Here is a 57,671-nt window from a genome sequence, read left to right on the forward strand (position 1 = left end):
CCCTACGGTTATGCGTAGGGGCGCCATTAATGGCGCCCGTTTCATACGCGGGAAATCGGTTCGCGGTTGTTCACAGGGGCGTCATTAATAGCGCCCGTTTCGTATGCGGATATTCGATTCGCGGTTGTTGCGGCCAGGGGCGCATGAATGCGCCCCCTACGGTTATGCGTAGGGGCGCCATTAATGGCGCCCGTTTCATACGCGGGAAATCGGTTCGCGGTTGTTCACAGGGGCGCCATTAATGGCGCCCGTTTTGCATCAGATTAACCGCGGCCGTGGGGTTCGTCCCAGTCAAATGCCGGACCGAGCGAAATCACGCCGTTCGGGTTGATGGTCTTATGGCTGCAATAATAGTGATGGCGGATCTGCGGCAGATTCACCGTCTCTGCAATACCAGGCATCTGATAAATATCGCGCAGAAAGCCATTCAGATTGCGATAGTCACTGATGCGGTGCCTGTCGCACTTGAAGTGGGTGACATACACCGGGTCAAAGCGTACCAGCGTGGTCCACAGGCGCAGATCGGCTTCAGTCAGGCGATCGCCGGTGAGATAGCGATGCTGTCCCAGGATCTGCTCCAGCCGCGCCAGCGAATGAAACAGGGCGGTAACGGCTTCATCGTAAGCGGCCTGAGAGGTAGCAAAACCACTCTTATAGACGCCATTATTGACCGTATCGTAAATCCAGCCGTTAAGTTCATCGATCTTATCGCGCAGATCGGCAGGATAGTAGTCGCCGGCTCGTGCGCCCTGTGCATCAAATGCGCTGTTGAGCATGCGGATAATGTCGGCCGACTCATTGCTGACAATGGTGTGCTGCTGCTTGTCCCACAGCACCGGTACGGTCACGCGGCCGCTGTAGTGCGGATCGGCATGCAGATAGAGCTGGTAAAGAAACTCATGCTGATACAGCGTGTCGCCGGTTGCCTCCGGGAAGCTGTCATCAAACGTCCAGCCGTTCTCCAGCATCAGCGGATGAACCACGGAAACCGATATCATCTCTTCCAGCCCTTTAAGCTTGCGCATCAGCAGCGTGCGATGCGCCCACGGGCAGGCAAGTGAAACGTACAGGTGATAGCGATCGCGCTCTGCCGCAAAGCCGGGCTTACCGTCAGGGCCGGCGCTGCCATCAGGCGTGATCCAGTTACGCCACGCTGACTCTGAGCGTTTGAAACGCCCTCCGGTTGACTTTGTATCGTACCAGGTATCGTGCCAGACACCCTCAATCAGCTGTCCCATATGCCCTCCATAGAAAAAAGGGGCGAGGATGATCCTCTGCCCCTGTATTCAGTATATCTGCTGTAAGCTGCCTGCGCGCTTAACGGGCGGCGGCGGGCGCCATGCGCTGGCGGATCAGGCGATCAATACTCCAGGCGCCTGGTCCCACCAGACCCAGAACCAGAAAACCGCCAGCAATGCTGAGGTTTTTCATAAACATCAGCTGGTTTACGCCTTCTGCAAAGTTGCTGTGAAACAGAAACGCGGTCAGCAGAGTAAAGCCTGCGGTAAACAGCGCGGTAAAGCGCGTCAGGAAACCAAACAGAATAGCCAGGCCTCCACCCAGTTCCAGCAGGATCACCAGCGGCAGCATAAAGCCCGGCACGCCCATTGCCTGCATATACTGCTCAGTGCCGGCATAAGCGGTAATTTTGCCCCAGCCGGCCGTAATAAACAGGATGGTCATCAGTACACGCGCGGCTAACAGTCCTGCATCTTCGAATTTTTTCATCATCTACTCCAGCGTAATTTTGTGGCAGGCTGAAAACCTGTCCGTTAATTTCCCGCTGCAACGCAGATAAACGTTCACCGGGCTGATGGAGAGAGATAATAATCGCGGCGCGAAAGGGTTGTAAGCAAGATAAACTGTCGAAGTTATTCAGGAATTCTGACGAAAAAAAACCGGACCTGCTGGTCCGGTTTTTTATAGAGCGGTTAGCGCCCCGGCATGGATGATTTAATCATACGCCAGGTGCTCCACAGGCCGAAGCCGCGTTTAACGAGGCGCAGCAGCCGGTTGGGGCTGCGCACTGACCAGATAGCCAGCGCGCTGCTGCCTATCGCCAGATAGCGGCGACAGCTGACCAGCGTCAGCCAGCCGCGATCGTAGCGGGCGGTATTTTCCAGCCAGTCACGTCCTGCTGCGCTTAAATCGAGCCGCTGCTGCTGAACCGTATTAAGGAGTTCATGAATGCGGGCTTCGCGTTCATGGCGACTGCTCATGGGCGGTCCTCCTCCAGTAATTTACGATCGGAATCGAGCTCTTTACGGGTGTGACGCAGCAGCGTCGACTGACGCGATTTACGCAGCGTCCACAGACCAAAAATCAGCGCCAGCAAAAACAGTACGCCTGTGGTCACGCCGATTGCCATCAGCCGGTATTGTGCGTCAACCGCCCAGATGATCAACACCATCAGGCTCATCAGCCCGAATGCCGTAAACAGCATGGTCAGGCCAATCATGATCAGCATCTGGATCAGATTAGCTTTCTCTTCTTCCAGCTCAACAACGGCCAGCCGGACACGCGTCTCGACCATACTGACCAGCGTAGTCACCACGCGCTGACCGATGTTAAAGACCCCTTTGCCCGGGCCGTGGCTTTGCTGAGAATCGTTCATATCAACGACGCGAAATCAGAATGCCAATCAGCACGCCCACGGCTGCGCCAACGCCAACGCCGTGCCACGGATTCTCACGCACATAATCTTCCGCTTTCTCTGCGGCTTCGCGCGTGGATTTGGCAATACGCTCACCGGAATCGCCCAGGCGCTCGCGTGAACTTTCCAGTGCGCCGCGCGCTTTATGACGCAGGCGATCCAGCTCGCTGCGGGATTTATCGGCAGAGCTGCTTAATACTTCTTCCAGGGTGTCGGCCAGATTTTTCAGTTCGGCGCGCAGATGTTCAGATGTGGTGTCTTTAGCCATGAGAGTTCTCCATTACTTCAATTATTTATGTCCGATTAGTAAGGCTCTGCAGCCAGCTTTTTCAGCTCCTGCCGTGCCTCATCCAGCTTGCGTTCACGTTTTTCAATTTTGTCTTTGTCATCCCTGTCATCGCGCGCTTTCTTCAGCTCCTGCTCGCGCTCGGCCACCTTGTTCTGCTGCGACTTCAGACGCTCTGTGTGCGCTGATTTCAGCTGACGATCGCTGCAGCTGGCGCGAACTTCTGTCAGCGCCCGCTCCAGTCCGTTTACCCGGCGCTGATTATCGTGCTGTTTTGCCATTGCAATCTCATGCCGGATATCGCGCTCTTTTTGCTGACACAGCGACTCTGCCGCCAGCAGAGAGCCAGAGCAGGAGATAAGCATGGCACCCAGAAGAAGTTGTTTCATCACGTTCACACCTTCCATTGTTGATGAACTGCCGCCTGCCAGACAGGAGCGTATCCCGGCGTCGCGTCGGCTTGTGCTAACGTTAAGCATAGTCAGCCGGGGCAAAAATTCAAAAAAGACGAAGAGATAGCGGAGAAAAAGTATCGTCTGACCGCAGGTCAGACGATCGGATTAACTGTAGGTCGGGGGATTGGCGTCGCGTGGTTGCTGTGAAGCCTGCGGGCCGGCGGCCACAACAAAACCTTGTGGTAATAAGCGGCGCAATACCTTCTGCGCCGCCAGACTCTGTTCTTCATCTTCAAAGTGGATCACCAGCGCATCGCCTGCCGGCGTAATACTTTTAATGCGCACGCCCTGGGCGGAGAGCTGCTGATAAAGATAAAAGCCATCCGGCAGATTGGTGCCGCTATGCGCCACGCGAATTTGCACCACGGTTTCATGCTGCCACAGCAGCGGAGCGGCACCGGCCGCAAGCAGCAGCAGCAGGCCGCCGCACAGCCACGGCAGCAGCGGTCGGGTAAAGAGACGTCCTGTTTTCATTACTGCGCTTTCCCGTTTTGTCCTGCCTGACGCTTACGCCACAGTACGACCAGTGAGCCGACCAGGCCGATGACCAGCAGCGCCAGCGGCAGCATCATCAGAAAAAACATCAGCTCATCTTCGTAACGGCGAAACAGCGGCGTTTTTCCCAGTGCAAAACCGAGTACGGTCAGGATCAGTACCCACAGGAAGCCACTCATCCAGTTAAAGAACTGAAAGCGCGCATTGCTCAGGCCAGATAACCCTGCAATGGTGGGCAGCAGCGTGCGTACAAACGCAATAAAACGCCCAATCAACAGGGCAGAAAGACCGTGACGGTGGAACAGGCTATGGGCGCGCTGGTGATATTGTGCCGGCAGGTGTGAAAGCCATTTCTGTACTGTAGGGGTATTACCCAGCCATCGCCCCTGGATATAACTTACCCAGCAGCCGAGGCTGGCACCTGTAGTAAGAACCAGCAGCGTCAGGGGAAAACTCATTGTACCTTTGGCAATCAGCACGCCGACAAGGATCAGCAGACTGTCACCAGGCAGGAAGGCGGCAGGAAGCAGGCCATTTTCAAGAAACAGGATCATGAACAGTAAGCCGTAGATCGCCCACACCAGCGTGGGGTCAGAGAGCATCTCATAATCCTGCTGCCACAGGGCATGCAGCAGTGCTTTCAAAATATCCATCAATCTTTCCCGAACATCATTGTTAAACGAGCCCATCAGGGGCTAAAGCGCAGGCAGAGGTGAGTTATACATTTTGGGTATGCCACCTGCGCAGGGGTCCGTATCCATGCGGCTATGCGTGTTAAATCAGCGACTTTCTGACGCCCTTGTCGCAAACGGTAAAAAAAGGGCGATAACTGTAACAAATACTCCCTAATTCAGACAGTGCATTATGTCCGTTGTAGTGGAGTTTTACCCTTTGCTGTCAGGAGTAAAAGGAGCTTTACACGAGCTGACACTATTGCAGATTATCTGACCCCAGCTGCAGGTTGAGAATGTACAGATGCAGCCGTTTTTACGCGGTTCGGCTTAATTAACCAGCTTGCGGCAAACAAGTTGCACTTACGGTCAAAGGCTGTGTGGTTTAGCGTAACGTTGCGCCGCCACCGCTTAGTATTTTCCAGATATGGCAACATTGCCAGTTTATGGCAGCAGTTTGTTACATGAGGCAGAAGGGAAGGATGGCAGCACAGCGGGTATGAAAGCGCGCGGCGCACAATGTGCGCCGCAGAGAAGAGGTCAGGCCGCGGTGCCGGGCTGGCGTTCCGCTTCTGCCTGGCAGACAGCCGCAGTGAACAGAATGTCGGTTGAGGAGTTCAGGGCCGTTTCCGCTGAGTCCTGCAGCACACCGATAATAAATCCAACGGCCACCACCTGCATGGCCAGGTCGTTGGGAATGCCGAACATATTGCAGGCTACCGGGATTAACAGCAGTGAGCCACCCGCTACGCCGGAGGCACCACAGGCGCACAGCGTGGCGACCAGGCTTAACAGAATCGCTGTCGGTACATCGACATTGATGCCCAGCGTATGCACCGCAGCCAGCGTCAGTACGGTAATCGTAATAGATGCGCCCGCCATGCTGATGGTGGCACCCAGCGGAATTGACACAGAGTAGGTGTCTTCATCAAGGTTGAGTCGCTTTGCCAGCGCCATGTTCACAGGAATATTGGCGGCCGAGCTGCGGGTAAAGAAAGCCGTCACGCCGCTTTCACGAATGCAGGTAAATACCAGTGGATAGGGATTGCGCCGGATTTTCTGATACACCAGCAGCGGGTTCACAATCAGTGCCATGAACAGCATGCAGCCAATCAGCAGGACCAGCAGGCTGCCATATTCCCACAGCGCTCCAAAGCCGGTAGAGGCCAGAATTGAGGCGACCAGGCCAAAAATGCCCAGCGGCGCGCAGCGGATCACACAGCGCACGACCCACGTTGCCGCATGTGAGGCGTCATTTAAAAAATCTTTAGTGCCCGGACTGGCATGGCGAAATGCCAGGCCAAGGCCCAGCGCCCAGACCAGAATGCCGATGTAATTCGCGTTCATCAGCGCTTCAAACGGATTAGCCACCATGCTCATCAGCAGGCCATGCAGCACCTCGGTGATCCCGGAAGGCGGCGTAATTGTCGTGTCGCCTGCAACGAGTGACAGCGTCTGCGGAAAGAGATGGCTGAAAATCACCGCAACCATCGCGGCAAACAGGGTGCTGAGCAGATAAAGCATAATGATGGGACGGATATTAGTTTTCTGTCCCTGCTGATGGTTAGCAATGGACGCGATGACCAGCACCAGAACCAGCAGCGGCGCAACGGCTTTCAGCGCCCGGACGAAGAGTTCACCCAGCAGGCCGGCGGCTAATGCAGCATCGCGTGACAGCCACGCCAGCGCTACGCCAGCCACCAGGCCCACCATGATTTGTTTGACCAGGCTGCCTTTAAACAGCACGCCTGCCACTCTGGAAAGGTTATTTTGCATATCGTGATCTTTTACTATCGGTCATGAGTGTGGTGCGCGTTTATTCCGCGCCAGAGGGTTTGCCCGGCGGAGTATAAGGAAAAGTGCTGGTGAGAAAAGCGATAATTCCGGCTTTGCGTGCGGGATCGATTTTTCAATCTGCTAAACAGAGGAAGTGTGACAGGGATAAAAAAGGGAAAGTCTCATTGAGGCAAAATAAAGCAGGGGCGATTTACGCCCCTGCAGAAGATTATGGTGAGATGCGCCGGCGGTCATTTCGACGGTTAACCCAGGCGTTAATCAGCAGCGTTCCACCCAGAATAATGCCCACGACGCTGAGTGAGACAGCGACCGGAATGTGGTAGAACTCGACGATCAGCATTTTGATGCCGATAAACACCAGCACGATAGCCAGACCATATTTCAGCATAGAGAAGCGCTCAGCCACATTTGACAGCAGGAAATACATGGCGCGCAGGCCGAGTATGGCAAACAGGTTAGAGGTCAGCACAATAAAGGGATCGGTGGTTACCGCAAAAATAGCCGGAATACTGTCGACAGCAAAAATCACATCGCTGAGCTCCACCATGATCAGAACCAGCAGCAGCGGGGTGGCAAACAGTACGCCGTTACGGCGAATAAAAAATTTCTCACCCTCCAGCGAATCGGTCATGCGCAGATGCTGACGCAGCCAGCGCACCACCGGTTTATCACCCACGGCCGTGTCATCCTCACGCGCCAGCGCCATCTTAATGCCGGTAAACAGCAGAAAGGCACCAAAAATATAGAGGATCCAGCTGAACTGCATGACCAGCCAGCTGCCGGCGAAAATCATGATGGTACGCAAGACAATGGCACCCAGCACGCCGTAAATCAGTACGCGCCTCTGCAGCTGGGGCGGAATAGCGAAGTAGCTGAACAGCATCAGCCAGACAAAGACGTTATCCACTGCCAGCGCTTTTTCCAGCACGTATCCGGTCAGGAAAGCGAGCGTCTGCGTAGTGGCAACCTCGCGCCCGGCGTGCGTATCGAGATACCACCAGAAAGCGGCAGCAAACAGCAGTGAAACGGAAACCCAGATCAGCGACCAGATAGCCGCCTGCCTGAACGACATAGTTTGCGCGCCGCGCCGGCCCTGCAGCAGCAGATCGATCGCCAGCATAATCAGCACAACAACGGTAAAGCTGCCCCAGAGTAACGGTGTGCCTATCGATTGCATAATGGTGTCCTGTGCGAAAGTTAAAAAAAACGGCTCCGTCAGAAGACGTAAGCCGCTTTCATTACGCTGCAAGCGCTCCTCGCCTTCCGGCAAGGTCTCACTTACAACACAGAATCACTTCCGGGTTGCCTGACGACCGGATGCGCTACACATCGTAATGACGATCAATCAGCTGACAAGTTACTCCCCTTTGCTTAGAGAAAAATAGCGCAGCCGCTCTCCGATGCAATGCAGGACCAGTCATATTTAGCAATATTTACACTTCCTGGCGATCGGCGGGAAATACCACGCCGGTCTGCTGGCGGATGGTAGTCAGCAGTTCTGCTGTCAGCCGCGAAATTTCGAGGCCAGGGTGTGCGGTCTGTTGCGTTTCCACCAGGCTGGCAAACACCTCTGCTTCGTAGCGCATCGTATTGCTGTGCTGCGGCTGCGTCAGATTCTGCTCAGCACCGCTGCGTGGCAGTATCCGCAGCTGCCGGCACTCTGCCAGTTTCTCAATGAGCAGCGAACCCTCTTCTCCCTGAATTTCACTCGGAATAGCGGAGTTGCTGACTTTGGAGTGCAGCAGAGTGACGTCAAACTCGCCATAGTGAAGTATCACGGTGCCGTGCGCATCTGTGCCGCTCGCCAGCAGCGTGGCTTCAGCCGTGACGCGCTGCGGCGCACCCCACAGCGTGACGGCAGCAGCGAGGCAGTAATAGCCAATATCCATGATGGAGCCATTGGACCAGCGCGGGTCAAACGTATTCGGGTTTTCACCGGCAAGATAGCGCGGGTAACGGGAAGAGTACTGACAGTAGCTGAACAGCGCCTTACGCAGCGTGCCAAGCTGCGGCAGGGTGCGCTGCAGCTGCAGAAAATTAGGCAGGCTGGCGGTTTTAAACGCTTCAAACAGCACAACCTGATGCTGTTGTGCGCAGGCGATCATCGCTTCGGCTTCACGCAGCGTGGAGGCCAGCGGTTTCTCGCAGATCACATGCTTACCGTGAGCCATAAACAGCAGCGCCTGTTCGCAGTGCAGTGCATTCGGACTGGCGATATAGACCGCGTTGATATCCGGGCATGCCGCCAGAGCCTCCAGTGAGGTGAACGTCAGCGGGCAGGCGTAATCTGCGGCAAAGGCGTCAGCCTGCTGCTGGCTACGTGAATAGACTGCGCTGAGCCTAAACCTGCCGCTCTCATGTGCCGCGTCAATAAACTGACGGGTAATCCAGTTGGTGCCGACAATCGCAAAGCGAATCACAGGTCTGCTCTCCTGACTAAATAAAGCCGCAGGGTAGCACGCGGCGGCAGGAAACCTGCCGGCACTATTTGATCCTGCGATCCGCATTCCAATATAGTGAGCCCTGTGTCTGAAAGCCTGCGAACGGGAGAGCCGGGTGAGCGGAAGCAAACATGCATTAAACTGGACCACGCTGCTGATCGCCATTCCGGTGGGGCTGATAGCCTCGCTGGTGACGCTGGCGTTTCGTGGCATCATCGATGTGATTAACCAGCTGCTGTTTAACAGTGACCATGAGATCACCGTGGCGATGCACGTCTGGCCGTGGATCTTCTGGCCGCTGCTGGTGGGCGGCGGGGGCGTGCTGGCGGGCTGGTTCCTGCGCTATGCCGTCGCAATTGAGCAGCAGCAAACGGTAAAAACGGATTACCTGGAAGTGATTAACGCCAGGCTGGATGCCGTGCCGACGCGCACCTCACTGTTTCGCGCGCTCTCTTCAATCGCCAGCATTGGCAGCGGCGCTTCAATCGGTAAAGAGGGGCCGATGGTACAGCTCTCAGCGCTCAGCGGCAGTCTGCTGGGACGCTGGCTGCCGGCATCGCTCAATCTGCGCAACAGCGACATTGTGGCCATGGCGGCAGCAGCGGGCCTCTCCTCGGTTTACCACGCGCCGCTTGCCTCGGCGATCTTTGTTGCTGAAATTGCTTTTGGTATTTCAGCCCTGCAGCGACTGATCCCGCTGATTGTGGCCTCTGCGGTGGCGGTGATGACCATGTGGGCGCTGGGTTTTCGCAATGCGCTTTATCCGCTTGCCGATACGCTGTTTCAGATGGATGGCGTGAGCCTGCTGATGACAGTGCTGACTGGTCTGGTCGCGGGCGTTGCCGGCTGGCTGCTGATCGCGCTGATTGGCCGCAGCCGGCGGCTATTCAGCCGCGTGCGATCGCTGCCGCTGCGGCTTGGCGCAGGAGGCGTCGCTGTCGGCCTGCTGGCGCTGCTCTCCACGGATATTCTCGGCAACGGCTATGAAGTGATCGTGAAGATTATTGAGGGTCACTATGTTATCACCGGACTGCTGCTGCTGCTGCTGCTCAAAACGCTGGCGACAACCCTCTCCGTAGGCTCAAATGCCGTCGGCGGACTGTTTACGCCCTCGCTGCTGATTGGCGCGCTGCTCGGGGTGATTCTGGCGCAGAGTGCAGCTGCACTGCAGCTGCCGGTGGGCGACACGCTGCTCTATGCAGCAATAGGCATGGCCGCCGTGCTGGCCGCTGTCAGTCAGGCTCCGCTGATGGCGATGCTGATGGTGCTGGAGATGACGCTTAACAGCAGCCTGCTGTTTCCGCTGATGATCGCCTCGGTCCTGGCCTCAATGGTGGTCTATCGCCTGCAGTCCGCCAGCACCTATCCGGTGGTCAGCCATCACCTGAGCCGTTCTGAAGCCTGGTATGATTTTGACCATATGCGTGTCGATCAGCTGATTATTCCCGGTGCAGCGCTGCAGCCGGAAGAGTCGGTCGGACAGGCGCTGGCGGTCAGCTCGCTAAAGCGTGAACGCTATGTTTACGTACTGAATCAGGCGGAGCAGTTTCTGGGCGTGGTCTCCATTCACGAGATCTCGCGCAAGGTACTGGCGCAGGAGATCACCCTGGACTCGCCGGTCAGTACCGTTATGGATAGCAACTTTCCCTGCATTTTTCAGGGACAGAGCATGCGCGAAGGGTGGGAGGCGTTTTCACGCGTGACGCTCGAGCGGCTGCCGGTGCTGAATAATCCGCAGGAGCGTCGTTTTATGGGCGCTCTGACCAAAACCAGTCTGATTCAGAAAGCGCAGGAGTTTCTTTAAGCCGCGTTGCCGCGCATCGCCTGATCGGTCATCCACAGGCGCGCGTCAAACTCCAGCTGATGATAATCAGGCTCCATATGGCAGCAGAGCTGATAGAACGCTTTGCTGTGCTCTTTCTCTTTGAGGTGGGCAAGTTCGTGCACCACAATCATGCGCAGGAAAGGCTCAGGAGCAAGGCGGAAAAAAGTGGAGATACGGATCTCCGCTTTAGCTTTCAGGTTGCCGCCCTGTACGCGGGAAATGGCCGTGTGCAGCCCCAGCGCATGCTTCATCACTTTGATTTTATTATCCCAGAGGATTTTGCTTACCGGCGGTGCGCTGCGCATATAGCGATTTTTTATCGCCTGCGTGTAGTCATACAGCGCGCGATCGCTGACCACATCATGCGTCTCGGGATAGCGCTGCTGCAGAAACGCGCCTAATCGCTGATGATCAATCAGCATTTGCACCTGTTCGAGGATATTTTCAGGGTAACCCTGCAGATAAATTAATGACATTGGGATTCCTGACGAAAGACAGTATACTGCGCCCCCTTTTCAGGGCGAAAATTGCGCAAAGTGTACCACGCCGGAGATCCCATGAGCCAACTTGAACTGACCCATAGCACCCTTACGCTGGAGCGCTTTCCGCCGATGCGCGAAGAGAGCCCGTTACAGGCGTGGGATGCCGCCGATGAATATCTGCTGCAGCAGACGCTGCCGGAAGGTCCGGTGCTGGTGTTCAATGACAGCTTTGGGGCATTAACCTGTGGCCTGCAGGATCGGGAGATCTGGCACGTCAGCGACTCCTGGCTGAGCCAGCAGGCAGCCAGACAGAATCTGCGCTTGAATGGTTTGTCTGACGATCGCATTCACTTTATTGACAGCCTGAGCGCGCTGCCTGCGGCGCCCGCGGCTGTCTTAATCAAAATTCCCAAAGCGCTGGCGCTGCTGGAGCATCAGCTGCGCGCGCTGCGCAGCGTGGCCACGCCAGAGACGCTGATTCTGGCGGCAGCCAAAGCGAAAGATATTCATAACTCCACCCTGCAGCTGTTTGAGCGAATTCTGGGTGAGAGCAAAACGTCGCTGGCCTGGAAAAAAGCGCGTCTGATCTACAGCCGTTACAGCGCGCCAGCGCTGGCTGAGGCGGCAGAAACTACCGTCTGGCCACTTGATGAGACGCCTTACCAGATCCATAACCACGCCAACGTCTTTTCACGCTCCTCGCTGGATATTGGTGCGCGCCTGTTTATGCAGCATTTACCACACAATATTGAAGGCGAAATCATGGATCTCGGCTGCGGCAACGGCGTGATTGGCTTAATGGCACTGGAGCAGAATCCGCAGGCTGAGGTGCTGTTTTATGATGAATCTTATATGGCGGTTGCATCCAGCGAGCTGAACGTCAGGGTTAACCGCCCGCAGGATCTGTCGCGCTGTCAGTTCCGCGTTAATAATGTGCTGAGCGGTTTTCCCTCCGACCGGCTGCATGCGGTGTTGTGCAATCCGCCGTTCCATCAGCAGCATGCGGTTACCGATCACCTTGCGTGGCAGATGCTGCGCGACGCAAAGCGCTGCCTGCAGTATGGCGGTGAGCTGCGCATCGTGGGCAACCGGCACCTCGGCTATCACCAGAAGATGAAGAAGCTGTTTGGTAACTGCGAACTGGTGGCGTCCAGCGCTAAGTTTGTGGTGCTGCGCGCGGTCAAACTGCGCTGATCACAGACTCAGCGCCAGCGCGGTCGCCTGTGCAATAGCCCGCCGCGCGTCCAGCTCCTGCGCCACATCTGCGCCGCCGATCACCCGCACCGGTTTGCCGCGTGCGGCAAGCTCGTCAGCCAGCAGGCGCAGCGGCTCCTGACCGGCGCAAATCACAATATTATCCACGGCCAGCGTGACCGGTTTACCCTGGTGACGCAGATGCAGCCCTGCATCGTCAATGCGCAGATATTCCACATCCCCCCACATCTCTACGCCGTGCGCCTGCAGGCTGGCGCGGTGGATCCAGCCGGTGGTTTTCGCCAGGCCCGCACCGGGCTTTCCGCCTTTACGCTGCAGCAGCCAGATTTGCCGGTCGGGAGAGGGCGGCCGGGCAGGAACAACGCCGCCGCGCGCCTGCAGCGTGCGATCGATCCCCCAGCGCTGGTAAAAATCCTCTGATGAATGGAGTAAATAGGCGGCCGTATCAAAACCGATGCCGCCTGCGCCGATAATGGCGATGCGCTGGCCCACCGGTTTTTTATGGCGCAGAAGATCCAGATAGCCGATCACGCTGGCATGATTGATGCCGGGAATGGAGAGCTGACGCGGCGTTACGCCGGTAGCGATGATAATTTCATCCGCGTCTGTCAGCTCTTCGGCACAGACCCGGTGGTTAAGCCGCAGCGTCACCTTCGCTGCCGCAAGCTGATGGCGGAAGTAGCGCAGGGTTTCGCTAAACTCCTCTTTACCCGGGATCTGTCGGGCGATACCAAACTGCCCGCCAATCTCCGCCTCCGCTTCATAGAGCGTTACCTTATGCCCGCGCTGAGCCGCCTGCAGGGCAAAAGCCATGCCTGCCGGACCGGCACCAACCACAGCCAGCTGCTTCGGCTGCGTGGCCGGCACAACCGGCATCAGGGTTTCGTGGCAGGCGCGCGGATTGACCAGGCAGGATGTCACGTTGCCTGCAAAAATTTGATCGAGGCACGCCTGATTACACGCAATACAGGTATTGATAGCTTCAGGCTGACCCTGCGCCGTTTTGGAGACAAACGCGGCATCCGCCAGAAACGGCCGTGCCATTGAAACCATATCAGCAGTCCCGTCGCGCAGCAGGGCTTCAGCCACGTCAGGGTGGTTGATCCGATTGGTGGCAATCACCGGTACGGATACGCGTTCGCGCAGGTGGCGGGTTACCCAGGCAAAGCCGGCTCGCGGGACGCAGGTGGCTATTGTCGGGATACGTGCTTCATGCCAGCCGATACCGCTGTTAAACAGCGTCACGCCACACGCCTCCAGCGCTTCAGCCAGCATCAGCGTTTCGTCCAGCGTGCTGCCGTGCTGTACCAGGTCGAGCAGCGACAGCCGGAAAATAACAATAAAGTCTTCGCCTGTGGCGTGGCGTACCGCCTGCGTCACTTCACGGGCGAAGCGCTGCCGCCGCTGCACATCGCCTCCCCAGGCGTCAGTGCGCTGGTTAGTCTGCGCCGTCAGAAACTGATTAATCAGATACCCCTCGGAGCCCATGATCTCTACGCCATCATAGCCCGCCTGCTGTGCCAGACGGGCGCAGCGGGCAAAATCGGCAATCGTCTGTTCAATTTCGGCTTCGCTCAGCGCATGCGGAGTAAAAGGATTAATAGGCGCCTGGAGTGCGGAAGGGCCTACCAGCGCACGCTGATAGCTGTATCGTCCGGCATGCAGGATCTGCAGCGCGATTTTTCCGCCCTGCGCATGGACCGCCGTCGTGATCTGACGATGCCAGCCGCACTGACTTTCATCGGTCAGCATCGCACCACCCTGAGCCACCACACCCTGCGCATTCGGCGCAACGCCGCCAGTTACAATCAGCGCCACGCCCTCGCGTGCGCGCTCAGCATAAAAAGCCGCCAGTCGCTCCGCACCGTCAGGGTGCTCCTCCAGTCCGGTATGCATTGAGCCCATCAGAAAACGATTTTTTAACCGGGTAAATCCCAGATCGAGAGGGGTAAATAAGCAGGGATAGTGCTCGATCATGATCGGGTACTCAAAAGTGGTCGGATGAGTTAACTCTAACGGTAATCGCGCATGATGGAAGAGGGGGACGCTGAGCTTGTGAGAGACGTCAAAAAAAGCAGGGCGGCGGGTTACGTACGAAGTATCAGCTTGTCTTCGTTACGCACGGGAAGGACCGGCGCGCCCTGAAAGGGTCAGAGTACGGGGCTAATGACTTAGCACTTTTTATATATCATCATGGATTCCTTTTTCCGGAAGGTCCGGGTAATTATCAGATCGCGGCAATATCTCTTCATTACAACTCGCCTGCGATTTAAATATTATAGTGGGAAAGTAATCAGGAAATAAGTCTTCAGATAGCGTCAGGCAGAGAATTTATCATTTTAATCGCTATTTTAATGTTATTAATAATGCTTGTTAAACATAGCGAAAAGCTGAATGGCGCGATCGGGTGAGTGATATATTGCGCGCCAGTCCGCACAAATAGCGGCAGCCAGCAGCCGGGGTGCCTCTTTTTCTGGATGGATTATCCTTTATTTTATTTGTGAGGTAGTTAATTCTATATCTTAATAATATTTCATTTATCAGTTTTATATAATTACCTGAATAATCACATTGTGAAGGTGATTTTCCTGCTATTACCACTGAGTTAACTGAAAAGGTTAAACGATATAGCCCTTTTACCTGTCATATACTTTTAGAGGAGAGGCAGATTGGATTTAAACACTCAGCCAGTCCGTATTGCTGTTCTTGACGGTCATCCTATGATTCGTCTGGTTTTTGAGCTATGTCTGAAAAACCATCCCGATATTCACCTTGTTGCCGCCTGGTCTTCCGGCAGCGAGCTTTTCAGCGCGTTAAGTACGCACAGTGTTGATGTTCTGATTCTGGATTTCCTGCTGGGCGAGCGTGAAATTGACGGCCTGACGCTAATAAAGCAAATACGTAATCACTACCCGATGCAGAAAATGCTGGTTTTAACCTCTGCCGAAAGTCCGGCGGTGGCAAGAATGGTACTCCGGGCCGGCGTAAACGGGTTTATCGGTAAAAGCCATCCCTTTGAAGAGGTGCTGGCGGCGGTCAGATCCGTTGCTGAGAATAACCTGTTTTTAGCCACGCACCTTGCTGAAGAGATCCAGACGCTGTATGCCATTTCCGGAAAAAAGGCGGACGATGATTTCTGTATCAGCTGTAAGCCGGTTCTTCACGAAAAAATAAGATTATTAAGCCCGCGTGAAGCAGAAGTGATCCGCTGCTTTCTTGATGGCATGAGCGTTTCACAGATTGCGGCCAAGTTCAGACGAAGCCGGAAGACGGTAAGCGGACAGAAGCAGTCGGCGCTGAAAAAGCTCGGCGTCCGTTCCGATTCGGAACTATTTAAATATAGCCGGGAGCTGCTGGCAGCCCGGTAATCGCGCAGGGCAGCCGCACCCGGGTGCAGCAACCTGATAGCCAGTTCACGTTCCCGGTAACATCTTTTCTGTAACATCGTTCTGAGTGATGTTCATCACAGTTTTATCCTGTTTAACCCGTTTTTATAGTCATCACATCAGCAGACTCACAGGATAAATATGAATATTGAAACGCAATCCTGCGTTATTACCGGCAAAAAGCAGGTCAGTGTCGCACAGCAGCAGGTGCAATGGGATGGCTCCGGCACGCTGGTGCGTATTACGCGCGGCGGAATCTGCGGCTCCGATCTGCACTACTACCAGGAGGGAAAAGTGGGCAGCTTTGCGCTGCAAATGCCCATGGTACTTGGGCATGAAGTGGTCGGTTACGTCATTGAAAGCGACGATCCCCGCCTGCAGCCGCAGCAAAAAGTGGCTGTCAATCCGGCTAAACCCTGCGGTGAATGCAGATATTGTCAGCGCCAGCAGGAGAACCAGTGCACCGCCATGCGCTTTTTTGGCAGTGCAATGTATCTCCCGCACGTCGATGGCGGATTTACCCGGCACAAAGTGGTGGCGAGCAGCCAGTGCGTGCCTTTTCCACAGGATGCCGATGAAAAGGTGATGGTGTTTGCTGAGCCGCTCGCGGTCTGCATACATGCCACGCATCAGGCTGGCGATCTTACCGGTAAGCGTATCTTTATCTCCGGTACCGGGCCAGTTGGCTGTCTGATTGCCGCTGCCGCGCAGGCGCGTGGTGCTGCAGAGGTTGTCTGCAGCGATATCAGTGAACGTTCGCTGGAGATGGCGCAGCAAATGGGTGCCACGCAAATAGTTAACGCGGCAAGCGGCGATTTCACCGGCTGGATGGCGGATAAGGGTTACTTCGATGTTGCGTTTGAAGCGTCCGGCCATCCGGCGTCACTGCAGCGCTGCCTGGAAGTTGTGTGTGCCAGAGGCACGGTGGTGCAGGTAGGAATGGGCGGCGCATTTCCTGATTTCCCCCTGATGACGCTGATTGCTAAAGAGATAAATCTGACGGGATCGTTCCGTTTTACGCATGAATTCAATACGGCAGTTGAGTGGCTGGCGCAGGGCGTTATCAACCCGCTGCCGCTCTACAGCGGGGAATACCCGCTTCAGGATAGTGATGCGGCGCTGCAGTTTGCCAGCGATAAAACCCGCGCGGCAAAAGTTCAGCTGACTTTTTAGGGAGATATTATGAACGCACTCTTTTCTCTGGCCGGCAAGCGTGTACTGCTGACCGGTTCAGCACGCGGTATCGGGTTTCTGCTGGCGCAGGGCCTGGGTGAAGCCGGCGCCGAAGTGATTATTAACGCGACCACAACTGAAGGGGCAGAGCGCGCTGCCGCCGCCCTGCGTGAGCAGGGGATCGTCGCCCGGGCCAAAGCGTTTGACGTAACCGATTCCGGCGCGGTGCATCAGGCGATCGATGAAATTGAAGTGCAGTGGGGCGCCATCGATATTCTGGTAAATAACGCCGGCATCCAGCGTCGGCGGCCTTTTCTGGAGTTTCCGGAACAGGACTGGCACGACGTAATTGCGGTAAACCAGACCGCCGTGTTTTTTGTCTCGCAAAAAGTGGCGCAGCAGATGGTAACGCGCCAGCGCGGCAAAATTATCAATATCGGTTCAATGCAGAGTGAACTGGGCCGCGACACCATCACGCCTTATGCGGCCTCTAAAGGGGCGGTCACCATGCTGACGCGGGGAATGTGCGTCGAGCTGGCGCGCTACAATATTCAGGTTAATGCGATTGCGCCGGGCTACTTTGTCACCGAGATGACGCAGCCGCTGGCTGACGATCCCGCGTTTACCGGCTGGCTGACCAGGCGTACGCCTGCTGCGCGCTGGGGTAAGCCGGAAGAGCTGATTGGTGCCGCCATCTTTCTGGCCTCTGCTGCCTCAGATTTCGTTAATGGCCATCTGCTGTTTGTCGATGGCGGTATGCGCGTAGCCGTGTAGTGCGTGGCCGGAGAGCCTGCCTGGCAATATTTCAAACAGTGGAGATTCAGAAGGAAGCGCCAATCTCACCGCCTGGAGGCGCGGCTCCGCTGACGCTTAGCGCGCTTATCCACTGACCGGCCGTTCACAGGGCGGTAAAGCGATTAACGACGGCGGATCCACGAAAAGCGCGACTGGTATCCACTACTGAAGTGGGTATTGCGCCGGTAGCTGGATCCCGGCTCGGCCATACAGTAGGTACACACGTTGACCACATCAATCTGTGCCGGCGCGAGTCCGCGCTGCAGCAGGATGCTGCGCGCCAGCCCGGGCAGGCTGAACCACACCCCCTGCTGCTGCGCCAGCGCCTGCGCACGTACCGCCTGCGGATTCGTAGGTTGCTGATGCGTCCACTGCAGCGGCGGCAGATCGCTGCGCTGCTGCATCTGGCGGATACGATCCTCGCCCAGCTCATAACAGCAGGGGCCAATGGCCGGACCGATAGCGACGCAAAGCGTATCGATCCTTGCGCCGCGTGCCAGCAGGGCATCCAGCGCGCTCTGCAGAATTCCGCTCAGCGTGCCGTTCAGCCCGGCATGGATCGCCGCCACCTGCTGCTGCACGGGATCGGCAAACAGTACCGGCAGACAGTCGGCAGTGTAAACCGCTACCGGACGGTTATCTTCAGCAATCACACCGTCAGATTCACAGCTTTTTGGCGGCCGGTTTTGTCCCGATAACACCACGCGGGCGCTGTGACGCTGATGTCCGTAAGCGGCAGCCTCAGGTGCAGGCAGGCCCGCAGGCTGAAAGGCATACTCCAGCCATGTCAGGCTATCCAGCAGCGCTGAACGCGGACCGCAGATTCTACTCTCCATACTTCTCTCCTGTGACCTGAACGTAACCGGCGACTGCGCACAGCTTACGTTAACCGGTACGTTTTTACAGCGCTCCGGCAGATATCTTTCTCATCACGGCTAACGTTATGCGTTCGGCTTATGACTGCCCCTATCGCAGCGCTGTGCTTCACGATGGCCTGCGCTGAGATTGCCGGGCAGAGCCGGAGTAACTGCATAAAAGAGTGGGACGGTAAATAATTTGACCGCTGAAAAAACATCCGCTGGCGCAGGGGATTACGTTTTACCGTCAGAGCCACGCATATTTACATTTTGCGTTAGCTGCCAGGCGCTGGTGGCATTTCACAATATATAACCTGATTTTACGCCAGCGATGGGTGAATAGTTCTGATTTCTTCCGCGCATTACAGATTATTGCGCTAAGCATTAATTTTAATAACTAAGAACTATCCTGGTTATAGTGCGATTATTCACCAGCGCGGTGCACGCTGCTGCCCGATAATATGTATATTTTTGTCAGCCGTCTTCGTACTTTATTTTTCATGAGTTCTTACCCATTGAAATATAATAGCTTTAACTAATTACCCTCTTTTAAATATGCTTGCTTAAACTGACTTATTAATTACTTTTCCTGACTTTTATTTTACAAAACGGCTGACGTCCCGCGGCGTTAAATAATAAAGATGCAACTTAAATCTTAAGCGGCTATAACCAATTTTTGTGAGGTAAAGCTGCTTTGTCCCCGCTGCGGAGGTTTACGGCCTCCTGCTCAGAGGGCGTTTATTATCTGCAAATCAGATACGCAGGCATAAAGAGAAGATGATTGTGATGATACAAAAACCGTTATCAGTGAAATATCGCGGCGCCGTTTTGCCGCGTCATAAATATAGCGCAGGTTGTGCTGAACACTACCCGCGTCATCTGTACCGCAATCAGCTGAGGATTATGTGCCATGAACGTTAAAACACTGCGGCAGGATATTCCGGCCGGGCTGGTGGTATTTCTGGTGGCGCTGCCGCTCTGCCTGGGTATTGCTCAGGCCAGCGGTCTGCCGCCTTTCGCCGGTCTGCTTACCGGTGTGATTGGCGGGCTGCTGGTAACCGCGCTGAGTCCGTCGCGTTTTGCGGTCAGCGGCCCGGCAGCAGGGCTGGTAACGATTGTGGTGGCGTCCATCCAGACGCTGGGCAGTTTTTCTGCTTTTCTGACCGCGCTGATTCTGGCAGGTGTCCTGCAGTGCCTGCTGGGCCTGCTGCGCGCCGGGCGGTTTATCGCGCTGGTGCCCGGCAGCGTGATTAAAGGCATGCTGGCCGCAATTGGCATTTTACTGATTATGCAGCAGATCCCGGTGGCGCTGGGCGCAGCCGGAGAGGGTGGGCTGGGGGCGCTGATGTCAGGCAATGTAGCGTTCTCAGCCAGTGCTATTGGGGTAGCAGCCGCGGGCCTGCTGACGCTCTGGCTCTGGACCACGCCGCTGGTTAAGTCAGTCAGAGTGCTCAGCTGGATCCCCGGTCCGCTGGTGGCGGTGCTGATTGGCTGTATGGCAACCTTCGCCGGAGACCAGCTCTTTCCGGCGCTGGGCGACGGGTTACCGCGTATCGTACTGCCTGCGTTTGACAGCCTTAGCGCGCTGGCCGCTGAGCTGGAAACGCCGGACTGGCTGGCGTGGCAAAATCCCGCCGTCTGGGTGGTAGCGGTCACGCTGGCGCTGGTCGCCAGCCTGGAGACGCTGCTTAGCCAGGAGGCGCTGAAAAAACTGCGTCCGCAGTATCCGGCTCCCTCGCCTGATAAAGAGATGGTGGCACAGGGAATAGGTAACTTAACGGCAGGACTACTGGGCGCAATGCCGATTACCGCCGTCATTGTCCGCAGTTCGGTTAACGTCAGCGTCGGTGCACAGAGTAAACTCTCAATTCTGATCCATGGCGTTCTGCTGCTGGTCTGCGGCCTGTGGTTCAGCTCGCTGCTCAACGCGATCCCGCTGGCCAGCCTGGCCGCCGTGCTGCTTTATACCGGCTACAAGCTGGCGACGCCGCGCCTGTTTGCTGAGCAGATCCGGATGGGGTGGTCGCAGTCGGTGCCTTTTCTGGCCACGATTGGCGGCATCATCCTGCTGGGGATGCTGGCCGGTATTTTCCTCGGGATCGCCGTGCAGATCCTCTGCAGCATCTATCAGAGTCACCGCAATGCGCTGCAGCTGACCCGCCATGACGATCACTATGTGCTGCGCTTTCATCAGAACCTGACCTTTATGCATAACCCTAAGCTGCAGGGCGTGCTGGCAGAAATTCCGGAGAACAGCCTGGTGATTGTGGAGCAGGGTAACGCTGAATATCTCGATCCGGATGTGAAAGCGGTTCTGCGTGACTTTGGTGAGAATGCGCCGGAGCGGGGCATACGGCTGAGCCAGTGGCCGGTAGCCGTTAAGTAAGTGATTATGCCCGGCAAAAATCGGATATCACGGGTAGACGGTTTTTGTTCGGGCGCGGCATAATCGGCGGCAGAACGTCTGCAGGCCGGATGCCTTAGCCAGCCGAACAGGAGAGTAAACCCGAACCTGTTCGCTGAATTGGCACCGCGCGATGTGATGTTCAATAAAAGGGGGTGCCACTGCAACGCGGCAACGATTTCAGGTTACAGGATGCGGATGAATGCGCGTTTCGCTGTTTGATGAACATAACGATAAGAAAAATGCTCTCACGCTGTTCTTAATTACGCTCTTTATCTGTTTTCTTGGCAGCCACCTGCGGGTTCCTGAAGAGTTTTCACTATTCTGGCCCGTCAATGCGCTGATTGCCGGGCTGATTGTCCGTCAGCCTTTTCTGCATACGCCCTCCAGCTATCTTGTTGCTCTGGCCGCGATGATTTTTAACGACACGGTCTTTTCAGGCTGGGCCTTTGCTGCTGTCACGATCAATATCGCCAATATTCTGTTTACGCTTGTCGCGGTCTGTATGCTGATCAGACCGTTGCAGACACCGGCTGCCAGCAGTCAGGTCGTCAACGCGATGCGCATTTTTCCCGCCTGTCTACTCGGGGCCGCTGCCTGTGCGACCTGGGGCGCCTGGGCGCAGGGCATCGATTTCAATGCGCGCTTTGTGGTCGCATGGGCTGACTGGTTCAGCGAACAGATCTCGACCTCGCTGATGCTGCTGCCCGTTATGCTGGCCCGCCCGCTGCGCAGCGTCTCTCTGCGTCAGCTGCTGACGCCGGCGACGCTGCTGCCGCTGCTCGCCGTGGTGCTGTCGCTGACGGCGGGCGCGCTGATTGGCGGTGCCGGCAGTCTGACCTTTCCGGTGCCGGCGCTGATCTGGTGTGCGATTGTGCTGCCTATGCCGGTCACCAGCGTGGTGATCCTGCTGACCGGTATTACAGAGATCGTGCTGGTTTCTCACGGCGTGATGAACATTCAGGGTAACGACGCGCTGTTGCCGATTGGCCACCTCACGTCGGCACGCCTCGGGGTGGCGACCGTTGCACTGAGCCCGCTGCTGGTAGCGGTCAGTATGGACGCTATCCGCCAGCTGAATCAGCGTCTGGCGCTGCGGGCAAACGTCGATGTGCTGACGCAGCAGCTGTCGCGCTCCGGCCTGTATGAACAGCTGAAACAGATGCCGTTTTCTCTGCAGCGCCATACCGGCGTGATCATGCTGGATGTCGATTACTTCAAAACCATTAACGACAACTTCGGACACGACGCCGGTGACAGCGTGCTGGAAGAGATTGGACGTCGCATTCAGCAGGTGGCGCAGCAGCAGGGCATGATCTGCCGCTTTGGCGGCGAAGAGTTTGTGATTGTGGTGTTTGATGCCGTGCCGGAACAGCTCTACCGGCTGGCGGAGTCCGTGCGTCAGGCGCTGGCGCGCGAAAAGTTCTGGATCAAAGGAAACAGCGTGACGGTGACGGCCAGCATGGGCCTTGCGTGGGATTGCGCGCGGCACGAGCGGGAGTGGCCGGAGGTGATCAACCGGCTGATTTCCGCAGCAGATAAACATCTCTATAGCGCCAAGCGCAACGGACGTAACCAGGTGGCGCCCGCCGCCGCGCTGAGCGCCAGTCATGTGGCCTGAGCGTTGCTTACATCGTGCTGGCTAAGCGCTGACGCTGCTGATGTCGCGCCTGCGCCAGCTCAATCAGGCGGCTGATCAGATCGCGATAGCTCAGATCCGCCGCCTGCCACAGCTTGGGATACATGCTGATATTGGTAAAGCCGGGCAGGGTATTCACTTCGTTCACCACGATCTCGTCGCGATCCGTCAGAAACACATCGACACGCGCCATGCCAAAACATTCGAGCGCTTTGAAGGCGGCCAGCGCGGTTGCCTGAATAGCCGCGCTGTTTTCCCGGCTGATGTTTGCCGGCACCACCACCTGCGCACCGCTGGCATTGATATATTTGGTGTCATAGGCGTAGAACGCATCCTGTACCACCACTTCACCGCACGGGCTCGCTTCCGGCGCGTCGTTACCCAGCACCGCGCACTCAATCTCACGCCCGTTAATCCCTGTTTCAATCAGGATTTTGCGGTCAAAACGGAACGCCAGATCGGCAGCAGCGTTAAACTCAGCGGCATCGGTAACTTTGCTGACGCCCACCGACGATCCCTGATTAGCCGGTTTGATAAACAGCGGCAGGCCCAGCTGCGCAATGACCGCTGCCGCGTCCAGCGTGTCGCGCTCTGCCTGCGTTACGCTGATCCACGGCGCAACGCGAAGGCCGGCATCACGCAGCAGACGCTTGGTAAAATCTTTATCCATGCTCACAGCGGATCCCAGTACATCCGAGCCGACAAACGGGACATCCGCCATGCGCAGCAGCCCCTGCAGTGAGCCATCTTCCCCCTGCGTACCGTGCACAATCGGAAAAATGACATCCAGATGCGGCAGCGGCTCCACCTGCTCACAGCCGATAAACTGCACCCGCTCACTTCCGGGTACCAGCGCCACGGCTTCTCCCTCCGGGTGCAGCGCAATGCGCGCCGGATCCGTAGCGTTGAGCAGAAAGCGGCCGGCGTCATAGCGCCGCCAGCGGCCCTGTTTATCAATGCCCAGCAGCACCGCGTCATACTTCTGCGGGTCCAGCGCATCCAGAATATTTTTTGCTGATTGTAATGAGACTTCATGCTCAGCAGATTTGCCGCCGAAGACAATCCCTACGCGCTGTTTTGCCATTGTTTCTTATCCGATTGCAGTTAAGCGAGCAGCTAAGATAGCACGCGTATTCCGGGTCAGGGGAGCGCAAATCGCATCAGAACGGCGTGCATGCTGCCGTGCTTCCGCTGTTGCAAAAAACGGTCAATCATCCCTAAACAGACGGGAAATCAGTTTGATTACGCGACTTCCTGTGCTTAAAATCGCGGCGGTTTATTTAACAGGAGCACTCTCTTGGACAACTGTCCCAAACGATCGCAAAAGGCCTCCGCGCTAAGATAGTGTTCCCGCTGTCTTAACCGCGCGTTGAGATGGCGTATTCCCTCCCGAATGGCCTCTGTTCACCTGCTGCCTCACGTGCAGCACGTCGCCCGCTGCGATCCACTCTTTCATTCTGAGCTGTTGTCAGCGTCTGCTGACGTGCGGAGGATAAAATGGACTGGAAAATTTTCCTGCTGCGGGTGGCTGCAGCACTGATTCTGGGCGCGCTGATCGGCAGCGAACGTCAGCTGCGGCAGCGCATGACCGGCCTGCGCACCAACGCGCTGGTCAGCACCGGCGCCTGCCTGTTTGTACTGATGACGCAGAGCGTACCCGGTATTGCCCATGACGCATCGCGCATCGCCGCCTACGTGGTTTCCGGCATCGGCTTTCTCGGTGGCGGCGTGATTATGCGTGATGGCCTGAACGTGCGCGGACTCAACACCGCTGCCACACTCTGGTGCACGGCGGCAGTAGGGGTGCTGTGCAGTATGGGGCTGCTGCTGGAGGCGGCTATCGGCACCCTGATCATCCTGTGCGCTAATATTCTGCTGCGCGAACTGACCCGGAGCATCAACCGTCAGACGCTGGTGCCGGCCGCCGAAGCGGTGCAGCACTATACGGTGCAGATCACCTGCCTGGCGCAGGATGAGGTGCAGGTGCGCAGCCTGATGCTGCACAGTTTAGGCAACAGCGATCTGCGCCTGCAGTCGCTGCAGAGTGAAGATATTGAAAGCTCACAGCGCATGATGGTCAGCGCCGAAGTGCTGGGTAAGCCCAATCTGACCCAGCAGCTGGAAAATCTTGTCAGCCGCATCAGCCTGGAGAAGGGCGTCAGTGCGGTGCGCTGGCAGGTGTGCGGTATGGAGCGCGATTAGCGGCGTCTGGTTTTACCTGCCTGCTAATTACTCTGAAGAACTGTTCCATAATGGAACAGTTAAAATATACTGATCAAGTTATCTGTGCAGAGGTCTCATAACCTGGTGAAGTAAAAAATACAATCGATTAATTTTAAGATAAATCTTAGCGATGTTTTAAAAATCAATTTCAATGACTTAAGTCGAATTTTCATTTTTTTGCCATAAAAATCAATCATAAGAATTTAACCCATGTGGTTGATTTATTAATCCGGCCTATTTTATATTCACGCCATATCCCTAAGGAGGCAGAGGGGTTATCTGTTTTTTTCGCCATTTTTACAGGAGTAAATATGAGCAATTCTTATCAAAACGAGATCCCTAAAGCACGTATTAATTTGCGCCTTGACCTGCATACCGGCGGGGCACAGAAGAAAACTGAGCTGCCGCTGAAACTGCTGGTGACAGGCGATTTCAGCAACGGCAGAGAAAAGCGCGTAGTTTCTGAACGCGAAAAAATCAGCGTCAACAAAAACAACTTTGACAGCGTGCTGAGCGAGTTTTCACCTGCGGTGCATTACGCCGTACCAGACGCCGTCGCCGCTGACGGTAGCGAACAACAGGTCAGCCTGACATTTCGCAGCATGAAGGACTTCGAGCCGGAACAGGTTGCCCGTCAAATCCCGCAGCTCAATGTGATGCTGGCCATGCGCAACCTGTTGCGCGATCTGAAATCCAACCTGCTCGACAATGCGACCTTTCGCAAAGAGTTTGAAACCATTCTCAGAGATCCGGCCCTGAGCCGCGAACTGCGCAGCGAGCTTGCTGCCCTCGCCAGCAACCGCGACTGAATTCTCCCCTTAACGGACTAATACGAGAGACAATCCTGATGTCAGTTCAGAATGAAACCCTGTCTGCGGGCCGTGCCGCTGTGGCGCAACGCCCGGCAGCAGAGGGCGTTTACGCCTCGCTGTTTGATAAAATCAATCTTAATCCGGTCTCTGAACTCAGCGATCTGAACGTCTGGCAGGATAGTCAGGCGCTGTCAGACGCCTCGGCCGATGAGCGCGTTACCGCGGCCATACAGGTGCTGCTTTCCCGTCTGAAAAGCAGCAACACTCAGGTTGAGAAACTCGACAAGCATCTGCTGGATCACCACATTGCTGAGCTTGATGCGCAGATTAGCCGTCAGCTGGATGCAGTGATGCACCATGAGGGGTTTCAGAAGGTTGAGTCGGTGTGGCGCGGCCTTAAATCCCTGGTAGATAAAACCGACTTTCGTCAGAACGTGAAGCTCGACGTGCTGGACATATCGAAAGATGACCTGCGCCAGGATTTTGAAGATGCGCCGGAAATAGCCCAGAGCGGTCTCTATTTGCAGACCTACGTTGCCGAATACGATACGCCAGGCGGTGAGCCGATTGGGGCAGTCATTTCAGCCTATGAGTTTGATGCATCCGCACAGGATATCGCACTGCTGCGCAACATCTCTAAAGTGGCCGCTTCTGCGCATATGCCGTTTATCGGTTCAGCAGGCCCGGCGTTCTTCCTGAAAGACTCCATGGAAGAGGTCGCGGCCATTAAGGATATCGGTAACTACTTCGATCGCGCTGAGTACATCAGGTGGAAATCTTTCCGCGAAACCGATGATGCCCGCTATATCGGCCTGACCATGCCGCGCGTGCTGGGCCGTCTGCCCTGGGGCCCCGACACCGTGCCGGTACGCAGTTTTAACTACGCGGAGGAGGTGAAAGGCCCGGACCACGAGAAATATCTGTGGGTAAACGCCGCATTCGCCTTTGCCGCAAATATGGTGAGAAGCTTCATCAGCAACGGCTGGTGCGTGCAGATTCGCGGTCCGCAGGCGGGCGGCGCAGTGGATGACCTGCCTATTCATCTTTACGATCTCGGCACCGGCAACCAGGTGAAAATCCCGTCAGAGGTGATGATCCCGGAAACCCGCGAGTTTGAATTCGCGAACCTCGGCTTTATTCCGCTCTCGTACTATAAGAATCGCGACTACGCCTGCTTCTTCTCGGCAAACTCTGCGCAGAAACCGGCGCTGTATGACACGGCTGACGCTACGGCAAACAGCCGTATCAATGCCCGCCTGCCCTATATCTTCCTGCTGTCGCGTATTGCGCACTACCTGAAGCTGATTCAGCGCGAGAACATCGGAACCACCAAAGATCGTCGCCTGCTGGAGCTGGAGCTCAATAACTGGATAAAAACGCTGGTGACGGAGATGACAAATCCGGGCGATGCGCTGCAGGCTTCGCACCCGCTGCGTGAAGCAAAAGTGGTGGTGGAAGACATTGAGGACAATCCAGGCTTCTTCCGCGTGAAGCTGTTTGCGGTGCCGCACTTTCAGGTGGAAGGCATGGACGTCAACCTGTCACTGGTATCCCGGATGCCAAAAGCGAAAGCGTAAGGCGGCCATCCGGAATGAAAATTTACCGCCCGTTATGGGAAGAGGGCGCGTTTCTGACGCCGCAGCAGTTCCAGCAGCAGGCGATGTGGGACGCGCACGTGGCCGGCACCGTCGCAGGTATGACGCTGGCCCATCCATGGGGAGTGCTGTGTGCAGAGTTCGATGACGGCGCGCTGGCTCTCGCAAAACTGAATGCAACGCGCATTGCCGTCCGCTTTACCGATGGCACGCTGGTTGATACCCGCCTGGCTGATGCGCTTCCGCCAGTCTGTGACTTAACGAACGTCACAGATCGGGAGTGTGTGGAGGTGTTACTGGCATTACCGCTTATCAACGCAAGCGGCGGTAATCTGGTCAGCGGTGCCGAAAGCGAGCGTCCGCGCCGCTGGGTCGCCGCCCGGGAGCGCGTGCAGGAACTGGCCGGTCATGAGATTACGGAGATGGCGGTGCAGCGTTATGCCCTGCGGCTGCGGCTGGCGCATCAGGAAAACGCCGCGTATCTGACCTGTCCGGTAGCCCGTCTGAAGCGCAATGCGCAGGGAGATTGGGTACGCGACGCGGCGTTTATCCCGCCCATGCTGGCACTGACTGCCTGTCCGGCGCTGGTTACGGGGCTGGGTGACCTGCTGCACCGCCTGCAGGCGCGGCGTCAGCATCTGATGCAGCTGCGCCGCGAAAGCAATGAGCGTATGGCGGACTTTGCCGTGTCCGACGTTTCCCTGTTCTGGCTGCTGAATGCGCTGAACAGCGCCGATCCGGTACTGACAGAGCTGCACCATTCGCCGTCACGTCATCCGGAACTGCTTTATCGCGAGCTGGTGCGGCTGGCGGGCAGCCTGCTGACCTTTTCCCTCAGCAACACGCCGGAGGAGATCCCACGCTACCGGCATGAGCTGCCGGAGCAGGTTTTCCCGCCGCTCTTTATGCTACTGGACACGCTGCTGGAGGCGAGTCTGCCTTCCCGCGTTATCACCATTGAGCTGGAGAATCAGGGCGTACTGTGGAAGGGAAAGCTGCACGATGCCCGTTTGCGCGAAGGGGCAGATTTTTATCTCTCTGTTCGATCATCCCTGCCAAATCACGAACTTCAGGCGCGTTTTCCGCTGCTGTGCAAGGCTGGCAGCCACGCTGACGTTTCTGAAGTGGTGAATATTGCTCTGAGCGGTATGACCATCCGCCCGCTACCCCATGTGCCTGCAGCTATTCCGCTGCGCCTTGAGAACCAGTACTTTGCGCTGGATCTTTCAACGAATGCGGCGAAAGCGATGCTAGCCTCCGGCGGCTGTACTTTTTATACCCCGGAATCGCTGGGTGAGCTGAAGCTGGAACTCTACGCGGTGCTGCGCTCATGAATGATCTTAACAGGCTGACGAAACGGCTCTTTTTTCAGGGCTGGCTGATGGTGAGTCAGCTGCGATGCGGGCAGCAAGTTGAAAACGGAGACGCGCTCTATCGCGAAGCGGTTAACTGGGTAAAGTCAGCCCGTGAAGCGCTGTCAGAGGGCGGAGTCAGCGAGGCCAGCTGCGACCATATGCTATATGCCTTCTGCGTGTTGCTGGATGAGGCGGTGCTGAACCGGAGAGTTCAGGATGATGGCTGGGCTCGCTGGAGCCGTGACCCGCTGCAGGTGCGTTTTTTTGGCTCCCTGAACGGCGGGGAAGCGTTATGGGATCGCATCCGTACCGTGTTGCATGAGCCAGCGCCGGAGATCGCCGTCCTGACCTGCTTTTATCGCACGCTGCAGCTGGGTTTCGTCGGACATTATCGCGCTCAGGATGATGAACGCCGTGAGGATGTGGTGAATGCGCTGGCTGCGCGGGTGCCGCCGTTTGCGCTGCCGGAAGATGCGCCGCTGGTTATCCGGCCTGCAGGTCTGCGCACGGGACGCCGCATTTACTGGCTGAGCTGGGGAGTGGCCGTGATGCTGCTCGCCGGACTCTGGTTCGTGCTGGAGTCAGCGCTGGCAGATATGGTGTCGCACATTGCAGGGGCTCAGTAATGTTCCGCCCCGATTCACGTCAGGGCCTGGCGCTGCTGGGGAGCGGGCTTGCCCTGCTGCTGGTAGGGGAGTACTGGGGACTGAAGCCGCTGAACAGGGCGGTGTTCTGCGGGCTGATACTGCTGGTATCTGCGTTTATTCTGTGGCGGTTGCCGCGGTTCACCTCTGCCAGTCACTCTGCTGCGGATGCCAGCCTGCCACCTGATACCTGGCGCCGGCCGGTAATCCTTGTGACAGGAGACACCGCGCCGCTGTTTGGCGATCGGGACCACCATGAAACCGGGCAGGGATGGTATCTGATCGTTCGCCAGCCCGGTGAGTTATCCGCGCTGGCGGAACGGCTGGTGCTTCACTCTCCGTCACTGGTGCCGCAGCTGTCAGTGATGCTGGCCATCGTCCCCGGACTGCACACCTCCGCAGAGACATTTAGGCAGCAGCAGTGCGCGTGGCTGCGGGCATGTCTGCAGTGCCGCCGCGTGCTGAGCGGACTGCCGCCGCTCCGGACGGTGATATGGAGTCCGTCCGGAGATAGCGGCACATACTGGTTCAGCCTGACGGCCGACCATTCAGAGCTGCAGTTTCATCCGGACAAGCGTGCCCGCCTTTCACTGAGTGAATGGGCAGCACAGGATGCGCACTCTGTTCACCACGCGCTCAGGCTGCAAAGCGTGATGCAGTGGTATGCAGGACAGCTTGCAGCTTCGCACTCAGCGCGCCCCTGCCAGATCGGTCTCTGCCTGACGCCAGCGCCGGCGCCGGCGGACAACCTGTGGCAGCAGCATATCGCCGGGCTGACCACGCTTTCACCTGAAAACACGCTATCCCCGCTTTCACTGCCGCTGCCGGATCGCCTTCTGTCCGGCATAGCGCGGCGGCCGGGTATCAGCCGCTGGCTGCGTACGGTGCGTATGGCTGGCCTGATGCTGGGTCTGTTTCTGGCACTGGCCATGCTTTTTTCTTTCATTCACAACCAGCGCCTTATACGGAGCGTGACCGATCACCTTGCCCTGTGGCGCAGCCTGCCTGATGAAGCCATGGCGGCGAAAACGCTTGCGCGCAATGCGCTTATTCGTGACCGCACGCTGCTGGATGAGTGGCTGCGCAGCGGCGAGCCGATGCGGTTTGGTATGGGGCTCTATCAGGGCATGCGGCTGACCGCACCGGTGAATGCGGCCATTCACCGCTGGGCACCACCTCCGGCGCCGACCCCGGTTATCCGGCAGGTCGTACAGGGGCCAAAAACGGTGCGCCTTGACAGCCTGTCGCTATTTGAATCGGGCAGCGCGACGCTAAAAACGGATTCCGGCAAGGTGCTGATCCACGCGCTGGTGAATATCAAAGCCCGCCCCGGCTGGCTGATTGTGATAGCCGGCCACACCGACAGTACCGGCAGTGCACAAGGTAATCAGCTGCTCTCACTGAGACGCGCCGAAGCCGTGCGCAACTGGATGCGCGACACCGGCGACGTGCCGGAGAGCTGTTTTGCGGTGCAGGGCTACGGTCATGACCGCCCGCTTTCCGCCAACGACACGGCGGCGGGGCGCGCGCGCAACCGTCGCGTCGAAATCAGTCTGGTACCGCATGCTGACGCCTGTCACGCAGCGGACGGACTCATCCGGTCATCACAGGATGATGGCCATTCTTAATCTGAAAAGGAGCAATACCATGGCAATTCCGGTTTATCTGTGGCTGAAGAATGATGGCGGAGCGGACATCAAAGGATCTGTAGATGTGAAGAGTCGCGAGGGCAGCATTGAGGTGGTGGCACAGGAGCATAACCTGTACATCCCTACCGACAACAATACCGGCAAGCTGACCGGCACCCGCATTCATACGCCCTTTCTGCTCACTAAAGAAATCGACGCGTCAAGTCCCTATCTCTACAAAGCGGTAACCACCGGACAGACCCTGAAATCGGCGGAGTTCAAATGGTATCGCATCAATGACGCGGGTCAGGAAGTTGAGTACTTCAACACAAAGCTTGAGAACGTAAAGGTGGTGAAGGTGAATCCGGTGATGCATGACACCAAAGATCCGGCAAAGGAGAAGCACAACCATCTGGAGCACGTTGAGCTGCGCTACGAAAAGATCACCTGGACCTATAAAGAAGGCAACATCATCCACTCCGATTCCTGGAACGAACGCGCTACCGCGTAACTGATTCACCCTGCTCAGGGCGTTGTGCTCTGAGCACCTGCAAATGGAGGCGTTATGTCGCATCTCGCTAACTGGGCAACCAACTGGCAGAAAGATCCGCGTTTCAGCAAGAACTATACGGAACGCCTGATTGAAAAAGCGTGTGCCATCGATTCTCAGCTTAATGATGCTTACTGCAGCGGTACGCTCAAGGTGATTGCCGGGCCACACCGGAAAGCGGGGCCAAATGGCGGCGGTGATGCCCGCTGGCATATGACACTGCAACCGGATACGGGCAGCTCCTGCTGGCACGTCATTCTGGATAACAGCGTCACCCGGCCTATTGATGTCAATAAAAGAGAGCACCTCGGCCACAGTTTTTAACCCCCTGTGGCGACACCTGTCGCCACGTTTAGTGAGCGTTTTTACATCATGCGCTCAGACAATCCTGTTTTTAAGCCTTATGGGCCTCGGTGAACGGCCAGGGGCGGTAGCGTGCCTGAAACGGAGAGAAAATATATGGAACATGCGTCTGCAGCACTGCTGCGCCGGCTTAACCCTTTCTGCGCGCGTGCGCTGGAGGCCGCCGCCTCGCTGTGCCAGACCCGCGCACATGCAGAAATCTTACCTGAGCACTGGCTGCTTAAACTGCTGGAGCAGGGAGAAGGGGACATCACGGTCATTGCGCGTCGCTACGAGTGGGACATGGATGGCGTCTGGCAGGATCTGCTGAGCTTTCTCAACGATCGGCCACGTCAGGTGTGTGGCCGGCCAGCGCTGTCGGCCCGCCTGCACCATCTGCTGAAGGAGGCCTGGCTTGCTGCCTCGATGGCCGGGGAGGAGCGTATCCGCAGCCTGCATCTGCTGCTCGCCATGGCCGATCATCATGCGCTGATGTGCTGTGCTGCACTCTGGCCTGTTCTTACCCTGGATCGGCCCCGGATAACGGCGCTGCGTCCGCTGCTGGATGCGCAATCGGACGAAAACCAGGCGGAGCCGCAGCGTATACCGGATATCACCGTTCAGCCGTCCGATCTTACCGGAGAAAAAAAATCCGCTGCCTCAGAGGCGCTACGCCGCTTTACCCGCGACATGACTGCTGATGCGCGCGACGGAAAGATCGACCCGGTATACGGGCGCGATAATGAAATCCGCCAGATGGTGGATATTCTCTCCCGCCGCCGCAAGAACAACCCGATTCTGGTAGGCGAGCCGGGCGTGGGCAAAACTGCGCTGGTAGAAGGACTGGCGCTGCGCATAGCCGAAGGCAACGTGCCGGAGAGTCTGAGCAGGGTCAGCGTGCGCACGCTTGATCTCGGCAGACTGCAGGCGGGCGCGGGCGTGAAGGGCGAGTTTGAGCTGCGCCTCAAAAACATCATCACTGAGGCACAGCAGGCGGAGCAGCCGGTACTACTGTTCATTGATGAAGCGCACACCCTTATCGGCGCCGGGAATCAGGTCGGTGGCGCAGATGCGGCTAATCTGCTCAAACCCGCGCTGGCGCGTGGCGAGCTACGCACCATCGCGGCTACCACCTGGAGCGAGTACAAGCAGTACTTTGAAAAGGACGCCGCGCTGGAGCGTCGCTTTCAGAGGGTAAAAGTTGATGAACCGGATGATGAAACCGCCTGCCTGATGCTCAGAGGCCTGAAATCGCGTTACGCAGAGCATCATGACGTACATATTACCGATGCCGCCATCCGCGCGGCCGTTACGCTTTCCCGGCGTTACCTGATCGGACGACAGCTGCCCGATAAGGCCGTAGACCTGCTGGATACCGCGAGCGCCCGCGTACGTATGAGTCAGGATACGGTGCCGGAAGCCATCACGCAGTTACGTGCCCGCACGGACGCGCTGAACCTTGAAAAACGCGCCATTCTGGATGATGAAGCGCTGGGCGGTCCCATTCAGGCAGGGCGCATGCATGACATTCTGAGCGAGCTGGTCCGCGCTGAGGAACGCCTTGAACAGCTGGAGCTGCGTTACCAAACCGAGCGCGAAATGATGGAGACGCTACTGGCCTGTCGTCAGGACACAACGCAGAACGCCAGGCGTGGCACGTTACACTCTGCCCTGCAGACGCTGCAGCAGGGTGAGCCGCTGATAACGCTGGACGTAGACGCGCGTACGGTAGCGGGCGTCATTGCCGACTGGACTGGCGTACCGATCTCTTCCTTAATGAAGAATGAGCAGACGGCGCTGCTGACGCTGGAAAAGACGCTGGAAACCCGCGTGGCAGGCCAGCCGGCAGCGCTGAATGCCATCGCACAGCGACTGCGGGCCTCTAAAACCGGTCTGACAGCTGAGAACGGTCCGCTGGGCGTGTTTTTGCTGGTGGGCACCAGCGGCACCGGCAAAACAGAGACGGCGCTGGCGCTGGCTGACACGCTGTACGGCGGCGAAAAGTCGCTGATCACCATTAATCTCTCTGAGTACCAGGAGGCGCATACGGTAAGCCAGCTCAAGGGCTCACCGCCGGGCTACGTGGGCTACGGACAGGGCGGCGTACTGACGGAAGCAGTGCGCCAGCGCCCGTATAGTGTGATCCTGCTTGATGAGGTGGAGAAAGCGCACCGCGACGTGATTAACCTGTTTTATCAGGTATTTGACCGGGGCTTTATGCGCGATGGCGAGGGACGGGAAATTGATTTCCGCAATACGGTTATCCTGATGACCTCCAATCTCGGCAGCGATGCGCTAATGCGGTTGCTCAATGAACAGCCGGACGCCAGCGAGGCGGATCTGCAGCAACTGTTGCGCCCGATTATCCGCGACCATTTCCAGCCGGCACTGCTGGCCCGCTTCCAGACGGTCATTTTCCGTCCGCTGAGCCGTGACACAATGCGTATCATCGTTAAAAAGAAGCTTGAAAAGGTCAGAGAGCGCCTGCTGCGTCACTACGGTCTGCACACGGATATCACAGACGCGCTCTGTGATGCCCTTACCGCCGCCTGCTTGCTGCCGGATACCGGCGCGCGCAACGTTGACAGTCTGCTCAGTCAGCAGGTTTTGCCGATTGTGAGCAGGCAAATCCTCGCCTGGCAGGCGGCGGGCTCTTGTCCGCAGCAGCTATCTATGACGTGGACAGAAGATGAAGGTTTCGTGCTGGTGTTTAGAGAATAGTAACTTATGGACAGTACAAAAAAGATTGCCAGAGATATGCTTGATGCGATCAATCTTGATGACTCAGGACTATTGGTGAATTTCACCAAAGGATTTATTTCTTTTTCGGTGAGTATGGCTTACCTGAGTTATGATTACATAGATACTCAACATCGCAGAAATAACAGTAATGATAAATATCGGATAGCAGGGTTAGTTAAGCGGGGCGTTTTCAGGAAAGAGATTGTTGAGAAAGTTGTCAGCGTTTTTATTGATGATTTCACTTCAAGAATCAATTTTGAAAAGGCAAGAGACGTTGCAGACAAAACTGGCGCTAATATTATGGGCCGATTGTCTTTCTCCCATCTGACAGGTATCAATCTGGGGCGTGCTCTGACAGCTAATGTTACAAATGCTATATTCGCTGGCACGATAATTGGTTCACTATTATACCTTGGTAGCGAAGCATCGAGAGCAATTTATACAGCAAGAAATCTGGAGTCAGCTAATCCGGTCATTTACTCCAGACTAAGACGCATGGGCGATCTGGATTTACTCTATTTTATTGTTAAGGATACCGTTGCTCCTTTTGAAAGAGCCTGCGATATACATAAAGAAAATCCTCCTGAGTTTGACGAGTTATGTAGACATTTTTTTAATGGTTTAAAAGGTTAAGTTTATCTGCCTGAGAGTATGGTAAGAGGAGTCATGAAAAATTCTTTGATAAAATGCATAGGCTTAACTTTGGCATCACTCGCTGTCAGGGCAATAGGCTCAATGCTGATGGCGACAGGTTTGGTTATGTCAGTCTGGTATATTTTCTTTTCAACTAGCGATTATCGCTATGTCATAATTGCTATTTTTTTCTTGCCAGTATGCGCAGGTTATAGATTGATTAAATATAGCTTTGAGAAAATGCATAATGAATTTGATATTCACTATTAAATTTTTCTCATACAGAAATTTAATTATCTAAACATTTCAGCTGACCTGCGTTTTCCCGCCGGCTATGAAAGCACACAGGCACTCCCGGTGGGAATTGATCTTATCATGGAGGATAAATGGTCTCTTATAATAATCTCATTAAGTCTTCTCCGCTTTCACTCAATCGATTTTATCTGGAAATTCCTGACTGCCTCTTTCAAATGGATGTCGAAGAATTTGATGCTCAGGAGGGGTTGAGTGAAATCTATCGCTATACAATCAGGTTTACCAGCGACGAGTCAAATATTCCTCCTCAGGAAATGCTATGTAAACATATCTGGCTGTATATGTACGACATGCCAGGTGCGCGGGATAAAATGCTGCGTTTGAAAACGCGAAAAACTGTGCATGGCATTGTTACTGGTTTTCGACGATTGCAAAGCTCCGTCGATCAGGTTTTGTATGAAGTGGAGATAAAACCCTTCATTGCATTACTTGATAAAAATTTCCGCACTCATCGTTTTTTTGTTAATAAATCCGTTACTGAAGTCGTTTCTCAGATATTAGCAGAACATGGCATGGAGAGCTGGCAATATCAATTCAGTCTGAGGCGAGATTATCCGAGGCGTGAACAAATCAATCAGTATCAGGAAAGCGACCTTGCTTTTATCCAGCGGATATTAGCTGAGGTCGGAATTTTCTACTATTTCCGGTTGCAGGAAGAAGTATGTACTGAGGTTATTCATTTTGGCGATAGTCAGTCAGCATTTGAAGCGGGAAAAGTATTACTTTTCACCACGCCCTCAGGCATGGAGGATGGAGGCGTCGAATCAGTCTGGAGCTTAAACCAGCAGCATCATATTGTACAAAAAAGCGTGACGACGAAAGATTATAATCATCGCGCAGCACAGTATATTTTGCGTTCTGAAGAAGCCGATATGATGCGGGGGGATGGCGACAAAATAAATTACGGGAAGGCTTATCATTATCGCGCCCGACATCTTCAGGCAGGCGATAAAATGTTTCCCTCTGCGGAAACCGCCAATTTCTATGCGCAACTCGATCACGAACGGTTTCTGGCTGCCCAGTCTGTTATCGTGGGCACAAGCAGCGATCCTGGCCTTGCTGCAGGGCAGGTTATTAGTGTAACCGACAATAATATTCCCCCTTCTTTGCCGGAACAGCTTCTCAATCCACTTGTTATGGTCAGACTGGGGTTTGTTGCCAGCAGAAAGTCAGCAATGCGCGTAACGCTTAGCGCCGTTCCCTATAGTGAAACCCTCTGCTGGCGTCCTGATTTACTTGAGCGCCCAAAAGTCAGCGGCACCATGACGGCGCGCGTGACCAGCGCGAAAGATAACGATATCTACGCCTGGCAGGATGCAGCGGGATTATACCGCGTGGTGTTTGACGCCGACGAGGAGAGCCGGGAGCGCGGTCTGGAGAGCATGCCTGTTCGGCTGGCGAAACCCTACGGCGGCGATATGTATGGCTTCCACTTCCCGCTAATACAGGGCACTGAGGTAGCGATAGCGTTCCGCGAAGGCGATCCGGACCAGCCTTATATCGCGCACGCGTTACACGATTCAAGGCATGTCGATCACGTCACTGAAGAGAACAGCACGCGCAACGTCATCCGTACGGCAGGCCTTAACAAGCTGCGTATGGAGGATAAGCGCGGTGAGGAGCACATCAAGCTCAGCACGGAGTATGGCGGGAAGACGCAGCTGAATCTGGGACATAACGTTGACGCGAGCAGGGTTCTTCGTGGTGAGGGGGCTGAATTACGCACCGACAAGTGGGTAACAGTTCGTGGCGGAGCCGGTGTATTCATCAGTGCAGACAGCCAGCCATATGGCAGCGACAAAATGCTCTCTATGAAAGAGGCTGAGGCACAGCTTGAACATGCATTGAGTATTGCCAGAAGCCTGTCAAATGCGGCAGAAGGTGCGCAGGCATATCCAGCGGATATTCAAAGCCAGAAATTAATGACAGACGCATTGACAGAACTGGTACAGCCAGGGATGGTATTGAATGCACCACAGGGAATAAGTATCAGCAGTCCGGAAGGCGTACGCGTCTCCTCGGGAAGCGCCAGCGTAAGGATCGTAGCGCAAAAAAATGCTGATATCAGTGTGATAAAGCGCTTTACGGTAGCGGCAGGTGAAGCCATTAGTTTGCTGGCTCGCCAGGCTGGTATGAAACTATTTGCGGCGAAAGGAAAAGTTGAAATCCAGGCGCAGGATGATGCGCTGGACGTCATAGCGAAGAAAGATGTCACCGTAACCACCACCGAAGGTAAAATTAATATTACAGCAACAACGGAACTGGTCATTAACTGCGGCGGTGCTTACATCAGGTTAAGTGACGGAAATATTGAACTGGGCTGCCCGGGAAATATTCTGCTGAAATGTGCCAATGTGCAGAAAATGGGAGCAGCTTCTGTAGACACTCCTGCTCCTGAATTTCAAAAAGGCTATGGCGGTGTTTACTCCCTGACTGACGAAGCAGGCAATATTATCCCCCGGACTGAATATAGGGTAACAACTGCTGATGGGCAGGTATTCCATGGAGTGTCAGATGACAGCGGAAAGACGTTGCCGATATATACCGCAATGCCTGGGAAATTAAAAATTGAGATCCTTGGCACTGGCAATTCAGTAGCAGGGAGTAAATAACCATGCCTGATTATCATGCATGGGAAGCCACTGAATGCGAGCATTTTACTGATGTAAACATTTCAGAGAAAAAAGTTGTCTGTAAGCGTAAGCCTGTTCCAGGAATAACAATTATTATTGGGGTTTTCTTTGATGGTACGGGAAACAACACATTTAACACTCAGAACCGCATTCTGGAGTCATGTTCTCATCTTGATGTTGGAATGAAGGCAGAAGATGCAAAAGCTTGCGCCAGGAAACTGGGCTGGAATGTCAGCAGTGCCGGAAGTTATATTGGGTATTATTCTAATATCCACTGGCTGAATACGCTTTACGCTACCGATGACGAAGTGATTGAGGGGCAGGCAGTTTATCAACGAGCAGTCTATGTACAGGGCATTGGTACTGTCAGAGGTAGTAGCGATAGCTCGATAAGTATGGCGACAGGCGGCTGGTTTTATGGCGTAGTTGATAAATCTGATGAAGGCGTCGCTCTTATCACTGAGCAAATTTCGAAATTCCTGGAGCTTAACCAGGAAGTAAATTTTGCAATTGAGAAAATTCAGTTCGATGTTTTTGGATTTAGTCGTGGAGCAGCAGCAGCCCGCCACTTTGTAAACCGTGTAAGAAACGACGATAAAGCCATACGGCTGGCAATAGCTAAAGGGCTGGGCGGTCGAAATCACCATGGTAAACCTGCAGGAGAAACCCGCTTTCTGGGGTTATTTGATACTGTGTGCGCGGTAGGTACGGTAAGTAATTTATTTGATGTACATAATGGTGTGAACCCTGGCGTTGAGCTGGATTTACCTCCAGGTATTGCACAGAAAGTCTTTCAAATTACGGCGATGCATGAGTGCCGCTACAACTTTAGTCTTAACAGCATCAGGGAATCGTGGCCGGAACTGGCCCTGCCAGGCGTGCATTCAGATATCGGCGGTGGCTATAACCCGAGGGAAAAAGAATATCTTTACCTGACCGAACCCCGGAACGAAACTGTTAATGAAGGTATTTCTTCTGAAATGACCAATGTCTATCGGCGTTCAGTGGCAGAAATATCCAATCTCAATAGTAATCCATTGTTAAGTGCAATAATTCCGAACGGTGAGGTAAAGACAGAGACCTGGTATGACTATCTGGTCAACGAGGATAAAAAACGTGGTGGCACCCTACAAAAACGTGTTGGGGCGGCAATAACTATTGAGAGAGTAGTGACTAATGACTGGAGCAAAGTGAGTTTACGGGTAATGCTGGACGCGGCTCAGGAGGCAGGAGTAATGATGAAAGAAATTGAACCTACAAATGAATATTTGAATTTACCGGATGATCTTATCTTCTTATGCCAAAAAGCAATTAATCAAGGAAAGGAAGTAAGAATAGGCAATCACCCAATGCCATTTGTCTCATCAGAACTAAAATTGATTGGAAAGTATATTCACTGCTCCGCTCACTGGAACCCTGTAGTTGTTAAAGATGTCTGGCTAGACGGGAAGAAAGTAAAAACTATCTATGGCGCTGTCAAATCATCTGATTTGTTTTTTTATATCAATCGTCCGAATCCCGGCTGGGTTCGCGCTGTGTGGAATATGCAGGGAGGAAAATCATGAGATTAATTACCAGACCAATTCAGCTTTTATTGCTTGTGTGTACTGCTACCGCCTGTACCAGCAATAAACCTGACAGTTACAAGACTCCCTGGGAGAGGTGGTATTTTGCTTTTACCACCCCTAAATCTCTGCCGGCACAGGTAACATTGTTAAAGCTGCTGGACATAGATGGCTATGCATCTACATATCGGACTATTGATCAACCTCGGGGTATCAGCACAGGACGCTGGAGTGAAAAGAATTCAGCAGGAAATACGCAATTTAACCAGGCAAAAAGATTGCCGCAAATAATGATGTTTTGCTGGGATTCAATAATTGATAAGAAAACTTACCAATCCACTCTGTTTTTCACTCAGGATACATGGAAAAAAATGATTAGCCCCTATCCTGATGTCTTAGAGCCGGGAAAAAATGCATACCGCCAGACGATGCTGATAGGTCTGGCGCCTGAGGGGAAAGTCCGCGTCTGGCTGAGGCAATATGGTCATTCAGATATCCCATTAATCGATACAGAAATAATAACTGTTTCAGATAAAGAACTGGATATGTGCAAAGGTGTCACAGGAAGTGATTTTTCCTATGGTTACAGCAATGAAACAAAAGCGTTTATTTCAAATAAAAAATACCCTTATGGCTCTTGGTAAATTTGATTAAATGCGGTTTGATTATTCATTCAATATATTATTATTTCTTGGCTCTCAGCCTGCGATAATAAGGTGAGTGTGAAAAATATACCCAAGTTAATTTCGGTTTTCTTAATTTTTTTTTTACTATTTCTTGTGCCAGTAGTAAATCTGACAGTCTCAAAACTCCCTGGGACAGGTGGTACTTTGCTTTTACCACGCCTAAATTTTTGCCGGCACAGGTAACATTGTTAAAACTGCTGGATATAGATGGCTATGCATCTACATATCGGACTATTGGTCAACCTTGGGGTATCAGCACAGAACGCTGGAGTGAAAAGAATTCAGCAGGAAATACGCAATTTAACCAGGCAAAAAGATTGCCGCAAATAATGATATTTTGCTGGGATTCAATAATTGATAAGAAAACTTACCAATCCACTCTGTTTTTCACTCAGGATACATGGGAAAAATGATTAGCCCTTACCCTGACGTTCTGAAACCAGGAAAAAATGCATACCGCCAGACGATGCTGATAGGTCTGGCGCCTGAGGGGAAAGTCCGCGTCTGGCTGAGGCAATATGGTCATTCAGATATCCCATTAATCGATACAGAAATAATAACTGTTTCAGGTAAAGAACTGGATATGTGCAAAGGTGTCACAGGACATCCAGATGGGTATGTATATTATGCAGATACTCCTTATTTCATTAAAGATAAAAAATATCCTTATGGTATCTGGTAAGTCGCTATATTTAAGATTAAATTAGTCAGGCAACACCCCTCTCATCTAAATGGAATTTCTCATGAAAAAATCAAATAGCTTGTTTCTTATTTTTATCTCTGCTTGTTTATTTTCTGCAACAACCATTGCCGATACCATATCAACAACCAGGGCGGACGATGCAAATAAAATAGCTAATATGTATCATTTAGGCATGGGGGTTCCGCGGGATATGAAAAAAGCTTTCGAGTTCTACCAAATCGCTGCTGAACTTGGAAACACGGATGCTCAGGTTGATTTAGGTGATATGTATTATTACGGAAAAGAAACCGCGCAAAGCTACGAAAAGGCGAATTACTGGTATGAGAAAGCAGCGAAAAATGGCAATGCCACTGCGCAGATGAATTTAGGCTACGCATACCTTAATGGTAAGGGAGTTGAAATGAACTATGCTAAAGCCAGAAACTGGCTTGAGATTGCAGTAAAACAAGGCCAGCCTTCGACGATGTATCACCTGGGCACGATGCACTTTGATGGCAATGGGGTTGCTGAAAACAAGAAGCTGGCCGTCGAACTGTTCAAAAATAGTTGCTCTAAAGGTGATTACAATGCGTGTGATAAGTTAAAAGATCTTAAGAAAAAGAACTAATAAAATTATATGCATAATGAAATTTATATGCGCAATTAAATATGGGTCTCAATATGTCGAAAGGTTTTGTGTTGCTGGGTGATAAAACCACACATGGTGGACAGGTCATTTCCGCCTCATCAACAATGGTAGTCAATGGAAAGAATGTCGCCCTTGTTGGCGATAAAATAATTTGCCCGATAAATGGCCATGGCATTAATGCTATTATCGATGGATCGCCAGAGTGGATATCAGATGGTAAAGCCGTGGTTGTTAATGGTTGCCACTGCGAATGTGGCTGTCAGGTTATTTCCAGTGCAACGGATTGCGCAATAGGATAAATAATGAGTTGGGAGCGTCAAAAAACAACAATATTAGCTAAGCCCGAAGAGCCTTCATTCATCCTGTGGATAATGACAGGGGTTCTGACACTGGTTGGGTGCATACTATTATTTGTCCTGCATGCTAATAAACTGGCCAGAGTATTTCAAACATATAATCTTTGGGCTGTCACCTCATTTCCTGCTGTTATCTGGATATTCTTTCTCTGCCTGCGCAGCTGGCTCTACAACAACGCGTTTAACAGACATGAATTTGAATTAAGTGAAGCAGAATTTGCACAACAGCAGTGGGAAGAGTGGGCTGGGCGCAACATCGCAGTCCTGCACAGCGGTGTTATATTGCCTGCAAATCTGACATCTAAAATTCTTTTGGCTTCTCCGCCAACGCTGGAGCAAAGCTCATTTTTATCCCGACGAATCGCTCTGCACACCCCTGAGGCGCACTTTTCTGTTTTGCTTGCAGGGGTAAATCAGGCTTTGGCAACGTTGCCTTCAGGTATCGTACCTGTCGTTACATTGCTCACCGATTTTTCTGATGATTTGCCTGCGTTGCAGGCTGCATTTATGAATGCCTGGCAGAGAGCTATTCCCGATCGCCCGAGACCCCGGTTGACCATTCTTAAGTCGAAGTCCTTCCTTTCACTGGATGAGCGAATTCGGACACCTACGCTGGATGTGGAACTAATCCTGATTCATCAGACTCAGGGAGGAGATGCGTATAGTGATGCGCTGGCTCTTCTTATGTTGACCTCCGATGATGTAGTCACAAAATTCAACCTCTCTTTTAACGCCCGTATTTTGCGTCCAATGAAACTTGATAGGGCGATATCAGAAACGTCACTGAATATGTTTTTCTCAACGCAAACACAGGCCTGTTCAACGGCCAGTATCGTTGGTGACAAAGTGGATTGGGGTAATGCATTTTTCCGTTTGCTTAATTCAGCCAGAGAATATGGCGGTTACTGGAAACCTGAACAGCTTCACTGGCTGGAAAAATATGCCGGAATAAGTGGACCTTTCTCTCCATGGATACTGGCTGCTGTAGCCAGCGATATCGTCAATATACAAAAAGCGGACTGCCTGATGCTCTCAAAGGATGATGAGCAGAAATTTATTAATACGGTGCAAACAGGGAATATAACCAATGAAAACAGGTGACTCTTTATGGCGCGGAGAGTGGGGCCGGCTGGGATTCTCCGCCCTTATTGCAGGAGGGATTGTCTGGCTAATATGGCATTTTGGCGACAGGATTGAACTGCATACTACGCTTATGAAAAGTCTGGTACTTGCCGGTGCGTTATTTCTGTTGATGATGCTTCGTCATGGCAGAACAGTGAGTCTGGTTATTCAGCAGAGCTGGCATCGCTTAGAGGCTAAGCGAAAGAATGCCCTGCCTGCTGATGAAAGCCGCGTTGCACAGACCGCACCACGCAACGTCACCGTTGATGCTATCCGCCTCACCCTGCGCAACCTCCACGGTCGCTGCTGGGCACGTAAAACGCGCATCCTGCTGATAACTGGCGCAGTTGATGAAGTGGAACAATTAACCCCTGGCCTGCCGGATCAGCTCTGGCAGGAAAACCGTGGCACGCTGCTGTTGTGGGGTAGCGATCTCAACGCACCTGCTGACATTGCCTGGCTGACAGCGTTACGCAAATTGCGCCGCCGTCCGGTTGATGGAGTAGTATGGGTGACCCGGGCATTCGATCAGTTATCAGCGCCGGGACTGGAGCAGCGGCTGTCGCTGCCTTCTGAAAGCACCATGGATCCCCCATTTTATGCCATTCGCGCCCGGATGGATGCGCTGGGCTGGAAGCTTCCGCTATATGTCTGGTCCCTGCATACATGCGCCGGTAAGCCGGAAGGTCGCATCACGCAGGCCACTGGCTGTCTGCTACCTGCCGGCTGTCATAATGAGGCTTTAACAGAAACGCTGACTGCCCTGACGCCGGCCCTCATCTCGCAGGGGCTACAGCAAGCCTGTAGTGATATAAACCATCACTTTCTTTTAACACTCGCTGACCAGCTCAGTCGCAGATCGGAGAACGTGACCGCGCTCCTCTCAGGGATGCTCACTCCGTCTAGCCCACTATCGCTTGCGGGGCTGGTGTTCAGCCAGCCTTCTGCGGGTGTCAGGCAAGCTGTTATACACCACTGGCGCATGGATAAGTGCTGGGATGTTCTGCCTGCGTCAGTCCAGATGCTTCCTGCAGAGCTGCGTCCACGTAAGCCGGGCATTCCATGGCAAAAGATAATGGCGTCTTGTGCTTCTCTGGCAATGGTGGGCTGCGCTGCGTGGATATGCATGGCATACATAACTAATTACAGACAGATAGCTGATGTAAATGCTCAGGCCGCGCTTGCCGTCAGGCCGAATCAGTCGCCTGAACAACGTATGAAAGCGCTGACTGAACTTCAGCATACGCTGGCTCGCCTGGAGTATCGCTCAGAACATGGCGTGCCATGGTATAAGCGTGCCGGGCTTAGTCAGAACGAAGAACTGCGTTCTGCTCTGTGGCCCCGCTACCTTGAAGCAGCACTGCCCCTCCTGCGCGACACCGCCGCAGCCTGGCTCACCGATGCACTGCAGACTTATGCCACACTCCCGCCTGACAGCCCGCTGCGCGAAACGCAGTCAAAGCAGGCCTATGTGCATCTCAGACTCTATCTGATGCTGACGCGTCCTGAACGTATGGACGTCGCCTGGTTCAGCCAGACGCTGATGCAGAACTGGACACAGCGACAGGGGCTGGACGAGGCTTACTGGCAGGGAGCCGGGGAGACGCTGCTGGCTTTTTATGCAGAGCATCTTATTACTCACCCCGAATGGGCGCTGAAAGCAGACCCGGATCTGGTCGGGCAGGTACGCACCCTGCTGGTACGTCAGATGGGGGTAACCAACAGCGAATCGCGGCAGTATCAGCGGGTGATCTCCCGGGTAAAGCACCAGTACGCCGATATGCGGCTGGCCGATATGACCGGCGATACGGATGCCGGTCGCCTCTTTATCAATGATGAAATTGTGCCCGGCATGTTCACCCGTCAGGCGTGGGAAGAGGGCGTTAAACCTGCCATTGAAAAAGTGGCGCGTGAGCGGCGCGAAGAGATGGACTGGGTGCTGAGTGATGCACCGCCGCCTGCAGGTGAGGCGGCTTCGCCTGAGGCGCTGGAGACGAGGCTCGCCAGCCGCTACTTTGCCGATTACAGTGCAGCCTGGCTGCACTTCCTGAATAGTCTGCGCCTGCAGCCCGCGCCGACGCTCTCAGATGCTATTGATCAGCTCACGCTGATAGCGGACGTCAGGCAGTCGCCGCTGGTGGCGTTAATGAACACGCTCAATGTGCAGGGGCGTACCGCACAGAGCGGCGGCGCGATGAGCGACTCGCTGGTGAAATCTGCACAAAACCTCTTTAACCGGGAGAAGCGCCCGGCGATTGATCAGCGCAGCGGCCCGCAGGGGCCGCTTGATGCCACGTTCGGCCCGCTGCTGACGCTGACCGATAATCAGAGCAGCAGCACGATGAACCTGCGCACTTTCCTGACGCGCGTAACGCAGGTGCGCCTGCGCCTGCAGCAGGTCACCAGCGCGGCAGATCCGCAGGCGATGACGCAGGCGCTGGCCCAGACGGTATTTCAGGGAAAGAGCGTTGATCTGACTGAGACACGCGACTACGGCAGCCTGGTTGCCGCCGGACTGGGGCAGGAGTGGAGCGGTTTCGGGCAGACGGTGTTTGTGCGCCCGATAGAACAGGCGTGGCAGCAGGTGCTGATGCCAGCTGCAGGCAGCTTCAACGCACAGTGGCAGCAGGCTGTAGTGAATGAATGGAACCGCGCATTTGGCGGCCGCTACCCGTTCAGAAATGTCAGCAGCGAGGTATCACTGCCGCTGCTGGCGAAATATCTGAATGCGGACACCGGGCGCCTTACCCGCTTTCTGCACGCTCGTCTGAGTGGCGTACTTCATCGCGAAGGAACCCGCTGGGTACCGGACCGCATTAACGCCCGCGGACTGACGTTTAATCCCGCTTTTCTGCAGGCGCTGAATCAGCTCAGTCAGATTGCTGACGTGGTATTTGCCAGCGGTCATGCCGGCCTGCATTTTGAGCTGCGTCCGGGAACGGCAGCAGACGTGATGCAGACTGACCTGATAATCGACAGCCAGAAGCTGACCTATATGAATCAGCAGCCGGTCTGGCGGCGCTTTACCTGGCCTGCTGACACCGAAGCGCCAGGCGCATCGCTGAGCTGGATCAGCACCAAAGCAGGCACTCGTCTGTACGGTGAGATGCCGGGCAGCTGGGGGTTGATCCGCCTGCTGGAAAAGGCGCACGTCAGCGCCAGACCAGGATCGGGCAGCAGCTGGCAGCTTACCTGGCATGCCCCCGACGGGCGGCCGTTAAACTACATCCTGCGTACCGAAGCCGGCGAGGGGCCGCTGGCGCTGCTGAAGCTGCGCAACTTTACGCTCCCGTCCGATATTTTTCTCACCGGCAGCACCCAGAACCCGCCGGGTAACGCTGAATTCATTGAGGAGGAGTGATGCCCCTGCAATCTCTGATTAGCGCCTGCGGCATGGACGCGGAACCGCTCCGCGCGCAGGTTGCTGAGCATATTCTCTTATGGGAGCACTGGTTGCAGCCTGTAAGCACCAGCCATCCTGCCGGTGAAGACCCGACCTATACCGATACGTTTCAGCGGATGCAGGAGGAGATGAACCGCCTGTCCGGCACGGATATGGCACTGATCTGTTCGCTGGCGGAGCAGATACTGACTTCGGAAGCGAAAGATATCCGCGTAGCGGTCTGGTACTGCGTGGCCCGCCTGCAGCAGGATGGCGAAGAGGGGTTTGCTGAGGGGCTTGCCTTACTGGCGGGCCTGCTGCAGCGCTTTGGTGACAACCTGCATCCGCAGCGGACGCGCAGTCGCGAGGCGGCGCTGAATTTTATAGCCAGCGCGCGCGTGCTGGATACGCTGACGCTCTATCCGGAGGTGACGACCGCCACGGCGCAGCGCACCGTGGCGGCGCTGCTGGCTATTGATGACATCTGCAGGGCGCAGGGCGGCACCCATTCCGCAGGGCTTTACAGCGCGCTGGAGTCCCGGCTGCTTAACGCCGGCGGTCCTGATGCGATAGTGCCGCTGACGGCAGCAGACAGCCTGCAACCAGACGCGTCTTCAGCCTCAGCTGCGCCAGCTCTGGCTGCCATCAGCTCCGGGCGGGAGCTGATGGAACAGGCGCGAGCGCTGGCAGCTTATCTGCGCGAGCAGCCAAATGGCGCGCTGGCCGCACACCGGCTGATGAAAACCCTCCGCTATGACACGCTCAGTCAGCTGCCGTTGCTGTCAGGTAACGGCAACAGTTGTGTGACGCCACCAAAATCTGACCAGCGCGCGCTGCTTAAACGCCTCTGGATCCAGCAGAGCTGGGCCGAGCTGGCTGAGCAGGCGGACAGTCTGTTCAGTCGGGGAACAAACCATTTCTGGCTTGACCTGCAGTGGTATCAGCACCAGGCGCAGCTGCGATCGGGGCATGCGGAGTTTGCGGCTATTGTTCAGGACGATCTGAAAGGGCTGCTCTCCCGCCTGCGCGGACTGGAAACGCTGGCCTTCAGCGACGGCATGCCGTTTGCGGATGAGGTGACGCTGAGCTGGATCCAGCAGCAGGTCATGATAACGGAGAGTGCGTTCGGACCCGATCCCGCCGCTGCGGCGAGCGTGCCGGAAGATGAGGTGCTGTTGCTGGAGAGCGAGGCGACTGAACTGGCAGACAGAGAGGGCATTGCCGCTGCGCTGACCTGGCTGCAGCAGCGACCCGGTATCCACTCTCCGCGCCAGCAGTGGCTCCTTCGCCTGCTGATGGCACGGATTGCTGAGCAGTCTGGTCGGCAGGAACTGGCACTGCAGCTGCTGAGCGCGCTCGATGCTACCGCAGAGAGTATGACACTGGCGGAATGGGAGCCAGCGCTGTTATTTGAAGTCAAGTCCCGCCGGCTGAAGTTACTGCGTGCCCGCGCAGGCCGGAGTGAAACGGATAAAGCCCGCCTGCAGTCTGACATGGAACCGCTGCTGGCCGGGCTGGTAACTATCGATGCGGCGCGAGCGTCAATCCTCTTTTCTTAATAGGATCTGACCTCTTTCTTTAATTTAACTATAAATGGTTCAAAGGAATGATGACATTAATTAAAACACAGAATATGCAGCCGATAGGCTTTCATTATTTTGATAATACGTATGTCAGCAGGCAAAAAATAAAAGGCGTCATCAATTGCGCAGAGCTCATCAATTCAAAAAGCGCTCAGCGAAGTAAAACCGCCAGTCAGTACAAAATTGAATTTTGGACCTGTAAACAGGTCACCGATATTCATACCGGTAATATTCTGACCAATGTGGTTCTCACCCCGGTTGCGGCTGCAGCGGACATTATTTTCTTCCCGATATCGCTGACGTTTCTCCGGTTTATGACTGGTCTGGGTGCGTTCAAATAAGAGAGGCTCGTCAGAATATGAAAGACTTAACGCTGCGCTATTACGATATTGAAATGCGCTATCTGCGCGACGCCGCAAAAGAGTTTGCCGAAACTCACCCTGACCGCGCCGCCATGCTCAACCTGGATCGTGCCGGAACGCCGGATCCGTTTGTGGAGCGCCTGCTGGAGGGGTTTGCCTTCTCGGTAGGACGGCTGCGTCAGAAGATCGATGATGACCTGCCGGAGCTGACCGAGGGCCTGGTCAGCATGCTCTGGCCGCACTATCTGCGCACCATTCCATCGCTCGCAGTAGTGGCGCTGACGCCGGACCTGCCGAAAATGAAGATGGCAGAGACGGCGCCTGCAGGGCTGGAGATCTTCTCCCGTCCCGTGGGGCCTAAAAATACCGTGTGCCGCTATCGCACCACAAAGCCGGTCACGCTTAACCCGCTGGCGGTCACCGGGGTTGCTATGGGCACTGAGCCGGATGGGCGCTCTGTGCTGCGCCTGCGCCTGACCAGCAGCGGGCAGGCGGACTGGAGCCAGTGTGACCTGCGCCAGCTGAGCCTGTGGCTGGGAGAAGATCTGCCCGTGGCGACGGCACTGCATCAGAGGCTGACCCGCTGCCAGGCGGCGCTGTACATTCACGTGGCGGGGCAGCCGGAGCGCAGGGCCTGTGACGGCTGGTTCAGCCCCGGCGGATTTGACGAGGATGATCGGCTCTGGCCAAAGGGGGAGAGCGCTTTCAGCGGCTATCAGCTGCTGCTGGAATACTTCACCTTTCCTGAGAAATTCCGTTTCGTGAATCTGAATGGGCTGGAGACGCTCGCGCTTCCGCCCGGGCTGGCATACGTCGATATCGAGGTGGTCTTCAGCGAGCCGTGGCCGAGTGATCTACCGGTCAAAGAGAGCTCTCTGCGCCTGCACTGCGTGCCGGTGATTAACCTGTTTGCACTGGAAGCCGATCCGCTGATTGTGAACGGACTGGAGAGCGAGTATCTGCTGCGCGCAAAGCGCCTGCAGGATGGGCACACGGAAATTTACTCGGTGGATACGGTCAGCGGTTCAGGACTGAGCGGTGCGGCTGAGTATGTTCCGTTCACCAGCTTCCGGCACCGGGGCGGCATGATGCGTCGTCTTGCTCCGGAGCGTTACTTTCATACCCGCGTGCGCCGGGGCGTCACCGGCCTGCATGACACCTGGCTGATCCTCGGCGGTCAGCAGTGGGAGAAAGACGATCTGCTTTCTCGCGACACCCTCTCGCTGCGCATTACCGGTACCAACGGCCAGCTTCCGCGTCGCGCGCTGCAGAGCACGCTGCTGGATCGCTGCGAACAGGTGCTGCAGACGCCGGTGACGGTGCGCAATCTCACCCGCCCGACGCTGCCTGCTTATCCACCCGCTGAGGACCGCTTTCACTGGCGGGTGCTCAGCCATCTCGGCTCTGGCTTTATCAACATGATGAACAGCGCGGAGGTGCTGCGCGGCACGCTGGCGCTCTATAACTGGCAGGATGATGAACGCTGTAACCGCAGGCTGGAGGCGATCCTTGACGTGCAGCATCACCGTCTGCAGCGGTTTGAGTCGGGTTATCTGCTGCGCGGTCTTGATGTTGAAGTGACGCTCGACAGCAGCGGTTTTACCGGTGACGGCGATATCCACCTGTTTGGTGAAATGCTTAACCGCTTTCTGTCGCTGTATGCGGACATGAATCAGTTCATTCAGCTTTCGCTGATAGTCCGGCCTGAAGGAAAATGTATCCGATGGAAAGAGAATCACAGCCAGCGTCTGCCCGGCTGATCGCACGGCTGGGTGACCAGCTGCCCCGTATGAACTTTTACCGTTTTTGCCAGCTGCTGGAGAGGTGCGATCCTGAAGCGCCGGTACCGGGCAGCGTCTGGCAGGTGCGACACGAGCCGGTACGGTTCAGGGCGCACCCGGGCATGGGATTTCCGGCCGGCGAAATTCGCGCGGCTGAAACCGCCGGGTATCCGCACCTTCCGCCCACGGTACGCATCAATTTTATGGGGCTGTATGGCACGGCATCTCCGCTGCCAACGCATTATATCGACGATATCGCCCGGCAGCGTGAAGGGCATGAGGCGCTGCAGGATTTCCTGGATATCTTCAGTCACCGGCTGACTACGCAGTTTTACCGTATCTGGCGCAAATACACCTATCCGGCCACGTTCGCAGCCGGCGGCACCGATGAAACCTCTCAGTACCTGCTGGGGCTGGCTGGCCTGGGAATAAACGGCTGTGCGCAAAACATCGCCACGCCGGTTTCGCGCTTTCTGGCGCTGCTGCCGGTCATGATGCTGCCTGGCCGGACCGCTGAGGGGCTCTCCTCGCTGGTGGCGCTGCTGGCACCGGATACGCGCGCGAAGATAGTGCCGTGGGATCCGCGTCGTATTCCCCAGTCCTGCCGTTTACGCCTGAGCACGCAACGGCCGGTCAGCCTGATGCGTCGTCCGGTCATGGGAACGCATGCCACCGACGTTAACGGACAGGTATTACTGCGATTGCTCACCGATAACCCGGAGGAGATGCGCGGCTGGCTGCCTGGTGGACAGTTACACGGCGATCTGATGGCGCTGCTCCACGTCTATCTGGGAGCAAAGCTGGATGCGCGGCTGGAGCTGTGCGTCGACCGCGCCCTGCTGCCTGATGCGCAGCTGAGCTGCCGGAAAGAGACGGCACAGCAGCTGGGCCGCACCGCGGTGCTGCCTCAGCGGAACCTTAACGCCTCGCATAAACCCGATTTACTCACTATACCGCTCGGGCGTTATCAGCGCGTCCGGGAACAACCTTCAGGGACTGAAACCGATGAACAGGGCGACTACCGCTGGTAAAATAGTTATTCCTCTGATGCTGGCGCTGAGTGCCAGCGGCTGCGGCCTGACGCAGAAAGTATCCGAAGGCACCGCGTCCGTTACAAAATCTCTTTTTTACAAACAAATACGCACCCTGCACCTCGACTTTCGCGCCCGTGAAGGCGCCAACCGCAATGCGCAGGGCGCTGCGCTCTCAACCGTGGTGCGCATCTGGCAACTCAGCGACCGTCAGGCCTTTGACGCCTCCGACTACCCTTCACTGTTAGCGGCTGACAGTCAGGTTCTGAAAGCGGATCTGCTGGCGCAAAAGGCTATCCGGGTGCGTCCCGGCGAATCGATCAGTATTGATGTACCGATGGAGGAGATAACAGCCTTTGTGGCGGTGGCCGGGCTGTTTCTATCGCCAGATACCCAGAATGAGACGTGGCGACTGCTGCTGACCCGCGCAGACCTCCACCCGGACAAAGCCAGGGTGATTGAGCTGGGTGACGGCACGCTGACGCTGGTAGCGGAAAAGGGGGAAAGACCCTGATGCAGCCTTCACTTTACGACATGCTTTACGGCAATTTCAGCGGCGGCCTGGATCTGGATGCGGTGAGCGAACGGGAACAGGTGATTTTATCGGTGCTGGATAACCTGCAGCGCATTCTTAACACCCGCGCCGGCGCCCTGGCTCATCTGCCCGATTATGGCCTGCCGGATATGACGCTCATCCTGCAGGGGCTGCCCGGCACCGCACATCAGCTGGTACATATTCTTTCTGACGTATTACTGAAGTATGAGCCCCGGCTGAAACAGGTTGATGTGGTGATGCTGGAACAGACGCAGCCCGGTGAGCTGCGTTATGCCATTGATGCCGGGCTGGACGTCGTGGGTAGGGTGCGCTATGGCACTGACTTTATGCCGGGAGGAAAGGTACTGCTGCGGCATCTGTGCCAGCAGAACGTGATGCGTTAAGCCATAGCCACCAGCCAGATGAGATCGCCGGTCTGGCGCTTCGCCTTTACCTTCCCGCTAACACTCTGATAACGGACCTGCTTCCGGCAGGCCTGCGGATAACTATGACATTTTCATCTCAGAAATCGCACGTGCTGATGACCGGCGGAGACCCTCGCCTGCATCCCGAATTTATTACTCTGCAAAACGAAATCAGGAAGCTCAGCCATCCCGCCCGGCCCGATATTAACTGGCTGCAAGTGATGGAGAGCTGCACCCGGCTTTTCGGCCAGGCTGGAGCAGATCTGCAGTCAGTTTGCTGGTTTACGCTGGCGCTTTCTCATCTTGACGGCGCTAAGGGGATGCAGGAGGGGCTCAGGGTCACGGAGGCACTGATGCGTTCACGCTGGCAGACGCTCTGGCCCCTCCAGCCTGCAGACCGGATAGCGATCCTGAGAATGCACTTTCAGCGCCTGCAGTTTCTGTTACGCACCTGGCCGGCGGAGAGGCCTGATACGCAGCTCGCGCTGAAGGCGTGTGCCACATATCTGGATCTGATTGAGCAGCATCTGGCGCAGGCGGGCCTCAACGCCGCGAGCGGTATCCGCCAGCTGTGCGATAAAGTCAGAACAGCAGCCGAAAACGCAGAGCCGTCACCGGGCCAAAGCGACATGGCGACTGCACGCAGAAGCCGCCCGCGCGAGGCGCTTTCCGACCCGGCTCCGGCAACGGCAACGCCTCCGACTTTTATCATTCATCCCGAATCAGAGCCGGAACAGACATCATCAGGCCGCTATATCAGGCCTTTTATCGCCGGCATGGCCGCTATGCTGGTGGTTGTCGCAACCGGCGCAGGCGGCTGGCTTTATGCCCATCAGCCCGGTGAAAATACGCGTATGCTCTCTGCTGCCGTACCCGCGCTTCCTCATCCGCTGACGGAAAAGCAGCGGGCAGGCATCCGGCAGGATCGGCGTATCAGCGCCGCAGAGTGGATTAATACGATCAAAACACAGGCTGAACGGCTTGATGCCGCCGGCATCGGCATGGCGGGGAGCTACAGTGCCGACGTTGCGCTGCTGGCCGGCTCGATCTGGCCGGCTGAAGAGTTAACGCGCCGGCTGCTGACGGACGCGCTCGGCAGAAGAGAGGCGATGACAATCTCGCCGGAAGCGGCAGGCGCCTGGCAGCAGGGGATGGAAAAACTCAGCCTGATCAGTGAAAAGCTCAATGCGCTTGATGAGAAGCGGGGGCATTACCTCACCGTCAGCGAGCTGAAGTCAGCAATATTTTCCACTCAACAGGCATTCAGCCTGCATATCCCCGCCGAAGAGTGGCTGCGCCGCTATGAAGATTTTGCCTCTCCGGCAGGGGAAGCGCAGTTTAAACGGACAATCAGTGAACTGCAGGCGCGGTACGACATGATTCGCCTTCGCAGGGCAGCCGCATTGAGAGGCTCAGCTGCACAGGAGAGCGGATCTTAAATAAAACCGACGATCTGCTTATTATCAGCGAGTGAATGAGAGTGATTCTGAATGATCTGCCCCGGCATGCTGCACTGGCAGTGAGCGCTGCGTTCATCGTTATTTTATCGATTTCGTCCGGTGCCTCTTTGGGTGATGTGATAAATCTGACTGGTGCAGAGAGCCTGGGTAAGAATAATTTTTACAGCGTGCCATGAAGATTTTCACAACAGTAATTCAATCGCTGGATCGTCTTTTCTCGCATTAGGTGGGGAAGTGCCGATATGGCATTGACTCCTGCCATCGCCATTTTGCCGCCACTCTAAAATCCGAAAATAAAAAAGCCACCTCGGAGGGTGGCTTAAATACATGATTTTAAAGCTAAAATTTGGTGGCCCCTGCTGGGTTTGAACCAGCGACCAAGCGATTATGAGTCGCCTGCTCTAACCACTGAGCTAAGGGGCCAGTAGTGCGGGGATTATAAAGTATCTGGCAGAGGCGATCCAGCGTTCACCGATCGGTTGATGAAAATTAGCACAATGGTGAGTGATTGATATTAATGAAAAAATCCGCCTGCTGCTGTGACAGGAGTGATTGCCACAACACTTTGAGCGTTTTTTTACTGCACAGGCGGTAAAAGAAATCGTTAACTGGTCGGGCGGCGGGCGCTGGGTTTTCACTTATCGCAATCGCCATGCTTTCCCCATCCCGCTGAATACTCTACGCTTTAAGCACGTTTACCAGGCATCCAGAGGCATATGCAACCCGACCACGACATTCGCGATATTCTCTCGCACGATCTGCAGGTGCTGTTCTGCGGCATCAATCCCGGCAAGTCATCTGCGCATACCGGTTACCATTTTGCGCATCCCGGCAACCGCTTCTGGAAAGTGATCTATCTGGCTGGCTTTACGCGCGAGCTGCTGAAGCCGGAGCAGGAGCGGCGGCTGCTGGAGACCGGCTGCGGCATCACCGCGCTGGTTGAGCGTCCCACTACGCAGGCGAGCGAGCTGAGCGGTGATGAGCTGCGCGACGGCGGGCTGCGGCTGCAGGATAAAATTTTACGCTATCAGCCGCGAGCGCTGGCGGTGCTGGGCAAGGATGCGTATCAGCGAGCGTTCCGGCAGCGTAAAGTGGCGTGGGGCGAGCAGCCGCAGCCGCTGATGGAGACGCGCATCTGGGTGCTGCCAAACCCCAGTGGCCTCAACCGCGCTTCGCTGGAGGAGATGGTGGCAGCGTATCGCCAGCTGGCGGATGCGCTGGGTCTGCCGGAGAGCGGGCAATAAAAAACCCCGGCGTGCCGGGGTTTTTGTTTTCCTGCAGACGATTAATCGTCGAGGAAGCTGCGCAGCACTTCCGAGCGGCTCGGGTGGCGCAGTTTACGCAGCGCTTTGGCTTCAATCTGACGGATACGCTCACGCGTGACGTCAAACTGCTTGCCCACTTCTTCCAGCGTGTGGTCGGTGTTCATATCGATACCAAAACGCATACGCAGGACTTTCGCCTCGCGCGCGGTCAGGCCCGCCAGCACGTCGTGGGTCGCAGAACGCAGGCTCTCAGAGGTAGCAGAGTCCAGCGGCAGCTCCAGCGTGGTATCTTCGATGAAATCGCCCAGATGCGAATCTTCGTCATCACCAATCGGCGTCTCCATGGAGATAGGCTCTTTGGCGATCTTCAGCACCTTGCGGATCTTATCTTCCGGCATCAGCATGCGCTCAGCCAGCTCTTCCGGCGTCGGCTCGCGGCCCATCTCCTGCAGCATCTGGCGCGAAATACGGTTGAGCTTGTTGATGGTCTCAATCATATGCACCGGAATACGGATGGTACGCGCCTGATCGGCGATAGAGCGGGTGATCGCCTGACGGATCCACCAGGTGGCGTAGGTTGAGAACTTATAGCCACGGCGATATTCAAACTTATCAACCGCTTTCATCAGACCGATGTTGCCTTCCTGAATCAGGTCAAGGAACTGCAGGCCGCGGTTGGTATATTTTTTCGCGATAGAGATAACCAGACGCAGGTTAGCTTCAACCATCTCTTTCTTCGCGCGGCGCGCTTTCGCTTCGCCGATCGACATGCGACGGTTGATGTCTTTAACCTGTTCGATGGTCAGGCCGGTCTCTTCCTCAATCTGCAGCAGCTTCTGCAGCGAGCGCATGACATCTTCTTCAACATCTTTCAGCTTTTCAGACCACGGCTTGTTCATCGCCAGGGCTGCTTTAAACCAGCTCTCACTGGTTTCATTACCGGTGAACAGCGTAATAAAGTTCTTTTTCGGCATTTTGCACAGTTCAACACACAGCTTCATGATCAGGCGCTCTTGCGTACGCACGCGCTCCATCATTTCACGCATATTGTTTACCAGGTAGTCGAACTGCTTCGGCACCAGGCGGAACTGCTTGAAGACTTCAGAAAGGTTGTTGATTTCGGCAACGGCATCAGCGTGGCTGCGGCCTTTCGCCTTAATAACGGTGCGGGCTGCTTCATACTGGGTGCGCAGCTCAAGGAACTTCTCGCGCGCCAGTTCCGGATCGATAGAGTTGTCGTCGTCGCTGTTGTCGTCGTCGTCGCTCTCTTCATCTTCCTCTTCGTCGTCATTGCGATCTTCTTCAGACAGCTCAGAACCAACGTGGGTGGCAGTGGGGGCGAGATCTTCTTCAGCGTTAGGATCAACAAAGCCGGTGATGAGATCGGACAGGCGCGATTCGCCCGCTTCCACACGATCGTACTGATCGAGCAGGTAGGTGATAGCTTCCGGATATTCGGCAACAGAGCACTGCACCTGGTTGATACCGTCTTCGATACGCTTGGCGATGTCGATTTCGCCTTCGCGCGTCAGCAGCTCTACGGTACCCATTTCACGCATATACATGCGCACCGGATCGGTTGTGCGCCCGATTTCAGATTCAACGCTGGATAAGACCTGCGCGGCCGCTTCTGCAGCATCTTCATCTGTATCGGAGCTGTTCTCATTCAGCATCAGATCATCGGCATCAGGGGCTTCTTCCACCACCTGGATACCCATATCGTTGATCATCTGGATGATGTCTTCGATCTGATCGGAGTCGACGATATCTTCCGGCAGATGGTCATTGACCTCAGCATAGGTCAGATAGCCCTGCTCCTTACCACGGGTGACAAGCAGCTTAAGCTGTGACTGCGGGTTTTGCTCCATAAGACGGTATCCACACTTCTGTTAATTAGATTGGTGTCGGTCGGCAGCGAGCCAACTATAACAGTGAAGGCATTATGTTTTTGCCGCTGCCTTCAACGCGGCCAGGGCTGCAGCCCCTTTTAGTTCGGCACTTAAGCCGCTTGATATTCGGTCTGAAATCGTTGTGCTCCGGTTCCGCTTATATGGCGTGTAAACCGAAAGCCGCAGGCCAGAACGGGGAACACTCCGCCATTCTGGCCTGGCTGAATCTTATTTTTTCGCTAATGCCTGGCTTAATGCCCAGAATTCGCGCCGCTCAGCGGCACTGAGCCCTTCGGTACGCTCACGCGCAATCAGCGCTTCCAGGCGCTGCTCCAGCGCAGCATCATATATGCTTGCCAGCGAGTCCTGAAACACCGCTTCGGCTTCCTCATCCACTATCATGTGGTTCCAGGTGGCCAGTGTTTCAAGGGGCTGGCTAAAATTTGTCCCGCGATATAACTCTAGTAGCTGTCCGGTCGTCAGGCCAGGATTCTCTGTGCAGCGGCTGATCAGGTCAACAAACAGCGACAGGCCGGCAAGTTTTGACTGCGCCAGCCCGTCAAGCGTGGGCACAATCGTCGCAAACTGCGGATTCTGCACCAGCAGCGCAATCAGTACGCGCATCGTGGTGCGCTTCAGCGGCGGCGCGACGGGCGGCGTCGCGTTTTCTGCCGCCTTTGGCATCAGCTTGTCTAACTGGTTATCGTCCAGAATGCCGAGTTTATTACCCAGCGTCTGGCGCATATAGATCCGCAGCGTTTCGCCCGGGATCTGACTAATCAGCGGCAGAGCAAGCGTCGCCAGCTTGGTACGACCATCGCGGGTGCTCAAATCCACCTGTGGCATCAGGCT

At 55.3% G+C, this 57,671-nt stretch carries 50 protein-coding genes, 1 tRNA gene and 1 pseudogene (1 of these 52 only partly in view); 34 read left to right on the forward strand and 18 right to left on the reverse strand.

Features of this window, described 5'->3' with window-relative positions:
* Positions 1-263: 263 nt before the first annotated feature.
* The 11 genes from AC2CF9_RS12900 to AC2CF9_RS12950 all read right to left on the reverse strand — a co-directional run bounded on the left by AC2CF9_RS12900 (position 264) and on the right by AC2CF9_RS12950 (position 8,777).
* Positions 264-1,238 (reverse strand): glutathione S-transferase family protein, encoded by a 975-nt coding sequence (locus AC2CF9_RS12900; protein ID WP_150018068.1) that lies wholly within the window; start codon positions 1,236-1,238, stop codon positions 264-266.
* Between the two features lie 79 nt (positions 1,239-1,317).
* Positions 1,318-1,728, reverse strand: coding sequence for a DoxX family protein (locus AC2CF9_RS12905; RefSeq protein WP_039380520.1), 411 nt, complete (start codon positions 1,726-1,728; stop codon positions 1,318-1,320).
* Positions 1,729-1,931: 203 nt separating this feature from the next.
* Complete coding sequence (locus tag AC2CF9_RS12910) at positions 1,932-2,219, reverse strand: YqjK-like family protein (RefSeq protein WP_039380518.1); 288 nt, start codon at positions 2,217-2,219, stop codon at positions 1,932-1,934.
* Positions 2,216-2,614, reverse strand: coding sequence for a phage holin family protein (locus AC2CF9_RS12915; protein ID WP_484557177.1), 399 nt, complete (start codon positions 2,612-2,614; stop codon positions 2,216-2,218). Before AC2CF9_RS12915 ends, AC2CF9_RS12910 begins: the two co-directional genes overlap by 4 nt.
* A 1-nt stretch (position 2,615) precedes the next feature.
* Positions 2,616-2,921: an ElaB/YgaM/YqjD family protein gene (locus AC2CF9_RS12920; protein WP_039380513.1), complete on the reverse strand. Its 306-nt coding sequence runs from the start codon at positions 2,919-2,921 to the stop codon at positions 2,616-2,618.
* Between the two features lie 35 nt (positions 2,922-2,956).
* Complete coding sequence (locus tag AC2CF9_RS12925; RefSeq protein ID WP_150018066.1) at positions 2,957-3,328, reverse strand: DUF1090 domain-containing protein; 372 nt, start codon at positions 3,326-3,328, stop codon at positions 2,957-2,959.
* A 171-nt stretch (positions 3,329-3,499) separates the two neighbouring features.
* A complete protein-coding gene (mzrA, locus tag AC2CF9_RS12930) occupies positions 3,500-3,868 on the reverse strand; it encodes an EnvZ/OmpR regulon moderator MzrA (RefSeq protein WP_094111020.1) in 369 nt (122 codons plus the stop codon).
* Positions 3,868-4,542 (reverse strand): DedA family protein, encoded by a 675-nt coding sequence (locus AC2CF9_RS12935; RefSeq protein WP_150018065.1) that lies wholly within the window; start codon positions 4,540-4,542, stop codon positions 3,868-3,870. The genes mzrA and AC2CF9_RS12935 overlap by 1 nt, the downstream gene beginning before the upstream one ends.
* Positions 4,543-5,100: 558 nt before the next feature.
* Complete coding sequence (gene sstT, locus AC2CF9_RS12940) at positions 5,101-6,336, reverse strand: serine/threonine transporter SstT (protein ID WP_484557178.1); 1,236 nt, start codon at positions 6,334-6,336, stop codon at positions 5,101-5,103.
* Positions 6,337-6,565: 229 nt separating this feature from the next.
* Positions 6,566-7,534: a TerC family protein gene (locus tag AC2CF9_RS12945; RefSeq protein WP_039385651.1), complete on the reverse strand. Its 969-nt coding sequence runs from the start codon at positions 7,532-7,534 to the stop codon at positions 6,566-6,568.
* Between the two features lie 256 nt (positions 7,535-7,790).
* A complete protein-coding gene (locus tag AC2CF9_RS12950; protein ID WP_484557179.1) occupies positions 7,791-8,777 on the reverse strand; it encodes a Gfo/Idh/MocA family protein in 987 nt (328 codons plus the stop codon).
* Between the two features lie 136 nt (positions 8,778-8,913).
* On the opposite strand from AC2CF9_RS12950, the gene AC2CF9_RS12955 reads away from it, so the two are divergent.
* Positions 8,914-10,602, forward strand: a complete 1,689-nt coding sequence (locus tag AC2CF9_RS12955) for a chloride channel protein (protein ID WP_484557180.1) — start codon at positions 8,914-8,916, stop codon at positions 10,600-10,602.
* Here the strand turns inward: AC2CF9_RS12955 and AC2CF9_RS12960 are convergent.
* Positions 10,599-11,099 (reverse strand): M48 metallopeptidase family protein, encoded by a 501-nt coding sequence (locus tag AC2CF9_RS12960; RefSeq protein ID WP_150018060.1) that lies wholly within the window; start codon positions 11,097-11,099, stop codon positions 10,599-10,601. The two genes, AC2CF9_RS12955 and AC2CF9_RS12960, sit on opposite strands and share 4 nt — an antisense overlap.
* An 81-nt stretch (positions 11,100-11,180) precedes the next feature.
* Here AC2CF9_RS12960 and rlmG point away from each other — a divergent pair, with 81 nt between their 5' ends.
* On the forward strand, positions 11,181-12,299 hold the full coding sequence (gene rlmG / locus AC2CF9_RS12965; RefSeq protein ID WP_484557181.1) for a 23S rRNA (guanine(1835)-N(2))-methyltransferase RlmG: 1,119 nt from the start codon (positions 11,181-11,183) through the stop codon (positions 12,297-12,299).
* Here the strand turns inward: rlmG and AC2CF9_RS12970 are convergent, their stop codons facing one another.
* Positions 12,300-14,297 (reverse strand): 2,4-dienoyl-CoA reductase FMN-binding domain-containing protein, encoded by a 1,998-nt coding sequence (locus tag AC2CF9_RS12970; RefSeq protein WP_484557182.1) that lies wholly within the window; start codon positions 14,295-14,297, stop codon positions 12,300-12,302.
* A gap of 692 nt (positions 14,298-14,989) precedes the next feature.
* Here AC2CF9_RS12970 and AC2CF9_RS12975 point away from each other — a divergent pair.
* From AC2CF9_RS12975 to idnO, 3 genes are all read left to right on the forward strand, one after another.
* Positions 14,990-15,688, forward strand: coding sequence for a response regulator (locus AC2CF9_RS12975; protein WP_484557183.1), 699 nt, complete (start codon positions 14,990-14,992; stop codon positions 15,686-15,688).
* A 159-nt stretch (positions 15,689-15,847) separates the two neighbouring features.
* Entirely contained in the window at positions 15,848-16,879 is a 1,032-nt protein-coding gene (gene idnD, locus AC2CF9_RS12980; protein WP_484557184.1) for an L-idonate 5-dehydrogenase, read from the forward strand.
* Between the two features lie 9 nt (positions 16,880-16,888).
* On the forward strand, positions 16,889-17,653 hold the full coding sequence (gene idnO, locus AC2CF9_RS12985) for a gluconate 5-dehydrogenase (RefSeq protein WP_484557185.1): 765 nt from the start codon (positions 16,889-16,891) through the stop codon (positions 17,651-17,653).
* Between the two features lie 143 nt (positions 17,654-17,796).
* Here idnO and AC2CF9_RS12990 read toward each other — a convergent pair whose 3' ends face one another.
* Positions 17,797-18,510 carry a purine nucleoside phosphorylase YfiH/LACC1 family protein gene (locus AC2CF9_RS12990; RefSeq protein WP_484557186.1) on the reverse strand — a complete coding sequence of 238 codons (714 nt, stop codon included), beginning with the start codon at positions 18,508-18,510 and terminating at the stop codon, positions 17,797-17,799.
* Between the two features lie 931 nt (positions 18,511-19,441).
* Here AC2CF9_RS12990 and AC2CF9_RS12995 point away from each other — a divergent pair.
* Together AC2CF9_RS12995 and AC2CF9_RS13000 are read left to right on the forward strand one after the other, a co-directional pair.
* On the forward strand, positions 19,442-20,917 hold the full coding sequence (locus tag AC2CF9_RS12995; RefSeq protein WP_484557187.1) for a SulP family inorganic anion transporter: 1,476 nt from the start codon (positions 19,442-19,444) through the stop codon (positions 20,915-20,917).
* Between the two features lie 220 nt (positions 20,918-21,137).
* The gene (locus tag AC2CF9_RS13000; protein WP_484557188.1) at positions 21,138-22,556 is read left to right on the forward strand and encodes a GGDEF domain-containing protein; all 1,419 of its coding nucleotides are present in this window, start codon (positions 21,138-21,140) and stop codon (positions 22,554-22,556) included.
* 7 nt (positions 22,557-22,563) lie between these two features.
* Here the strand turns inward: AC2CF9_RS13000 and ddlA are convergent, their stop codons facing one another.
* Complete coding sequence (ddlA, locus tag AC2CF9_RS13005) at positions 22,564-23,658, reverse strand: D-alanine--D-alanine ligase (RefSeq protein ID WP_484557189.1); 1,095 nt, start codon at positions 23,656-23,658, stop codon at positions 22,564-22,566.
* Positions 23,659-24,071: 413 nt separating this feature from the next.
* Between ddlA and AC2CF9_RS13010 the strand changes: the two genes are divergently transcribed.
* The 26 genes and pseudogenes from AC2CF9_RS13010 to AC2CF9_RS13135 all read left to right on the forward strand — a co-directional run bounded on the left by AC2CF9_RS13010 (position 24,072) and on the right by AC2CF9_RS13135 (position 53,644).
* Positions 24,072-24,776, forward strand: a complete 705-nt coding sequence (locus AC2CF9_RS13010) for an MgtC/SapB family protein (protein ID WP_484557190.1) — start codon at positions 24,072-24,074, stop codon at positions 24,774-24,776.
* A 332-nt stretch (positions 24,777-25,108) separates the two neighbouring features.
* A complete protein-coding gene (gene tssB / locus AC2CF9_RS13015) occupies positions 25,109-25,606 on the forward strand; it encodes a type VI secretion system contractile sheath small subunit (protein WP_484557191.1) in 498 nt (165 codons plus the stop codon).
* Positions 25,607-25,638: 32 nt separating this feature from the next.
* The gene (tssC, locus tag AC2CF9_RS13020; RefSeq protein WP_484557241.1) at positions 25,639-27,186 is read left to right on the forward strand and encodes a type VI secretion system contractile sheath large subunit; all 1,548 of its coding nucleotides are present in this window, start codon (positions 25,639-25,641) and stop codon (positions 27,184-27,186) included.
* A gap of 14 nt (positions 27,187-27,200) precedes the next feature.
* Positions 27,201-28,538, forward strand: coding sequence for a type VI secretion system baseplate subunit TssK (gene tssK / locus AC2CF9_RS13025; RefSeq protein ID WP_484557192.1), 1,338 nt, complete (start codon positions 27,201-27,203; stop codon positions 28,536-28,538).
* Positions 28,535-29,185, forward strand: coding sequence for a type VI secretion system protein TssL, short form (gene tssL / locus AC2CF9_RS13030; RefSeq protein WP_484557193.1), 651 nt, complete (start codon positions 28,535-28,537; stop codon positions 29,183-29,185). The genes tssK and tssL overlap by 4 nt, the downstream gene beginning before the upstream one ends.
* Positions 29,185-30,831 carry an OmpA family protein gene (locus AC2CF9_RS13035; RefSeq protein WP_484557194.1) on the forward strand — a complete coding sequence of 549 codons (1,647 nt, stop codon included), beginning with the start codon at positions 29,185-29,187 and terminating at the stop codon, positions 30,829-30,831. Before tssL ends, AC2CF9_RS13035 begins: the two co-directional genes overlap by 1 nt.
* A gap of 19 nt (positions 30,832-30,850) precedes the next feature.
* On the forward strand, positions 30,851-31,342 hold the full coding sequence (locus AC2CF9_RS13040; protein WP_113655529.1) for an Hcp family type VI secretion system effector: 492 nt from the start codon (positions 30,851-30,853) through the stop codon (positions 31,340-31,342).
* A gap of 54 nt (positions 31,343-31,396) precedes the next feature.
* A complete protein-coding gene (locus tag AC2CF9_RS13045; protein ID WP_304235850.1) occupies positions 31,397-31,705 on the forward strand; it encodes a hypothetical protein in 309 nt (102 codons plus the stop codon).
* 135 nt (positions 31,706-31,840) lie between these two features.
* Positions 31,841-34,444 (forward strand): type VI secretion system ATPase TssH, encoded by a 2,604-nt coding sequence (gene tssH, locus AC2CF9_RS13050; RefSeq protein WP_484557195.1) that lies wholly within the window; start codon positions 31,841-31,843, stop codon positions 34,442-34,444.
* A gap of 6 nt (positions 34,445-34,450) precedes the next feature.
* A complete protein-coding gene (locus AC2CF9_RS13055) occupies positions 34,451-35,098 on the forward strand; it encodes a hypothetical protein (RefSeq protein ID WP_484557196.1) in 648 nt (215 codons plus the stop codon).
* 33 nt (positions 35,099-35,131) lie between these two features.
* The gene (locus AC2CF9_RS13060; RefSeq protein ID WP_484557197.1) at positions 35,132-35,368 is read left to right on the forward strand and encodes a hypothetical protein; all 237 of its coding nucleotides are present in this window, start codon (positions 35,132-35,134) and stop codon (positions 35,366-35,368) included.
* 116 nt (positions 35,369-35,484) lie between these two features.
* On the forward strand, positions 35,485-38,025 hold the full coding sequence (locus AC2CF9_RS13065; RefSeq protein ID WP_484557198.1) for a type VI secretion system Vgr family protein: 2,541 nt from the start codon (positions 35,485-35,487) through the stop codon (positions 38,023-38,025).
* A gap of 2 nt (positions 38,026-38,027) precedes the next feature.
* Positions 38,028-39,611, forward strand: coding sequence for a T6SS phospholipase effector Tle1-like catalytic domain-containing protein (locus tag AC2CF9_RS13070; protein WP_484557199.1), 1,584 nt, complete (start codon positions 38,028-38,030; stop codon positions 39,609-39,611).
* Positions 39,608-40,255 carry a DUF2931 family protein gene (locus tag AC2CF9_RS13075; RefSeq protein WP_484557200.1) on the forward strand — a complete coding sequence of 216 codons (648 nt, stop codon included), beginning with the start codon at positions 39,608-39,610 and terminating at the stop codon, positions 40,253-40,255. Before AC2CF9_RS13070 ends, AC2CF9_RS13075 begins: the two co-directional genes overlap by 4 nt.
* A 227-nt stretch (positions 40,256-40,482) precedes the next feature.
* A pseudogene (locus AC2CF9_RS13080) lies at positions 40,483-40,979 on the forward strand (DUF2931 family protein).
* 61 nt (positions 40,980-41,040) lie between these two features.
* Positions 41,041-41,607 carry a tetratricopeptide repeat protein gene (locus tag AC2CF9_RS13085; RefSeq protein ID WP_484557201.1) on the forward strand — a complete coding sequence of 189 codons (567 nt, stop codon included), beginning with the start codon at positions 41,041-41,043 and terminating at the stop codon, positions 41,605-41,607.
* Positions 41,608-41,660: 53 nt separating this feature from the next.
* Positions 41,661-41,927, forward strand: a complete 267-nt coding sequence (locus AC2CF9_RS13090; protein WP_484557202.1) for a PAAR domain-containing protein — start codon at positions 41,661-41,663, stop codon at positions 41,925-41,927.
* 3 nt (positions 41,928-41,930) lie between these two features.
* Positions 41,931-43,085 (forward strand): hypothetical protein, encoded by a 1,155-nt coding sequence (locus AC2CF9_RS13095; RefSeq protein ID WP_484557203.1) that lies wholly within the window; start codon positions 41,931-41,933, stop codon positions 43,083-43,085.
* Positions 43,072-46,467, forward strand: coding sequence for an ImcF-related family protein (locus AC2CF9_RS13100; protein ID WP_484557204.1), 3,396 nt, complete (start codon positions 43,072-43,074; stop codon positions 46,465-46,467). The genes AC2CF9_RS13095 and AC2CF9_RS13100 overlap by 14 nt, the downstream gene beginning before the upstream one ends.
* Complete coding sequence (tssA, locus tag AC2CF9_RS13105; RefSeq protein ID WP_484557205.1) at positions 46,464-48,047, forward strand: type VI secretion system protein TssA; 1,584 nt, start codon at positions 46,464-46,466, stop codon at positions 48,045-48,047. Before AC2CF9_RS13100 ends, tssA begins: the two co-directional genes overlap by 4 nt.
* A gap of 47 nt (positions 48,048-48,094) precedes the next feature.
* Complete coding sequence (locus tag AC2CF9_RS13110) at positions 48,095-48,412, forward strand: hypothetical protein (protein WP_484557206.1); 318 nt, start codon at positions 48,095-48,097, stop codon at positions 48,410-48,412.
* Between the two features lie 17 nt (positions 48,413-48,429).
* Complete coding sequence (tssF, locus tag AC2CF9_RS13115; RefSeq protein WP_484557207.1) at positions 48,430-50,193, forward strand: type VI secretion system baseplate subunit TssF; 1,764 nt, start codon at positions 48,430-48,432, stop codon at positions 50,191-50,193.
* A complete protein-coding gene (gene tssG, locus AC2CF9_RS13120) occupies positions 50,148-51,245 on the forward strand; it encodes a type VI secretion system baseplate subunit TssG (RefSeq protein WP_484557208.1) in 1,098 nt (365 codons plus the stop codon). The genes tssF and tssG overlap by 46 nt, the downstream gene beginning before the upstream one ends.
* Positions 51,220-51,759: a type VI secretion system lipoprotein TssJ gene (gene tssJ, locus AC2CF9_RS13125; protein WP_484557209.1), complete on the forward strand. Its 540-nt coding sequence runs from the start codon at positions 51,220-51,222 to the stop codon at positions 51,757-51,759. Before tssG ends, tssJ begins: the two co-directional genes overlap by 26 nt.
* The gene (gene tssE / locus AC2CF9_RS13130) at positions 51,759-52,184 is read left to right on the forward strand and encodes a type VI secretion system baseplate subunit TssE (RefSeq protein ID WP_484557210.1); all 426 of its coding nucleotides are present in this window, start codon (positions 51,759-51,761) and stop codon (positions 52,182-52,184) included. The genes tssJ and tssE overlap by 1 nt, the downstream gene beginning before the upstream one ends.
* Positions 52,185-52,288: 104 nt before the next feature.
* Positions 52,289-53,644, forward strand: a complete 1,356-nt coding sequence (locus AC2CF9_RS13135) for a type VI secretion system ImpA family N-terminal domain-containing protein (protein ID WP_484557211.1) — start codon at positions 52,289-52,291, stop codon at positions 53,642-53,644.
* Positions 53,645-54,012: 368 nt separating this feature from the next.
* Here the strand turns inward: AC2CF9_RS13135 and AC2CF9_RS13140 are convergent.
* Positions 54,013-54,088: transfer RNA gene (locus AC2CF9_RS13140), tRNA-Ile, on the reverse strand.
* Positions 54,089-54,381: 293 nt separating this feature from the next.
* On the opposite strand from AC2CF9_RS13140, the gene mug reads away from it, so the two are divergent.
* The gene (gene mug / locus AC2CF9_RS13145; protein ID WP_150018038.1) at positions 54,382-54,909 is read left to right on the forward strand and encodes a G/U mismatch-specific DNA glycosylase; all 528 of its coding nucleotides are present in this window, start codon (positions 54,382-54,384) and stop codon (positions 54,907-54,909) included.
* A gap of 41 nt (positions 54,910-54,950) precedes the next feature.
* Here mug and rpoD read toward each other — a convergent pair whose 3' ends face one another.
* Positions 54,951-56,798 carry an RNA polymerase sigma factor RpoD gene (gene rpoD, locus AC2CF9_RS13150; protein WP_150018037.1) on the reverse strand — a complete coding sequence of 616 codons (1,848 nt, stop codon included), beginning with the start codon at positions 56,796-56,798 and terminating at the stop codon, positions 54,951-54,953.
* A 249-nt stretch (positions 56,799-57,047) separates the two neighbouring features.
* Positions 57,048-57,671, reverse strand: partial view of a DNA primase gene (gene dnaG / locus AC2CF9_RS13155; protein WP_484557212.1) — the 3' end only. The gene runs 1,122 nt beyond the window's last position; 624 of the gene's 1,746 nt are visible here — the last part of the coding sequence; its start codon lies beyond the right edge, outside the window; the stop codon is at positions 57,048-57,050.

It is taken from the genome of Pantoea sp. SYBGC1, from assembly GCF_057197005.1.

What these genes read in the sequence shown, in the direction of transcription:
- AC2CF9_RS12900 (WP_150018068.1), bottom strand. Translation starts at nt 1,238, where the DNA reads ATGGGACAGCTGATTGAGGGTGTCTGGCACGATACCTGGTACGATACA.
- AC2CF9_RS12905 (WP_039380520.1), bottom strand. Translation starts at nt 1,728, where the DNA reads ATGAAAAAATTCGAAGATGCAGGACTGTTAGCCGCGCGTGTACTGATG.
- AC2CF9_RS12910 (WP_039380518.1), bottom strand. Translation starts at nt 2,219, where the DNA reads ATGAGCAGTCGCCATGAACGCGAAGCCCGCATTCATGAACTCCTTAAT.
- AC2CF9_RS12915 (WP_484557177.1), bottom strand. Translation starts at nt 2,614, where the DNA reads ATGAACGATTCTCAGCAAAGCCACGGCCCGGGCAAAGGGGTCTTTAAC.
- AC2CF9_RS12920 (WP_039380513.1), bottom strand. Translation starts at nt 2,921, where the DNA reads ATGGCTAAAGACACCACATCTGAACATCTGCGCGCCGAACTGAAAAAT.
- AC2CF9_RS12925 (WP_150018066.1), bottom strand. Translation starts at nt 3,328, where the DNA reads ATGAAACAACTTCTTCTGGGTGCCATGCTTATCTCCTGCTCTGGCTCT.
- mzrA (WP_094111020.1), bottom strand. Translation starts at nt 3,868, where the DNA reads ATGAAAACAGGACGTCTCTTTACCCGACCGCTGCTGCCGTGGCTGTGC.
- AC2CF9_RS12935 (WP_150018065.1), bottom strand. Translation starts at nt 4,542, where the DNA reads ATGGATATTTTGAAAGCACTGCTGCATGCCCTGTGGCAGCAGGATTAT.
- sstT (WP_484557178.1), bottom strand. Translation starts at nt 6,336, where the DNA reads ATGCAAAATAACCTTTCCAGAGTGGCAGGCGTGCTGTTTAAAGGCAGC.
- AC2CF9_RS12945 (WP_039385651.1), bottom strand. Translation starts at nt 7,534, where the DNA reads ATGCAATCGATAGGCACACCGTTACTCTGGGGCAGCTTTACCGTTGTT.
- AC2CF9_RS12960 (WP_150018060.1), bottom strand. Translation starts at nt 11,099, where the DNA reads ATGTCATTAATTTATCTGCAGGGTTACCCTGAAAATATCCTCGAACAG.
- rlmG (WP_484557181.1), top strand. Translation starts at nt 11,181, where the DNA reads ATGAGCCAACTTGAACTGACCCATAGCACCCTTACGCTGGAGCGCTTT.
- AC2CF9_RS12970 (WP_484557182.1), bottom strand. Translation starts at nt 14,297, where the DNA reads ATGATCGAGCACTATCCCTGCTTATTTACCCCTCTCGATCTGGGATTT.
- idnD (WP_484557184.1), top strand. Translation starts at nt 15,848, where the DNA reads ATGAATATTGAAACGCAATCCTGCGTTATTACCGGCAAAAAGCAGGTC.
- idnO (WP_484557185.1), top strand. Translation starts at nt 16,889, where the DNA reads ATGAACGCACTCTTTTCTCTGGCCGGCAAGCGTGTACTGCTGACCGGT.
- AC2CF9_RS12990 (WP_484557186.1), bottom strand. Translation starts at nt 18,510, where the DNA reads ATGGAGAGTAGAATCTGCGGTCCGCGTTCAGCGCTGCTGGATAGCCTG.
- AC2CF9_RS12995 (WP_484557187.1), top strand. Translation starts at nt 19,442, where the DNA reads ATGAACGTTAAAACACTGCGGCAGGATATTCCGGCCGGGCTGGTGGTA.
- AC2CF9_RS13000 (WP_484557188.1), top strand. Translation starts at nt 21,138, where the DNA reads ATGCGCGTTTCGCTGTTTGATGAACATAACGATAAGAAAAATGCTCTC.
- ddlA (WP_484557189.1), bottom strand. Translation starts at nt 23,658, where the DNA reads ATGGCAAAACAGCGCGTAGGGATTGTCTTCGGCGGCAAATCTGCTGAG.
- AC2CF9_RS13010 (WP_484557190.1), top strand. Translation starts at nt 24,072, where the DNA reads ATGGACTGGAAAATTTTCCTGCTGCGGGTGGCTGCAGCACTGATTCTG.
- tssB (WP_484557191.1), top strand. Translation starts at nt 25,109, where the DNA reads ATGAGCAATTCTTATCAAAACGAGATCCCTAAAGCACGTATTAATTTG.
- tssK (WP_484557192.1), top strand. Translation starts at nt 27,201, where the DNA reads ATGAAAATTTACCGCCCGTTATGGGAAGAGGGCGCGTTTCTGACGCCG.
- tssL (WP_484557193.1), top strand. Translation starts at nt 28,535, where the DNA reads ATGAATGATCTTAACAGGCTGACGAAACGGCTCTTTTTTCAGGGCTGG.
- AC2CF9_RS13035 (WP_484557194.1), top strand. Translation starts at nt 29,185, where the DNA reads ATGTTCCGCCCCGATTCACGTCAGGGCCTGGCGCTGCTGGGGAGCGGG.
- AC2CF9_RS13040 (WP_113655529.1), top strand. Translation starts at nt 30,851, where the DNA reads ATGGCAATTCCGGTTTATCTGTGGCTGAAGAATGATGGCGGAGCGGAC.
- AC2CF9_RS13045 (WP_304235850.1), top strand. Translation starts at nt 31,397, where the DNA reads ATGTCGCATCTCGCTAACTGGGCAACCAACTGGCAGAAAGATCCGCGT.
- tssH (WP_484557195.1), top strand. Translation starts at nt 31,841, where the DNA reads ATGGAACATGCGTCTGCAGCACTGCTGCGCCGGCTTAACCCTTTCTGC.
- AC2CF9_RS13055 (WP_484557196.1), top strand. Translation starts at nt 34,451, where the DNA reads ATGGACAGTACAAAAAAGATTGCCAGAGATATGCTTGATGCGATCAAT.
- AC2CF9_RS13060 (WP_484557197.1), top strand. Translation starts at nt 35,132, where the DNA reads ATGAAAAATTCTTTGATAAAATGCATAGGCTTAACTTTGGCATCACTC.
- AC2CF9_RS13065 (WP_484557198.1), top strand. Translation starts at nt 35,485, where the DNA reads ATGGTCTCTTATAATAATCTCATTAAGTCTTCTCCGCTTTCACTCAAT.
- AC2CF9_RS13070 (WP_484557199.1), top strand. Translation starts at nt 38,028, where the DNA reads ATGCCTGATTATCATGCATGGGAAGCCACTGAATGCGAGCATTTTACT.
- AC2CF9_RS13075 (WP_484557200.1), top strand. Translation starts at nt 39,608, where the DNA reads ATGAGATTAATTACCAGACCAATTCAGCTTTTATTGCTTGTGTGTACT.
- AC2CF9_RS13085 (WP_484557201.1), top strand. Translation starts at nt 41,041, where the DNA reads ATGAAAAAATCAAATAGCTTGTTTCTTATTTTTATCTCTGCTTGTTTA.
- AC2CF9_RS13090 (WP_484557202.1), top strand. Translation starts at nt 41,661, where the DNA reads ATGTCGAAAGGTTTTGTGTTGCTGGGTGATAAAACCACACATGGTGGA.
- AC2CF9_RS13095 (WP_484557203.1), top strand. Translation starts at nt 41,931, where the DNA reads ATGAGTTGGGAGCGTCAAAAAACAACAATATTAGCTAAGCCCGAAGAG.
- AC2CF9_RS13100 (WP_484557204.1), top strand. Translation starts at nt 43,072, where the DNA reads ATGAAAACAGGTGACTCTTTATGGCGCGGAGAGTGGGGCCGGCTGGGA.
- AC2CF9_RS13110 (WP_484557206.1), top strand. Translation starts at nt 48,095, where the DNA reads ATGATGACATTAATTAAAACACAGAATATGCAGCCGATAGGCTTTCAT.
- tssF (WP_484557207.1), top strand. Translation starts at nt 48,430, where the DNA reads ATGAAAGACTTAACGCTGCGCTATTACGATATTGAAATGCGCTATCTG.
- tssG (WP_484557208.1), top strand. Translation starts at nt 50,148, where the DNA reads ATGTATCCGATGGAAAGAGAATCACAGCCAGCGTCTGCCCGGCTGATC.
- tssJ (WP_484557209.1), top strand. Translation starts at nt 51,220, where the DNA reads ATGAACAGGGCGACTACCGCTGGTAAAATAGTTATTCCTCTGATGCTG.
- tssE (WP_484557210.1), top strand. Translation starts at nt 51,759, where the DNA reads ATGCAGCCTTCACTTTACGACATGCTTTACGGCAATTTCAGCGGCGGC.
- AC2CF9_RS13135 (WP_484557211.1), top strand. Translation starts at nt 52,289, where the DNA reads ATGACATTTTCATCTCAGAAATCGCACGTGCTGATGACCGGCGGAGAC.
- mug (WP_150018038.1), top strand. Translation starts at nt 54,382, where the DNA reads ATGCAACCCGACCACGACATTCGCGATATTCTCTCGCACGATCTGCAG.
- rpoD (WP_150018037.1), bottom strand. Translation starts at nt 56,798, where the DNA reads ATGGAGCAAAACCCGCAGTCACAGCTTAAGCTGCTTGTCACCCGTGGT.